At 70.9% G+C, this 56893-nt stretch carries 53 protein-coding genes (2 of these 53 only partly in view); 24 read left to right on the top strand and 29 right to left on the bottom strand.

Annotation, left to right across the window (positions count from 1 at the left end; translation table 11 throughout):
* The 4 genes in view from AB0F61_RS20080 to AB0F61_RS20065 are tightly spaced (at most 50 nt apart) and all read right to left on the bottom strand, a layout consistent with a single transcriptional unit that may run on beyond the window.
* Positions 1-738: the 5' portion of an oxygenase MpaB family protein gene (locus AB0F61_RS20080; protein WP_357811753.1), read on the bottom strand. 111 nt of this gene lie to the left of the window's left edge; the window shows 738 of its 849 coding nt (coding positions 1-738); the start codon lies at positions 736-738; its stop codon lies beyond the left edge, outside the window.
* The gene (locus tag AB0F61_RS20075) at positions 735-1949 is read right to left on the bottom strand and encodes an MAB_1171c family putative transporter (RefSeq protein ID WP_357811751.1); all 1215 of its coding nucleotides are present in this window, start codon (positions 1947-1949) and stop codon (positions 735-737) included. Before AB0F61_RS20075 ends, AB0F61_RS20080 begins: the two co-directional genes overlap by 4 nt.
* Positions 1950-1956: 7 nt before the next feature.
* Complete coding sequence (locus AB0F61_RS20070; protein WP_357811749.1) at positions 1957-2481, bottom strand: hypothetical protein; 525 nt, start codon at positions 2479-2481, stop codon at positions 1957-1959.
* A gap of 50 nt (positions 2482-2531) precedes the next feature.
* The gene (locus AB0F61_RS20065; RefSeq protein ID WP_357811747.1) at positions 2532-3047 is read right to left on the bottom strand and encodes a hypothetical protein; all 516 of its coding nucleotides are present in this window, start codon (positions 3045-3047) and stop codon (positions 2532-2534) included.
* A gap of 340 nt (positions 3048-3387) precedes the next feature.
* Here AB0F61_RS20065 and AB0F61_RS20060 point away from each other — a divergent pair, with 340 nt between their 5' ends.
* The gene (locus AB0F61_RS20060) at positions 3388-3798 is read left to right on the top strand and encodes a hypothetical protein (RefSeq protein WP_357811744.1); all 411 of its coding nucleotides are present in this window, start codon (positions 3388-3390) and stop codon (positions 3796-3798) included.
* A gap of 71 nt (positions 3799-3869) precedes the next feature.
* Here the strand turns inward: AB0F61_RS20060 and AB0F61_RS20055 are convergent, their stop codons facing one another.
* Positions 3870-5030, bottom strand: coding sequence for a toprim domain-containing protein (locus AB0F61_RS20055; RefSeq protein WP_357811742.1), 1161 nt, complete (start codon positions 5028-5030; stop codon positions 3870-3872).
* 286 nt (positions 5031-5316) lie between these two features.
* On the opposite strand from AB0F61_RS20055, the gene AB0F61_RS20050 reads away from it, so the two are divergent.
* Positions 5317-5604 carry a hypothetical protein gene (locus AB0F61_RS20050; RefSeq protein ID WP_357811740.1) on the top strand — a complete coding sequence of 96 codons (288 nt, stop codon included), beginning with the start codon at positions 5317-5319 and terminating at the stop codon, positions 5602-5604.
* Positions 5605-5658: 54 nt separating this feature from the next.
* Here the strand turns inward: AB0F61_RS20050 and AB0F61_RS20045 are convergent, their stop codons facing one another.
* Positions 5659-6300: a methyltransferase domain-containing protein gene (locus tag AB0F61_RS20045; protein ID WP_357811738.1), complete on the bottom strand. Its 642-nt coding sequence runs from the start codon at positions 6298-6300 to the stop codon at positions 5659-5661.
* Positions 6301-6401: 101 nt separating this feature from the next.
* On the opposite strand from AB0F61_RS20045, the gene AB0F61_RS20040 reads away from it, so the two are divergent.
* Positions 6402-6998 (top strand): XRE family transcriptional regulator, encoded by a 597-nt coding sequence (locus AB0F61_RS20040; protein WP_357811736.1) that lies wholly within the window; start codon positions 6402-6404, stop codon positions 6996-6998.
* 184 nt (positions 6999-7182) lie between these two features.
* Here the strand turns inward: AB0F61_RS20040 and AB0F61_RS20035 are convergent, their stop codons facing one another.
* The 3 genes from AB0F61_RS20035 to AB0F61_RS20025 are packed head-to-tail and all read right to left on the bottom strand — an operon-like array spanning position 7183 to position 9280.
* On the bottom strand, positions 7183-7824 hold the full coding sequence (locus AB0F61_RS20035) for a hypothetical protein (RefSeq protein ID WP_357811734.1): 642 nt from the start codon (positions 7822-7824) through the stop codon (positions 7183-7185).
* Complete coding sequence (locus tag AB0F61_RS20030) at positions 7821-8573, bottom strand: hypothetical protein (RefSeq protein WP_357811732.1); 753 nt, start codon at positions 8571-8573, stop codon at positions 7821-7823. Before AB0F61_RS20030 ends, AB0F61_RS20035 begins: the two co-directional genes overlap by 4 nt.
* Positions 8567-9280 (bottom strand): ATP-binding cassette domain-containing protein, encoded by a 714-nt coding sequence (locus AB0F61_RS20025; protein ID WP_357811730.1) that lies wholly within the window; start codon positions 9278-9280, stop codon positions 8567-8569. The genes AB0F61_RS20030 and AB0F61_RS20025 overlap by 7 nt, the downstream gene beginning before the upstream one ends.
* Positions 9281-9392: 112 nt before the next feature.
* Here AB0F61_RS20025 and AB0F61_RS20020 point away from each other — a divergent pair, with 112 nt between their 5' ends.
* Complete coding sequence (locus AB0F61_RS20020) at positions 9393-10241, top strand: histidine kinase (RefSeq protein ID WP_357811728.1); 849 nt, start codon at positions 9393-9395, stop codon at positions 10239-10241.
* Positions 10238-10903 carry a response regulator transcription factor gene (locus AB0F61_RS20015; RefSeq protein WP_357239979.1) on the top strand — a complete coding sequence of 222 codons (666 nt, stop codon included), beginning with the start codon at positions 10238-10240 and terminating at the stop codon, positions 10901-10903. Before AB0F61_RS20020 ends, AB0F61_RS20015 begins: the two co-directional genes overlap by 4 nt.
* A 21-nt stretch (positions 10904-10924) precedes the next feature.
* Here the strand turns inward: AB0F61_RS20015 and AB0F61_RS20010 are convergent, their stop codons facing one another.
* Positions 10925-13105: a UvrD-helicase domain-containing protein gene (locus tag AB0F61_RS20010; protein WP_357811725.1), complete on the bottom strand. Its 2181-nt coding sequence runs from the start codon at positions 13103-13105 to the stop codon at positions 10925-10927.
* A 281-nt stretch (positions 13106-13386) separates the two neighbouring features.
* Here AB0F61_RS20010 and AB0F61_RS20005 point away from each other — a divergent pair, with 281 nt between their 5' ends.
* The gene (locus tag AB0F61_RS20005) at positions 13387-14337 is read left to right on the top strand and encodes a hypothetical protein (RefSeq protein ID WP_357811723.1); all 951 of its coding nucleotides are present in this window, start codon (positions 13387-13389) and stop codon (positions 14335-14337) included.
* Positions 14338-14425: 88 nt separating this feature from the next.
* Here the strand turns inward: AB0F61_RS20005 and AB0F61_RS20000 are convergent, their stop codons facing one another.
* The 3 genes from AB0F61_RS20000 to AB0F61_RS19990 form a co-directional block, all read right to left on the bottom strand.
* Positions 14426-15436, bottom strand: a complete 1011-nt coding sequence (locus tag AB0F61_RS20000; protein WP_357811721.1) for a hypothetical protein — start codon at positions 15434-15436, stop codon at positions 14426-14428.
* Positions 15433-16017: a PadR family transcriptional regulator gene (locus AB0F61_RS19995; RefSeq protein ID WP_357811719.1), complete on the bottom strand. Its 585-nt coding sequence runs from the start codon at positions 16015-16017 to the stop codon at positions 15433-15435. The genes AB0F61_RS20000 and AB0F61_RS19995 overlap by 4 nt, the downstream gene beginning before the upstream one ends.
* A gap of 495 nt (positions 16018-16512) precedes the next feature.
* Complete coding sequence (locus AB0F61_RS19990) at positions 16513-17727, bottom strand: hypothetical protein (RefSeq protein ID WP_357811717.1); 1215 nt, start codon at positions 17725-17727, stop codon at positions 16513-16515.
* A 331-nt stretch (positions 17728-18058) separates the two neighbouring features.
* Between AB0F61_RS19990 and AB0F61_RS19985 the strand changes: the two genes are divergently transcribed.
* Together AB0F61_RS19985 and AB0F61_RS19980 are read left to right on the top strand one after the other, a co-directional pair.
* Positions 18059-19495: a hypothetical protein gene (locus tag AB0F61_RS19985; protein ID WP_357811715.1), complete on the top strand. Its 1437-nt coding sequence runs from the start codon at positions 18059-18061 to the stop codon at positions 19493-19495.
* A 244-nt stretch (positions 19496-19739) separates the two neighbouring features.
* Positions 19740-20639, top strand: a complete 900-nt coding sequence (locus tag AB0F61_RS19980) for an S-4TM family putative pore-forming effector (RefSeq protein ID WP_357811713.1) — start codon at positions 19740-19742, stop codon at positions 20637-20639.
* A gap of 33 nt (positions 20640-20672) precedes the next feature.
* Here the strand turns inward: AB0F61_RS19980 and AB0F61_RS19975 are convergent, their stop codons facing one another.
* From AB0F61_RS19975 to AB0F61_RS19960, 4 genes are all read right to left on the bottom strand, one after another.
* Positions 20673-22460, bottom strand: coding sequence for a hypothetical protein (locus AB0F61_RS19975; protein WP_357811711.1), 1788 nt, complete (start codon positions 22458-22460; stop codon positions 20673-20675).
* A gap of 20 nt (positions 22461-22480) precedes the next feature.
* On the bottom strand, positions 22481-25381 hold the full coding sequence (locus AB0F61_RS19970; RefSeq protein ID WP_357811709.1) for a CHAT domain-containing protein: 2901 nt from the start codon (positions 25379-25381) through the stop codon (positions 22481-22483).
* The gene (locus tag AB0F61_RS19965) at positions 25365-26123 is read right to left on the bottom strand and encodes a hypothetical protein (protein ID WP_357811707.1); all 759 of its coding nucleotides are present in this window, start codon (positions 26121-26123) and stop codon (positions 25365-25367) included. The genes AB0F61_RS19970 and AB0F61_RS19965 overlap by 17 nt, the downstream gene beginning before the upstream one ends.
* Before the next feature lie 203 nt (positions 26124-26326).
* Positions 26327-27391, bottom strand: coding sequence for an SMP-30/gluconolactonase/LRE family protein (locus AB0F61_RS19960; RefSeq protein WP_357811705.1), 1065 nt, complete (start codon positions 27389-27391; stop codon positions 26327-26329).
* Positions 27392-27663: 272 nt separating this feature from the next.
* Between AB0F61_RS19960 and AB0F61_RS19955 the strand changes: the two genes are divergently transcribed.
* Both AB0F61_RS19955 and AB0F61_RS19950 read left to right on the top strand, forming a co-directional pair.
* The gene (locus AB0F61_RS19955; RefSeq protein WP_357811703.1) at positions 27664-28155 is read left to right on the top strand and encodes an HAD domain-containing protein; all 492 of its coding nucleotides are present in this window, start codon (positions 27664-27666) and stop codon (positions 28153-28155) included.
* A gap of 132 nt (positions 28156-28287) precedes the next feature.
* Entirely contained in the window at positions 28288-28671 is a 384-nt protein-coding gene (locus tag AB0F61_RS19950) for a hypothetical protein (protein ID WP_355028462.1), read from the top strand.
* A gap of 26 nt (positions 28672-28697) precedes the next feature.
* Here the strand turns inward: AB0F61_RS19950 and AB0F61_RS19945 are convergent, their stop codons facing one another.
* The 3 genes from AB0F61_RS19945 to AB0F61_RS19935 are packed head-to-tail and all read right to left on the bottom strand — an operon-like array spanning position 28698 to position 31656.
* Positions 28698-29342, bottom strand: a complete 645-nt coding sequence (locus AB0F61_RS19945; RefSeq protein ID WP_357811701.1) for a response regulator transcription factor — start codon at positions 29340-29342, stop codon at positions 28698-28700.
* A gap of 51 nt (positions 29343-29393) precedes the next feature.
* Entirely contained in the window at positions 29394-30503 is a 1110-nt protein-coding gene (locus AB0F61_RS19940) for a histidine kinase (protein ID WP_357811699.1), read from the bottom strand.
* 13 nt (positions 30504-30516) lie between these two features.
* The gene (locus tag AB0F61_RS19935; protein ID WP_357811697.1) at positions 30517-31656 is read right to left on the bottom strand and encodes a hypothetical protein; all 1140 of its coding nucleotides are present in this window, start codon (positions 31654-31656) and stop codon (positions 30517-30519) included.
* 129 nt (positions 31657-31785) lie between these two features.
* Between AB0F61_RS19935 and AB0F61_RS19930 the strand changes: the two genes are divergently transcribed.
* Positions 31786-32931, top strand: a complete 1146-nt coding sequence (locus AB0F61_RS19930; protein ID WP_357811695.1) for a hypothetical protein — start codon at positions 31786-31788, stop codon at positions 32929-32931.
* On the opposite strand, the gene AB0F61_RS19925 is transcribed toward AB0F61_RS19930, so the two are convergent.
* The 3 genes from AB0F61_RS19925 to AB0F61_RS19915 form a co-directional block, all read right to left on the bottom strand.
* Positions 32912-34381, bottom strand: a complete 1470-nt coding sequence (locus AB0F61_RS19925) for a hypothetical protein (RefSeq protein WP_357811693.1) — start codon at positions 34379-34381, stop codon at positions 32912-32914. The genes AB0F61_RS19930 and AB0F61_RS19925 overlap by 20 nt on opposite strands.
* Before the next feature lie 93 nt (positions 34382-34474).
* Positions 34475-35551 carry a glycosyltransferase family 2 protein gene (locus AB0F61_RS19920; protein ID WP_357811769.1) on the bottom strand — a complete coding sequence of 359 codons (1077 nt, stop codon included), beginning with the start codon at positions 35549-35551 and terminating at the stop codon, positions 34475-34477.
* Between the two features lie 54 nt (positions 35552-35605).
* The gene (locus AB0F61_RS19915; protein ID WP_357811691.1) at positions 35606-37390 is read right to left on the bottom strand and encodes a hypothetical protein; all 1785 of its coding nucleotides are present in this window, start codon (positions 37388-37390) and stop codon (positions 35606-35608) included.
* Between the two features lie 160 nt (positions 37391-37550).
* Between AB0F61_RS19915 and AB0F61_RS19910 the strand changes: the two genes are divergently transcribed.
* Positions 37551-38069 carry a hypothetical protein gene (locus AB0F61_RS19910; RefSeq protein ID WP_357811689.1) on the top strand — a complete coding sequence of 173 codons (519 nt, stop codon included), beginning with the start codon at positions 37551-37553 and terminating at the stop codon, positions 38067-38069.
* 1 nt (position 38070) lies between these two features.
* Here AB0F61_RS19910 and AB0F61_RS19905 read toward each other — a convergent pair whose 3' ends face one another.
* Together AB0F61_RS19905 and AB0F61_RS19900 are read right to left on the bottom strand one after the other, a co-directional pair.
* On the bottom strand, positions 38071-38886 hold the full coding sequence (locus AB0F61_RS19905) for an enoyl-CoA hydratase/isomerase family protein (RefSeq protein ID WP_357811687.1): 816 nt from the start codon (positions 38884-38886) through the stop codon (positions 38071-38073).
* Positions 38879-39334 (bottom strand): MaoC family dehydratase, encoded by a 456-nt coding sequence (locus AB0F61_RS19900; RefSeq protein ID WP_357811685.1) that lies wholly within the window; start codon positions 39332-39334, stop codon positions 38879-38881. Before AB0F61_RS19900 ends, AB0F61_RS19905 begins: the two co-directional genes overlap by 8 nt.
* 286 nt (positions 39335-39620) lie before the next feature.
* Between AB0F61_RS19900 and AB0F61_RS19895 the strand changes: the two genes are divergently transcribed.
* From AB0F61_RS19895 to AB0F61_RS19840, 12 genes are all read left to right on the top strand, one after another.
* Positions 39621-40448, top strand: a complete 828-nt coding sequence (locus tag AB0F61_RS19895; protein WP_357811683.1) for an SDR family NAD(P)-dependent oxidoreductase — start codon at positions 39621-39623, stop codon at positions 40446-40448.
* Positions 40449-40501: 53 nt separating this feature from the next.
* Positions 40502-40762, top strand: coding sequence for an acyl carrier protein (locus tag AB0F61_RS19890; RefSeq protein WP_355028309.1), 261 nt, complete (start codon positions 40502-40504; stop codon positions 40760-40762).
* A complete protein-coding gene (locus AB0F61_RS19885) occupies positions 40759-41961 on the top strand; it encodes a beta-ketoacyl-[acyl-carrier-protein] synthase family protein (protein WP_357811680.1) in 1203 nt (400 codons plus the stop codon). Before AB0F61_RS19890 ends, AB0F61_RS19885 begins: the two co-directional genes overlap by 4 nt.
* Complete coding sequence (locus AB0F61_RS19880; RefSeq protein WP_357811678.1) at positions 41962-42969, top strand: AfsA-related hotdog domain-containing protein; 1008 nt, start codon at positions 41962-41964, stop codon at positions 42967-42969.
* Complete coding sequence (locus tag AB0F61_RS19875) at positions 42966-43946, top strand: beta-ketoacyl-ACP synthase 3 (RefSeq protein WP_357811676.1); 981 nt, start codon at positions 42966-42968, stop codon at positions 43944-43946. Before AB0F61_RS19880 ends, AB0F61_RS19875 begins: the two co-directional genes overlap by 4 nt.
* A gap of 64 nt (positions 43947-44010) precedes the next feature.
* The gene (locus tag AB0F61_RS19870; RefSeq protein WP_357811674.1) at positions 44011-45504 is read left to right on the top strand and encodes a radical SAM protein; all 1494 of its coding nucleotides are present in this window, start codon (positions 44011-44013) and stop codon (positions 45502-45504) included.
* A 3-nt stretch (positions 45505-45507) separates the two neighbouring features.
* On the top strand, positions 45508-46392 hold the full coding sequence (locus AB0F61_RS19865; RefSeq protein ID WP_357811671.1) for an alpha/beta fold hydrolase: 885 nt from the start codon (positions 45508-45510) through the stop codon (positions 46390-46392).
* Positions 46382-47755 (top strand): FAD-dependent oxidoreductase, encoded by a 1374-nt coding sequence (locus AB0F61_RS19860; RefSeq protein WP_357811669.1) that lies wholly within the window; start codon positions 46382-46384, stop codon positions 47753-47755. Before AB0F61_RS19865 ends, AB0F61_RS19860 begins: the two co-directional genes overlap by 11 nt.
* A 76-nt stretch (positions 47756-47831) precedes the next feature.
* Positions 47832-48944 carry a thiamine pyrophosphate-dependent dehydrogenase E1 component subunit alpha gene (locus AB0F61_RS19855; RefSeq protein ID WP_357811667.1) on the top strand — a complete coding sequence of 371 codons (1113 nt, stop codon included), beginning with the start codon at positions 47832-47834 and terminating at the stop codon, positions 48942-48944.
* Positions 48941-49963: an alpha-ketoacid dehydrogenase subunit beta gene (locus tag AB0F61_RS19850; protein ID WP_357811665.1), complete on the top strand. Its 1023-nt coding sequence runs from the start codon at positions 48941-48943 to the stop codon at positions 49961-49963. The genes AB0F61_RS19855 and AB0F61_RS19850 overlap by 4 nt, the downstream gene beginning before the upstream one ends.
* A complete protein-coding gene (locus AB0F61_RS19845; protein ID WP_357811663.1) occupies positions 49960-50568 on the top strand; it encodes a biotin/lipoyl-containing protein in 609 nt (202 codons plus the stop codon). Before AB0F61_RS19850 ends, AB0F61_RS19845 begins: the two co-directional genes overlap by 4 nt.
* Positions 50561-52132, top strand: coding sequence for a succinic semialdehyde dehydrogenase (locus tag AB0F61_RS19840; protein WP_357811661.1), 1572 nt, complete (start codon positions 50561-50563; stop codon positions 52130-52132). The genes AB0F61_RS19845 and AB0F61_RS19840 overlap by 8 nt, the downstream gene beginning before the upstream one ends.
* Before the next feature lie 30 nt (positions 52133-52162).
* Here AB0F61_RS19840 and AB0F61_RS19835 read toward each other — a convergent pair whose 3' ends face one another.
* The 4 genes in view from AB0F61_RS19835 to AB0F61_RS19820 are tightly spaced (at most 10 nt apart) and all read right to left on the bottom strand, a layout consistent with a single transcriptional unit that may run on beyond the window.
* Positions 52163-54481 carry an acyl-CoA dehydrogenase family protein gene (locus tag AB0F61_RS19835; protein WP_357811659.1) on the bottom strand — a complete coding sequence of 773 codons (2319 nt, stop codon included), beginning with the start codon at positions 54479-54481 and terminating at the stop codon, positions 52163-52165.
* On the bottom strand, positions 54478-54786 hold the full coding sequence (locus tag AB0F61_RS19830; RefSeq protein WP_357811657.1) for an acyl carrier protein: 309 nt from the start codon (positions 54784-54786) through the stop codon (positions 54478-54480). Before AB0F61_RS19830 ends, AB0F61_RS19835 begins: the two co-directional genes overlap by 4 nt.
* A gap of 10 nt (positions 54787-54796) precedes the next feature.
* Positions 54797-56497, bottom strand: coding sequence for an acyl-CoA dehydrogenase family protein (locus AB0F61_RS19825; protein ID WP_357811655.1), 1701 nt, complete (start codon positions 56495-56497; stop codon positions 54797-54799).
* On the bottom strand, positions 56494-56893 hold the end of the coding sequence (locus tag AB0F61_RS19820) for a hypothetical protein (RefSeq protein WP_357811653.1). It continues 425 nt past the right edge of the window; only the last 400 of its 825 coding nucleotides appear in the window; its start codon lies beyond the right edge, outside the window — the gene reads right to left on this strand; the stop codon is at positions 56494-56496. Before AB0F61_RS19820 ends, AB0F61_RS19825 begins: the two co-directional genes overlap by 4 nt.

Below are 56893 nucleotides of genomic sequence, written 5' to 3'. Positions count from 1 at the left end.
CCACCGGGCACGCGTCTTCAACGCCACGTGCAGGCCAGCCCGGACCGGCCACCCCGGCGCGTCGACCCGCATGGCGCGCCGCAGCGGCGCGTCGTAGATGGCGCTGACCAGCGCGTTCCCCAGCGGGCCGAACATCCGTGGAATCCGGGTGAGCATCAGCATCCGGGTGGCCCGCTCGATGGCCGCCGCGTCGTCGTTCGGGTGCAGGTGAGCTGCGTCGTGGGCGTCGAACCAGGTCTCGAACTCGTCGTACGACCCGGGGATGTCCGTGATGCCCATCCGCCGGCCCAGCTCCCGGTAGAACAGGTACGTGGCCTGCCGCTCGTGGCAGCAGGGCGGGCGCCAACCGTACTCCCGCAACCACCGCGTGGGGATCACCACGAGGCAACCCAGCACGTAGCGGAAGTCGTCGTTGCTGATGTCGTACGGGCGGTGGATCTGGTTGACGCGCCGCAACGCGTCCCGACCACGAGGCTGCTCGAACCCGTTGAGCACCATCTCGTACATCAACAGGCCGGTGTCGTCGATCCGTTTCTGGGTGCGTTCGGTCAGCTCGCCGGTGGCCGTGTGCACGGCGGCGATCGCGGGAATGGAGAAGGACCGGTTGAAGGCCAGGTTGAGCCCGAGTTTCAGGTCCCACGGAAACTCGTAACGCAGCATGGTCTGGTAGATGTCCAGGTAGTCGCGCTCCGGGTCCAGAGCGCGGGTACGGGTCAGGTTCGCGTAGCGACCTCTCATCGGCGGGCGTCTCCAGCGGTGAGCTTCCGGCTCGCGGCGAGTGTCTGCGCCACCACCGGCGAGCGGGCGTAGGCGTCGGTGACGAGCGTCAGCCACGCCACCTCGCCAGCGTAGCCATCGTCCGGGCGGTGCAACTCGTGCGCGGGCTGCGGGGTGGGGGCCACGAGACCGGCGGCGTGCCGACGCAGCGCGCAGGCCAGGTGTGCCGCCTCGACGGCTGCCTGCCGCTCCTGCGTGGTCAGTCCGGCCTGCTCGGCGAACTGCTCGGCCAGCGCCGTCACCCCGACGTCGCTGTACGGGCGCAGCGCCAGGCGGCCGTCGCGGATCTCGGCCACCCGGCGGGTCAGCGCGTAGTCGATGTCGCGCGCCGCCGTGAGGGGTCGGCGCAGGGCGCTGTCGAGTTCCAGTTCGGGCAGGGCCGCGATGAGGTCCCGCCAGAGCGGTTCGAGTCGACGGTAGGAGTGGAAGTCCTCCCACCGACGCGTGATCCGCAGGGTGGGACCCCACGCCGGCATGGTGAGGCCGATCGTGATGAGCAGCGCGCCGATGGTCACCAGGACCGCGGCGATCTGCCGCTCGCCGGTGGGTTGGTAGCCGGCCCAGTAGGCGACGAGATACCCGATCTTGTTGGCGCTGTAGAGCAGCGCGAAGGCCGCACCCACCGCGGTGATGCGCAGACCACGGCGCAGCCAGGGACGACCGCAGATCTTCGCGAAGCCCCAGCACAGCCGGGTGATGTCGAAGCAGTAGGCGAAGAAGCCGAGCAACAGGAAGATCAACAGGTAGGCGGTCACGACGGGGTCGGTCGCGTACTCGACAGTCAGGAGCACCGGCTCGTCGTAGCCGAGGGTGTAGGCGAAGAGGCCGGCCATGACGAGGAACGCGAACCAGGTGACCCACACCCAGATGCGGGCACGGGCGGCGGCCTTCGCCGGGGGAAGCGCGAAGTGCAGGAGCATGATCTCGGCGTTCGCCGAGATGGTCAGCGCGCAGCCGTGGGAGATGACCTTGGCTAGGTTGGGTAGACCGGACGCCTGGTCGATCGCCGTCGCGATCGGCGGGATGGCCGCGGTGATCCCGGCGGCGAACGCCCCGAGGCCCACACAGATCGCACGGCGGGCCCGGCTGGGGTGCCGGCGCTGGAGTCGCACCATGTATCCGAAGGCGATCCAGCCGGCTACGGCGCACACGCTGTACAGGACGGTATCCATCGCTCCGCTACCAGTGGGGGTGCTCAAGTGAGTGCCGCAGCCGGCCGTACAGCTCGGCGTCCTGGCCGTCGAGCGGTTCGTCGTCCACGTCGCCGCCCTCGCCCCGGAGCCGCCGCAGGAGCAGCGAGCCGATCATCTCGGCTTCGCGTTCCTCGGCCGCGGCGTAGTTGCTGCGGCCGAGGCTGCGCTGGACCAGCTTCGGGTCGAGGTCCGGCAGCAACAGTCGGGACGCGTCCGCGTCGAGTACTTCGGTCGCCTGGTGACCGGCGAGCAGGTGACCCAGCTCGTGGCCGATGATGAGCTGTTGGTGCAGCGGCGAGGTGTCCTGCTCGAAGAAGATGGCGTCGAAGTCGCCGGTCGGCACGCACATCCCGCACACCGTCTGCGCCGGCAGCTTGATCGGCACCAGGTGGATGGGTCGGCCGCGGCGTTCGCCGAGTGCGGCGCACAGCGTCTGGATGTCGAAGGGCTCCGGCACCTCAAGCTCGGCGACGATCCGCTCGCAGCGCTTGCGTAATCGGTACAACCTCACGTCAGCGTTCCCCTGCTGGTCGACGTACTCCCACCGAAGGATGTGCACGGCTATCTGCGTTCGCCGGGCGCGGAAGCGGTTGCGCCAGCGCTCTCGGCCACGGCCCGCAGGCGGACCACCATCTGCTCGATGAGCTGGGTGTCGGTCGCGGAGAGTCCGTTGTCGGCGAGCACCTGGCGCAGCGCCACCTGCTTGACGTCCATCCGACGCAGCTCGCTGAGCAACGTGATCTGGTCCTGTATCCGCCGTGCCGCGGCGTCGTCGACGAAGTAGCCCGAGTTCACGCCGAACGCGGCGGCCAGGGCGCGGACGTGTGAGGTGCGGGGATCACTGGCGACACCGCGGCGCAACTCTCCGATGTAGGCGGCGCTGATCGTGACACCCGTCTCAGCGGCCACTTCGTTGATCTTGTCGGCGATCTCTTTGTTCGTGTACTTGCGACCGGGCTCGTCGGAGTCGCCGAGTTCGTCCCGGGTGGGCCGGATCTCGTCGAACAGGTATTCGAGCCTCGCGGCCAGCGTGTCGAGGGGCGGCAACGCCTGCTCTGTGTGCCGATCGTCGGCCATGATTCTTCACCCTCCAGGCACCGAAACGACAGTGTCGCAGATGCATGCCGCAACGAAACAGATGTTGACACATACACGGAACGTGAGGATATGCTCGCTCCTGTTTGGAGCAACGCATGTTGAGCGGTCAGCCAATCTGCTCAACACCCGTTGCGCGGCGGACGAGATCGAGGTCCGCCAGCCGAACGGGGAGGCGCCGTGGGAGGGGTCAAGCTCCGCAAGGAGCACGACGGGGGGACTCCTCCTGCAGCACTGCTGGCGCGGCGCGCCGGTGGCGGAGGGGGTGTACGTCACCGGCACCCGCATCCCTGGACGGCACATCACGAGGGGAACGCACCTGATGCTGACGGCGCCGCACCAACCGCACGGTACGAACTACACCGAGGCGGCACGAGAGATCACCGCTCGACTCGCACAGGAACTCGATGACACCGTCGCCGCGGGCGCCATCCAGTTGGCGCTCGAGGCGTGGAAGAGCCTGGCCGGCACCGACTTCGCCTGGGACCGCTACGGCCTGGAGTTGCTCAACGTCCGGGCGAGGCTCTACTCGGAGCACGACGACGTGGTCGTGGACACCGGGACACCGGTCCGCGACGACGCGGAGACCCGCCTCGCCGTGACGTCGCTGCTGGAGCAGCTCGCTCGGTACCACGATCGACTGGCCGCCGACAACCGCGACGACCTGAATCGACGGCTCAGCCATGACGCCGGCGCCCGACAACTGCGACGCGCGGTCGCGGCCCTGGCCTGAGCTGGACGACCACGGCGAGGGCCGCGCTTGTGCGTCACCGGGCCCTCATCCATGGATGTCACCCACGCACCCTACCGACCGCCCGCGGCCCCGGGACGCGGCGCAGCCACGGTCACCGGCAGAACGGCGTCGGGTAGCGCGTCCTCCAGGTGTGCGATCGCGGCGATGAGGACGGTGTCGACGCCGACCCCTGTCATGGCGACGATGCGTCGGGCGAGCCGGATCGCGTCGTCCGGACTGGCGGCCTGAAACAGCAGCGGTACCAGGATGCGGACCGCGGCGCACCTGCCGTCGATGTCCTCCAGCAGCCGGGGATGCCGCTCGACGAGGCGGGTGAGGCGGTGGTCGAGCACCGCGTCGAGCATGGGCCGTGCCCTCCGCCGCAGCGCGGTCCGCAGGTGAGCCCTGCCGTTCGGCCGGCGGAGCAGGTCGGCCGGGTCAGCGCCGGCGGCGAACTCGGCCACCGACAACGGGCCGGGCAGGTGTTGCTGCCGCAGCAGGTGCCAAGCCCGGTCCACTGCGCCGCGGCCGGCCGGGTCCGCGTCGAATGCCGCCACGATGCCCCGCCTGGCGCCGGGCAGGTCCCGCAGTGTCGCGGCCTGGGCGTCGGTGAGTGTGGTGCCGCAGGGTGCGACGGCCACCGCCCCCGAGGGGCCCGACCGGGAGTACGACAGCCACACCGCGAGGACGTCGGCCGGCCCCTCCACCAGGACCGGTGTCCATCGTGCGGCGAGACGCTCCTGCTGCTCGGCGATGCCGAACAGCAGTTTCCCCTTGTCGTAGATCGCTGTCCGAGGGCTGTTGAGGTACTTCGGCACCCGCGCCGCGGAATCGGGGCGGCACCGGCCGAGGAACGCCACGGCCTGCCCGGCGGGATCGCGCACCGGGAACATGATCCGGTCGCGGAAGACGTCGATGAGCCGGCTCGGGTCCCAACGGGTGCGCCGTGACAGGCCAGCACCGACCAGCTCGTCCGCCGTGAAGCCGGCGGCAAGTAGGTGGCCGGTAAGCGAACTCCGGTTGGGTGGGGCGTATCCGACCCGCCACGGCCACTCCCGGTGCACGACGACACCGAGGCCGCGGTGGGCGAGATAGGCGCGCGGACCGTCGGCCTGTTCGAGTTGGGCACGGTAGTACGTCACCGCGGCCTCGACGGCCGCCACCAGCCGCGCGAACTCGGGCCCGCTGCCGCGTACCGGGGATGTCGGGTGATGGGGTCGAGGAGCGCCCATGGCCCACCTCCGGTGTCCACGCTAACGCCAACCGGTCCTACCTCACCAGAAGCGTGTGATGGCGACGAGGTCGCCTCGTACCGGTGGCCGAGCGGTGAGTGCGGTCTACTGCTGACGGGGGCGGCCCTGCCCGGCGTCCACGCTGGTTCCCCGACGCGTGGCGCATCGGAGATCGGGATGACAAGATCTACTCCATCGGCGCCCCCCTTTGATCTCGGTCTTCACGAAGAGGTATCCGGGGGCGCACCTTCCACAGAGGAGCAACGTGGTTCGCAGACGTGCAGCAATGGCTCTGGCCTCACTCGCCCTGGCGACCGGCACCCTCCTGGCCGTCGGCGCCACACCGGCCTCGGCGGCCGGCAGTTGCAGTGAGTGGTGGGACGCCAACACCTACGGGGTCACCTGCACCGGATACTCAAGTGGCACGCAGGTGCGCGCGACTGCCCGGTGTGCCAACGAGACTGTCACCACCGGCCAGTGGAAGAGCGCCGTGACCGGCGGTTGGTCGTACGCCTACTGCTCGGGTAGGGGCGGTCTGCACTCCAGCGGCAGCATGGCGCCCAGTTTCCGCTAGCGCACACCGACCAGGCCATCTCAAGGGCAGGAGAAGGGGCCGGCGTCGGGCAGGTCAGGGACGGCGGTTGGCTCGGACGACCACGTCGTGGATCGACACGGCGTGGCCGCCGTGCCCCGTCAGGGCCCGGTGCGACTCCCGGGCGGTCACGACCTCCCAGACCAGCGGGTCGAGGCGCGCGGTGATGTCGGCGGCTGTCACCGAGGCCGAGGTGGGCGGCTCGGCCTCGTCGTGCCCATGCCCGGCGGAGGCGTGTTCCTGGTGGTGGAGGTGGCCGACGATGAGCAGGGTGCCGGCGGGGGCGACCCAGGACGCGATGCGCTCGTAGAAGTCCAACTGCGGCATCGCGGGGTGCGCGTAGTGGGTGGTGACCAGGTCGTACCGTGCGTCCGGCCGCCACCTGGACAGGTCCGCCTCGACCCACCGCACCCGCCCCGCGACGCCGCTGGCGGCCGCGCGCTCGGCCGCGTGGGCGAGCGCCGCGGTGGCGATGTCGGCAGCGGTGACCTGCCAGCCACCGGTGGCGAGCCAGATCGCCTCGGCCCCGGCGCCGCAACCGACGTCGAGGGCCGTTCCGGGCGAAAGGTCACCGACCTCCCGCACCAGGTGCGGGTTGGGCTGGCTGGCGGCCATGGCCGCGGCACGATCACCGCCCCAGACCTGGTCCCAGTACTCCTTGTCGAACGAGTGCGTCATCGAGCGTCTCCGGTGTCGGTAGGGGCGTGGTCGCAGCCGGTCAACAGTGACAAGTAGCGGACCGAACCGCAAAGTTCTTTGCCAAATGGCAAAATGGCACCATGGACGAGTCAACGGACCGCACCCTCGACGCCGTCGGGCCGCGGCTCAAGCACCTGCGGCAACGCCGCGACATCACCCTGACCGACCTCGCCGCGGAGACCGGCATCTCGGCCAGCACCCTCTCCCGGCTCGAGGCCGGCCTCCGGCGGCCCACCCTCGAACAGTTGCTGCCCCTGGCCCGCGCGTACGGCGTCACCCTGGACGAACTCGTCGACGCCCCGCCGACCGGCGACCCACGCGTCAACATGCGTCCGCTGCGCACCAGCGACGGCTCCACGATCCTGCCGCTGACCCGAAGGCCCGGAGGCATCCAGGCCTACAAGTTCGTCCTCCCGGCCGGGCGCGACGACGCCGAACCCGACCTTCGCACCCACGAGGGCTACGACTGGGCCTTCGTCCTCGACGGCCGACTCCGACTCGTGCTCGGTGAGCACGACCTCATCCTCGAACCGGGCGAGGCCGCCGAGTTCGACACCCGTACCCCGCACTGGTTCGGCGCCACCAGCTCAGGGCCCGTCGAATTCCTCAGCCTTGTCGGCAAGCAGGGCGAGCGCGCGCACGTCCGCGCCGCCCCCAGGCGGCACGAACCCGGTTAGAGCCGCGTACGCAGACGGGCCACGATCTGGCGGCGCGTGAGGTCGACGACGACAAGCCTGCCGTTCCCGCCGCGCGACGGCCTTCCGCAGGACGACGGCGTCCGTCGACAGGGGAGCGGCCTGACACCGGGCACCACCTACTGTGCTGGCCGGCGTCGTGGGCGTTCCGCGCGGCGGACCGGTGTCACGCGTCGCGGCGACGGAATATCAGCGCGGCCAGCGTCAGGGCGGAGAGTGTCCACGCGATCGTGGCGGCGGCGCCGTGCGACGGGTCGAGGGCGGCGGTGTCCGGCAGGTAGGCGGCGCTGGCGCTGGACCCGGCCCGCAGCAGCGGGCCGGCGACGAAGTACAGCCCGAGCAGCGCAATCGCGGCGGGCAGGGCGCGGCGGACGGCGCTGGCGACCGCCGCCGCCAGCAGTGCGGTGAGCGTCAGGTACGCGGTCGCGACGGGCGTCCAGGCCACCCCGCCGGCCGGCAGGGTGCTGGTGGCCGCCGTCGCGGCGGCCACCGGGAGCGTCAGCGCGGCCAACGCGAGGGCCTTCGCCGCCTGGAGCGGCAGCCGGCGGGGCATCGCGAGCAGAGTGGCCCGGATCTGGTCGCCGTCCTGGTACTCGGACGTGGCCGCCAGCACACCGAGCACCAGGAAACCGGCCTGGGTGTAGCCCAGCGGGGCCAGGGCTGTGTCGTCGCCGAGCGGCTCACCGTGGGCCTCGGCGGACGCGTACGCGTACGTCAACAGGGCGGTGGCGGCCCAGGTCAGCAGCGCGGTCCGGCGCAACGACGGCAGGGTCAGCAGTTTGCGCAGCTCGGCGCGGACGGTGTTCACGCGTCGCGCCGCTGGAACAGGACGGCGCCGACCGCGAGCAGCGCGACGATCCAGGCCGTCATCACCAGGCCGGCGGTCACCGGAGGGACCTGGACGGGGAAGTCCGTGTCGCGGATGAACATCTGCGCGCCGACGATGTCCGGCAGGTAGGAGGCGAGGTCGGTGACCTTTGTCAGCAGGTACGACACCGACACCACGGAACTGTTGATGATCAGCAGGGTCAGCGGCACGATGCCGTTGCGGGTGATCAGCGTTATCGCGTACGCGAGGAGCGCGGTGAGCGTCCAGTAGAGGATCGCGGCCGCGACTCGCGTCGGCGCGGGTACCGGCGCGTGTTCGCCGTGCAGCACCTGGGTGAGGGTGAGGGTGGCGGCGGTGGTGACCGTTGCCTGTGCCGCGACGACAAGCACCAGCGCGGTGGTCTTGGCCGCGAGCAGCCTCAGCCGGTGGGGGACCGCGGCGAGCGTGGTGGTGAGCTGGCGCGCGCCGGGGGCGTCCCGACCGGTGGACGTGTACTCGCTGCTCACCACGATGACACCGAGGACCATCGGACCGATCAGGCCGATACCCAGGTCGCGCAGGCCCAGGTCGGACGTGTCGGTGAGCGTGCCGGCGGCGATCGCGCGGCGGGTGTACGGCGCGTTCAGCAGGACGACCACCGGTGCGACGAGCGTGCCCAGCACCAGACCGACCCAGGCGGTGGGCAGGCCGAGCAGTTTGCGCAGTTCGGCGCGGACCAGGTTCACCACGGGCCACCCGCCTCGGTGGCGGTGAGCGCGAAGAAGGCGTCCTCCAGGGTGCGGTGACCGCCGGTGACGTCGGCGAGGCTGCCGTGGGTCACGACCCGGCCCTTGTCGATCACGACGACGTCGTCGGCGATCTCCGCCAGTTCACCCATCAGGTGGCTGGAGAGCAGCACGGTGCGACCCTGTGCGGCGCTGTCGCGTAGGAATCCGCGCATCCAGCGGATCCCGGCCGGGTCGAGCCCGTTCACCGGCTCGTCCAGGACCAGCACCTCCGGGTCGCCGAGCAGCGCGGTGGCCAGCCCGAGCCGGCGGCTCATGCCAAGGGAGAAGCGGCCGGCGCGTTTGCGCGCGTCGCCGGTCAGGCCCACGGTCTCGAGGACCTCGTCGGCGCGGGAGTCCGGCAGGCCGTTGCTGGCGGCCACCCACCGCAGGTGCGCGCGGGCCGTGCGGGCCCGGTGCGCGCCGCTGCCGTCGAGCAGGGCACCGACAGTCGTCAGCGGGCGGTCCAGTTTCCGGTACGGGCGTCCGCAGATCAGCGCCGTCCCGCTCTGCGGGCTGTCCAGGCCGAGCAGGATCCGCAGCGTCGACGTCTTGCCGGCTCCGTTCGGCCCGAGGAAGCCGGTGACCCGGCCGGGTCGGGCCTCGAAGGTGACGTCGTACAGGATCCGTGTCCTGCTCTTGGTCTTGCTGACGTGATCGATCGTGATCATGCGTCGAGTCAACAGGTGATCCGGCCCGCACACATCGGACCGTTCTCGGATCCCGCCGGCCGGGTCGGTCCACGGACCGTCAGACCCTGGTCTGAGAACTACAGTCGGGGTGGTGAACGTCCACCCGCGCCCCTCCGGTCGGTCCAGGGCCGTGCCGGTGGCCGCCGTGGTGGTCAGCGTGCTGGTGATGTCCCTGTGCACGGTCGGCACGCAGGGGCCGCTCGCTGTCGTCCTGCCGCCGCTCATCGTCGGCGGCGCTGTCGCGGCAGCGGTGTGGGCGGTGCGGCGGTCCCGCGCCGACCGCACCGCCTACGAGTCGCGGCTGACTGCCTGGGCCGCCTCCGAGGCGGTGCTCGCCGAACGGTTGCGGATCGCCCGCGACCTGCACGACATCGTCTCGCACGGCCTGGGTCTGATCACGGTGCGCGCGGCGGCCACCCGGCACCTACCCAAGCCGGCCGAGGTGCAGGTGGCGCTCACCGACATCGAGGACGCGAGCCGGCACGCCACAGCCGAGCTACGGCGCATGCTCACCGTCCTGCGTGAGCCGTCCGCCGCCAGCCGCCGTACGCCGGTGGACAGCCTCGACGACCTGCCCGGCATCGTGCACGGGGCGTCGCTGGCCGGGATCCGGGCACGGCTGACGGTCGAGCCGCTCGGCCCGGTGTCGCAGGGCGTACAGGTCGCCGTCTGCAAGACCGTGCGGGAGGCGCTCAGCAACGCGGCGCGGCACGCGGGGCCGACGGACGTGCGGGTACGGGTGTACCGGGACGGGACCCACGTGGTGGTCACGGTGGCGGACACCGGCCCGTCAGTCGACGGATGGCGAGCGTCGCCGGGCGCCGGCCATGGGCTGGCCGGGTTACGGGAGCGGGTCGGCAGTCTGGGCGGCACCCTGTCGGCGGAGCGCGTCGACGGGGGCTTCCGCCTCACCGCGCGGATCCGGGACGAGGCGGCGTGAGCGACATCCGGGTACTGCTGGTGGACGACCAGGCGCTGCTCCGCCACAGCCTCGCCATGATCATCAACAACGAGCCGGACCTGGCCGTCGTCGGCGAGGCCGGTGACGGCGCGCGGGCCGTGGCGTGCGCCCGTACCACCCGCCCCGACGTCGTCCTGATGGACGTTCGGATGCCGCACCTGGACGGCCTCACGGCCACCCGGCGCATCTGTGCCGACCCCGCCCTGTCCACCGCCCGCGTGCTGGTCCTGAGCATGTTCGAGCTGGACGAGTACGTCTACGAGGCGTTGCACGCGGGAGCGTCCGGTTTCCTGCTCAAGGACGCCCGCCCCGACGAACTGATCGAGGCGATCCGCCGTACCCACCGGGGCGAGTCGCTGTTCGCGCCGTCGATCCTCACCCGGCTTGTCGCGCACTACGTCACGGCGCCCCGACCGGATCGGCCGACGCCGGCACTGCGGCGACTGACCGGCCGTGAGGTGGAGGTGCTGACACTGATCGGCGGCGGCCTGTCGAACGACGAGATCGCCACCGCCCTGGTGATCTCGGTGAAGACGGTGAAGACGCACATCACGCACCTGATGGCGAAGCTGGCCGTCCGAGATCGGGCCCAGCTCGTGATCGCGGCGTTCGACGCGGGCCTGGTGCGGCCACGCCGCTGAACCCGACGCGTTCGGCGTCGGTTACGCAGGCGGTGTGAGGATCACCTGTCCGAGTTCCTGGGTGCATCGGGTGAGCGCGACGTAGAGGCCGTTCCAGCCGCGTGGCTCGGCGGCGATGCCCTGCGGGTCGACGAGGAGCGTCGCGTCCCATTCCAGGCCCTTGGCCTGGGCGGCGGTGAGCACCGGCACGTCGCTCAGCACGGCCAGGAGGTCGTCGACGCGGTCGGCGGGAGCGATGACGCCGACCGTGCCGCCATGCCACCGTTGCCGAAGCTGTCGCACCGCCTCGGCGGCGACGTCGGCAAGCTCGGCGGGTGTGGTGGTGAGCTCCCACGGAACGATGCCGGAGGAGCGCACCGCCCGCGGCGGCGCGTTGTGGCTGCCAGCCCGCTTCAGGACCGGCTCGGTGAGAGCCATGACCTCACGCGGGGTCCGGTAGCAGATGGTCAGCTCCGCGGCGGTCCAGCGGTCTCCGAAGACAGCCTGCACCGCTTGCGCCCAACTGCGGTGCCGGTGCGCCGCCTCCGCCTGGTCGATGTCGCCGACCGCCGTGATGGAGCGACTGGGACAGCGCCGGACGACCATCTGCCACTGCATCTCCGACAGCTCCTGCGCCTCGTCGATCACGACATGGCCGTACACCCAGCCGCGTTGCCGGCGAGCACGGTCGGCGACGAACTCGCCCTGCGGCTGCGGGGCTTCGACCTCACCCAGCAGGTCGGCGAGGGCGTCGAGCAGGGCGATGTCGCTCGGTGCCCACCCGGTGGGCTCGGCCGAGACGGCGGTGATCTCCGCCGGGGACAGCCGCGCGGCGAACCGGGCCAGCAGGGTGCCGTCGGCCAGGAGAGCACCCAGCAGGGTCTCGGCGTCGAGGGTGGGCCACCAGGCTTCGACGAACCGGGCGATGCTGGCGCTTGCGGCGATCCGAGAACGGAGATGGTCGACCTCCTCCTCGGAGAGCAGACCGTCGACGTCACTGCCGGTGGACGCCCTGCCGACCTGGTGTTCGCGCGTCAGGTCCCTGTCGACGCGGGCGAGGATGTCCTCGAAGCCCTCCTCCATCTCGTTCATCAGCGTCTCGCGCTGCTCGACGACGGCGTCGGCGAGGAGGTGGTGCAGGTGCTCGGCGAAGACCGCGCGAGCGCGATGGTACGGCCGGCCCTGCACCGCCGAGGCGAGCGCCTGCGCCACCGTCGCGGCGGCGATGGCGTAGAACTCGCCCTCCCAGCGCAGCTTCAGCTCGCGCGGCCGGGGGAGCAGCGACACGACGTAGCTTTCCAATGTGGACTGCCAGAGGGCCCGACCCTTGATCTCGGCGAGCTGCCGGCTCTCGTCGCGGCCCACCCGGATCCCCGGCAGCAGGGTGTCACAGGTCGCCGAGACGACGGCGGTCTCACCGAGCGCGGGCAGCACCTGGGCGATGTACGTGAGGAACCGTGGCGAGGGGCCGAGGACCAGGACCGCCTGGTCGGCAATCGTCCGGCGGGCGAACAGCAGGTAGGCGACCCGGTGCAGGGCAACCACTGTCTTGCCGGTGCCGGGGCCGCCCTGAACGATGAGCGGGCCGGTCGCCTCGGCCCGGATGATGTCGTCCTGTTCGCGTTGCAACGTGGCGATCGCCGTCGACATGTGGCCGGTGCGTCGCTGGTCGAGGGCGGCCAGCAGAGCGCCCTCGCCGACGAGTTCCGCCGACAGGGTCCCGTCCAGCGGCTCGTCGTCGACACCGACGACTGTCGATCCGGTGGTGCGGATGTGCCGGCGCCGGGCCTGGCCCTGCGGGTCGACAGCCGTCGCCGTGTAGAACGGCCGGGCCGCGGCGGCACGCCAGTCCATCAGCAGTGGCTCACCGGCCTCGCCGTCGTCACGCAGACCGATGCGGCCGACGTGTCGCACGGTGCCGTCGAGGCCGTCGAGTCGGCCGAAGACCAGCCCTTCCCGTGCTCGCCGCAGCTCCTCGTACTGCTGACGGAGCATGCGATGGCGGGCCTGTTCCACCGCGTCCAGGGCCTCGGCTGACAGCTCCACCCGTAGCTGGTCGGCCAACCTGTCGCGCCGGGCCGCGGCCAGGTCGAGAAAAGCCTGTTCCTCGGCGACCGCGGATCGGCGGGCGACGTCCTCGGCGGTAGCGGTCGGCGGTTCGCCGGCTGGTGGTCCTTCGCTGACGCCAGCAGTGCCGTTGTGCAGAGCAGAATCCTGGCGCATTCGCAATCCCCGTGCTGGTGGTCCCCTGGCCGCGGATGAGCCGCGGCCTATTCCCGGGCGAGCATAGAACTCATTCTGCTCGTCGCCCAGGAATCCGGTCGCCAGAGACGGGAATCTCAACGTCTTGCGAATCCGGTACGCCTGTGGCCTCATTCAATCCGTATTCGCTTATTGACAGTTCGGTCCTTATCTGATCTGAACGCTGACACTCCTATTGGCTCCGTCGGTCACGCGGTGACCGCGGGCACCCGCGGGCTGATCGATGTGACTAGCATCCCCTCGTGATCGAGGAGCTGATCGAGAAGGTGGCCGCCGAGGACGACGAGGCGATCGAGGAACTGTCCGCGATCGCGGACACGGACCCGGGGAGGCTGACTCCGTACCTCGGACACCTGCTCGATCGTGACGTGCTGTGGCCGGCGACGTTGTACCGGGCGGCGGAGGTCGACGTGGTCCGCCGGGTCATCGAGCGGATCGACGGCGGTCAGACGCCGGACGACCTCGATCGGCTGCTCGTCATCCTGGCGCACACCGCTCACCCGCTGGCCGAGAGCGCATTGCGTCGCTGGATGACGCAACCACCGGCCGGTGCGGAGGAACTGCACGTCAGTGCGCTGCGCTACGCCGAAGAGGGCGGCTGGACTCTCGGCCCGGACGGCAGCCGCCGGGACCTGTGCGGCGGCATCGCGTACCAGTGGGTCATGCGCGAGACGCCGCGGCGCGCGGACGCGCCCACCTGTCCGTGGTGCGCGTCGCCGCTGTGGACTGCCGCGTACCTCGACACCGCGGACCCTGCCGTCGGCGCCGCGCTGGCGCACACCGGCTGGTCCGGCCGGCTCACGATGGAGACCTGCCATTTCTGCGCCTGCTACACGACGCTGTACAGCCAGGTCACGCCGGCCGGCACCACCACGTGGTGGCCCGGCAACACCCGTCCGAGCTACCTCGGTTCCACCGAACCGGAGGACCCGCCGACGCTGGCGCCGGTCCTGGGCCCGGCCCGGAAGAGTCCCTACCAGGCAAGCGCGTGGGATCGGGGCGGTTCGACGCTGGGCGGCGTGCCCGACTGGATCCAGGACTCCGAGCACGCCGACTGCCCCGGTTGCGGCCAACCGATGGACTACGTGGGTCTGGTCGGCGGCGCGGACCTGGACGACTACGGCGAGGGTGCCTACTACCTGCACCTGCACCAACCGTGCGGGTTCGCCGCCGTGAACTACCAGCAGAGCTGAACGCCGCAGGCGCGTTCACGTCGGATGGTGGGACACCGCCGGCCGATAGCGGGCATGGGCCTGCCTCGCCGCGTTCGGTTCGCCGCGCTCAGGGATACCTGGTGGCGGGCAGCGGGCCAGCGCTGCGGACGATGTCGCGGTAGACGGCGAGAGCGGGCTTGGGTCGGTAGGTGTCGGTGACGAGGCCGAGTGTTCCGGTGGGTTGCGTGGAACTGCTGTCGGCGTCCCTGAGGCTGAACAGTTCGTAGTGGGTGATGTTCAGCGACTCCTGTTCGGTGAGGATGACGCCGAGCATGTCCGACAGGGAGTCGCACTGTGCCTGCTCGGTGCGCGGTGACCCGCTCGGGGTGCCGTTCTCCACGATGTGGATGGGAACGTCGGGCGGGATGTGCGCGCGGGGCAGCGACCCGCCCCGGAGGTGGTGCAGGGCGTGGGTGGTGAGGGACGCGGTGTCTCCCGGGTTGCCCCGCGGGGCGACGGGTGCGAAGGCGTCGGGATACAGGCCCAGGCCGACGTAGTCGACGTGAGCCGCGAAGTCCTGGTACGGAACCGAAGACAGGTGCGACCAGAATGAGTCGTCGCCGCCCAACCATTCCGGTGGTTCAGCGACGGAGAAGCCGGTCCGCACATGCTGGAGACCCCGCCGGTTGAGTGCGGCGCGTGCGTGCGGCATGCCGAGGACCAGGGCATCGAGCACGCCGGGCGCACTTCCGTCGATGAGCGGGATGGGGAAGTTCGGCTCAAGCGTCACCTGGAGGTAGCGCGTCAGGTGACCGTAGCGGTCGATGACAGTGTCGAGGAAGGCCAGCCATCCGGAGAGGTCGGCGGCCCGGGGGAGGTAGCTGACCACGAGGTCCAGCTCGCGGTCTTCCTCGACGTACCATTCGTCGGGCATCGTGAGGTGCGCGAGTTCGTGTTCGGCGCCGAGCGAGGTGACGACGTCCGGCGGTGCCGTGTCGCCGAAGAAGTGCACATACTCGCGGATGACGAAGGGGCGACCGCCCGAGATGTCGTCGACGAGGTGGCGGATCGCCGCGGTGTCGGGTGGGTGGGAGCAGACGGTGCCGGCCCGCCCGCCCGGATAGATACCGAACTTCACGCTTCTGCGCTCCCGTGCTTGTCGGTTTGCGGGGTTGGCCAGCCGATCTCGCGCGCGCGGATCCGCCGCACCAGGGTCCTGATCCAGGTGGTTTCGGCGGCGACGATGGTGCGCCAGTAGGCGACTTCGAGCATGTGCGCTTCGAGTACGTCACCGTCGGGCAGTTCCGAAAGGGCAGCCAGTTCTCGGTCGAGCCGGTCGGCGCGACCGTCCAGGATGTGCGCCGCCTGGTCGATCGGAAGAACACCGACGTAGGCGACCGCCATGACGAAGTCCACGGACGCGGCCTGGCTGTCGCGTACCCCAGCCTCGATCTTGTGGCGGAAGTCGGCGAGACCTGCGGCAGTCAACTCGTAGGCCGTCCGTGGTGGCCGGTTGCCTATCCGCTCGGGCAGCCGGGAGGAGACCAGGCCTGCCTTCTCGAGCGCCTTCAGCAGAGATGTGACAGTGCTGCGGGTGGCCGAGAGGTGTCCGTATCGCTCGCGTAGTCGTGTCGTGATGTCGTAGCCGTGCGCCGGCTGCTCGACGAGGAGTCCGAGGATCGGCAACACCAGGCTGTTCCGTGACGCGTTCAAGGGCACCCAGGCAACCTATAGGCGTATACGTCTAATCGCAAGGCCGAGTCCGGGCACCGATCCGGACCGTCGCGGCGCCAGCGGGTGACCGTCGATCGGCCGGGCCCAGCATTGCGATACCCTCCAGGTGCCCACACCGGCGTCGAGCAGTCCGTGTCCGTCGGCTGTCGATTGGCCCACAGGGCGCCCCAGATCCAGGGAGATACCGATGCCGGAGCCTGAGTCCGTTCACGACGACCACGAGGCGGATGCCGAAGCCACGGCCGAGGCCGAGGCCGACCAGCCTGCCGCTCCCGCGAATCGGGCGGCCCGACGCGCGAAGGGCAAGGTCGCCTCACCCCAACCGCATGGAAAGGGTCAGCACTTCGGCGGCCGGGGCTCGGTCCAGAGCCCGCGGCAGTGGGGTAACCGGCGAAGCGGCTGACCGGTTGGCGGAGTCCGTTGTCAGCGGACGGCTCCCCGGGTGTCGACACGGAACGCCACGGCAACCACCACGTACGGTCAACCTGGTGATGGGTGGCCCGCCGCTGGTGGCGGTGCGGAGCCGGTGCCGGCCGCCCTCCCTTCAGCCTGGCCGATCTCCTCGTCGCGGGCTCGCTGCTCGCGAGCGTTGAGTTGCCGGTAGTGGTCGAGCAGGTGGCGCTGGCCGGTGTGCTCGGCGGCCGCGATGGCGGCGTCGAGCACGCGGTCCATCCAGAGCCGGGGTACGCCGCGCATCTGCCGGGCACCCTCATCCAGGAGGCGCTGGGCAAGATCGGGGTTCGGGGCCAGCGGAACGAGCAGGAAGTGCTCTCGGACGAAGTAGCGCCAGAGTCCCGCCTCCTTCCAGGAAGGGTCGGTGGGCATGGCGTCGCCGCAGTCGCGCAGCGCCTGTCGTGCCCCGGCGAAGTGCCCCGCCCTGCGGTGCAGTTGGATCAGACCGAGCAGGGCGCTGGCCTTGCCGAAGCCGGCTTCGGCAACGGTGACCGCTTCGCTTTGGACGTCGATGGCGTCGTCGAGGAAGCCCAGTTGAGCCAGGTGGAATCGCAGTTCGTTCAGCATCCGCTCGGTACGGGGCTCGGTGGCGGCCCACTGGAGCAGGAAACGGCGCGATGCCTCACGGTCACCCTGACGTGCGGCGTGGTTGGCCCAACTGCGTAGGTCCTCGTCGTCCGGGTGGTCAGGAAACCGGGCACGCTGCGACGCCAACCAGTCGTCGACGGCGTCGTCGGTGAAGTGTGGCGTGCCGTCGCGGTTGCGGGCCGCCGTTATCTCGTGAACGATCCGGCCGCGGTCGGGGTGATCGCTGGCCCGCACGGCGGTGACGGTCGCTGCCACTCCCGCGGTCAGCAGGTGATAGGTGCGGTAGCCCAGGGCCGTGTCAAAGGTGATCTGCTTGGCCTCCCAGTGCAGCCACACGTCCTCGAGTTGGCGGTGTTCGGCGACCAGTAAACCGGCCAGTTGCAGGCCCCACCCCAATCCGGTGGGTGCCGTCTCGCGATAACGCAGGCTCTCCTGTTCAAGGATGAACCGCAGCAGCGGTAGGTCTTCCGGACGCCTGTCGTACTGGGCTGCCCACAGGACACCGGAGCGGGCGGCGCGGTTGCGGTCGAGAATCCGACCATCGGCGGTGTGCTCAGGCGCGAAGCCGAGTCGTGACCATGTCGATGCGCTGCGGCGGGCCGCGACCAGGTTGCGTCGTGGAGTCCGCAGCAGTCGGGCTCGATCATCCGGCACAGGTCCAGTCTGCCGGAGCGGTACCAGCGGGGAGTCCTGGTCGAGTGCGCGGTGGCACTGCCGAAACGCCGTCGCCTTCTGCACCTAATGTAGGACTTTTTCGCATAAGGGCGGTTAACGCGAGTCCGGCTCCACTACGTTCGTGACGAGAGCGGCAACCGATTTATCGCTTTTTGCACGGATTGTGACGTGCAGAGACGTCCTGTACGGAGAAGGGCTAGGTAGCTCGATGTCCAACCATCGACACCCGAACGGCAGCGATGTAGCGGCAGATCAACCACGTCCCCCGAAGAGGCGGCGGGCACGTTTGCTCGTCGCCGGGGTGGCCGGGGTGGCTGGGCTGGCCGCCGTCGGCGCGCCGGCAGGGGTGACCGGAGCGCTCGGGACGAGCGGCAGCAGCCTGGTGAACGCCGGGCAGCAGGTCCTCGTCGGGAGCGCCAGCCGGGTGACCGGCGACGACAACAAGGGCCAGGACCGGGGCGGCCGGGACGGCACGGACCACAAGAACGACGACCACCGGGGCGGCGAGGACTTCACGGACGTACCGTGTGGCGCCAACGAGCTGATCGCGGCGCTCGTCCGCGCGAACGCCGGCAACGGGGCGAAACTCAAGCTCTCCGGGAAGTGCACCTACACGCTCAACGCGTCCGCACCTCAACCACCCGTGCCCTTCGGTCCCATCGGCCTGCCGATCATCACTCAGCGGGTCACGATCGACGGGAACGGCGCCACCATCGTCCGCGCGGCCAACGCCACGCCGTTCCGGATCCTCGAGGTGGGCGCCGGCGGCGACCTGAACCTCCGCGACGTCACCATCAAGGGTGGACAGGACACGAGTGGGGTCGCCGGCGGTGGGGGTGGAATCCGGATCGACGTCGGCGGCCGGGCCACCATCGAGGACGCCGACGTGGTCTTCAACCGGACCAACGGCTCGGGCGGCGGTATCGCCAACTTCGGCGATACCAGGATCCTCGGCCGGAGCGATCACGACCCGGGCAAGGACCGGGACAAGCACGGCGACGACGAGAGCAGGATCAGTGACAACAGCGCCCTGTACGACGGCGGGGGCGTCTACAACAACGGCAACCTCACCGTGCAGAACACGAGAATCAACGACAACAACACGATCGGGGTGGTCACCATCCTGCCGATCGGTGGCACCGGTGGCGGGCTGTCCAACTCCAACGTCGCCGTGCTCGACAACGTACGCGTGCACCACAACACCTCGGGCTTCCGGGGCGGTGGCATCCGCAGCGGAATCAACGCCACCACCACGGCCAGGAACATCGAGGTCAGCGAGAACGCGACAGGCAGCGAAGGTGGCGGAATCTTCAGCGACGGCATCTTCCACCTGGAGCACAGCAAGATCAGCCGTAACAACGCCGGCCAGCGCGGCGGCGGGATCTTCAACCAGATCGGCCGGTTCGTGGCCGAGGACAGCCAGATCAGCGAGAACGCCGCCAGCACGTTCAGCACAATCGAGCACGGCGGCGGCGTCTACGTCGGCAGCGGCATCGTCGTTCTGCGGCACACCCACATCAACCGGAACAAGGCCGTCGGCACGAACTCGCGCGGCGGCGGGATCTACAACGGGGGCACCGTCAACCTCACCGAGTCCACGGTGACGGAGAACGTCTCCGCCCTGGCGCCGGGCGGGATCTTCAACGAGGGCGGTCAGGTAACCGTGGATGAGAAGTCGGTCATCAGCGAGAACCGGCCCACCAACTGCACGCCCAGCGCGCCGCCCGTCCCCGACTGCTTCGGCTGATCACCTGGCCGTGCAGGTCGTCGAGGGGCAGCAGACACCAACAGCGGTACGGGGCATCCGGTCCCGCTCGGGTTCGATCACACGATCGGATCGGGGCGGGGCCGGATACGTTCTCCGTTGAGCAGCGGGGCCGACAGTGGATGGCATTCACTCGTCACCATCGATCGAACGCACGGTAGCGGCGTGATCGCTGATCGTGCCACGATCTGGGCAGAGGTGGACCGCTGGACGTTCGGAGGTTCCATTGGCAGACACGCGGCGGATCAACCAGTTGCAGAACAACGACCGTTCCATGATCCTCTTCCGGGCCATCGCGGTGGCTCACCGCTACTCGCAACGCGCCCAGGCGGTCAGTCTGTTGATGTCGCTGGTCGTCGCGAGCCTCGGCGTTGTGGCAAAGGTGGCGCAACCCTCGCTACAACCGGCTGTCTCGATCATCGGTGCGCTCTGGGCCGGCGTCTACGCGGTCGTACTGGCACCCCTGATCGGTCGTCACCTGCGCATCAGCGCGACCCTGCAGGAAATGCTGGACACCGACCTGTTCGGCTTGCCGTGGAACGCGGTCCTGGTCGGTGAGCGACTGTCCGAGGACGAGTTGAGCCGCCTCAGCCGGCGCTTCCGCGGCGACGACACGCGACTGCGGGACTACTACCTGGTCGCGACCGTCGCCGCTCCGTACGACGTGCTCTTCTGTCTGGAGCAGAACCTGGCGTGGGGTTCGCGGGTCCGACGACGCTTCGCTGCCGTCCTGCTCGGTGTCATCACTGTCTGGTGTGTGGTGGGCGTGGCCCTGGGCCTGGTGACCGAGAGTACGGTCGGAAGCCTGGTCGGCGTGTGGTTCGTACCGTCGCTGGGTCTGCTGCTGTCCTTCTCGGACACGGCCCGCGCGCAGATTCTGACCACCCGGGACCGCACCCGGGTGCTCGGCCTGGTGCGCACGGTCATGGAGGAACCGTCTCGCACGATCGCGGATGACCAGGCGTTCGCCGTGTTCGCCCGGCAGGTGCAGGATGTGCTGTTCGTCGCCCGCCGACAGCAGCCGCGGATGCCGCAATGGTTCTTCCGCCTCTTCCACGACGACGATCTGACCGACTTCCGATACAAGATGCAGGTCCTTGAACAGCGGGTGGGTGCCCACTCCTAGTGCCAGACGACGCGAAGGCCTCCTCGCGGGCGGTCAGCCGCCGGCCGGGCTCTGGTCGAGCAGATCGAGCAACACGACGACCTGCCCACGGATCGCGTGGGCCGCCTCGATGAGCTGGTCGGCGTGAACGGCCCGCATCCGGGCGTCCGCCCTGGTCCGCGGCAGCAGTCGGTTGAGCCGGTCCAGGCCGGACCGGGTCAGGTGGTACTGGTTGCGCAGCTCCATCCGCCAACCCAGACTGTCCCTCGGCTCCAGGACGGGCACGGCGACGCTGCCCAGCAGCTCGCTCAATCGCGTCACGATCCGCAGCGGTCGGTGGGACAGCCGCGCCATCTCGTCGGCCGACGCCGCAGCGACCGCCCGCTCCACGGCCTCGATCAGCCGATCGGTCAGATCGGTGACTCGCTCACCCAGGACCTGTTCGGAGGGGTGGCCGGCGTCGGGCCGCGCGGCGCGGAAATCCTCCCGGGCCGCGGCCGGGCTGCCAATGACGGGAACCTCCCCGGTGTCCCGGGACCGGGCGCGGGGGATGCCGTCGACGGCGGGCGCAAGCTCCACCAGGGCCGGGCCCGGCCGCGCGATTCGGCCAGTGGCGGTGGGATCGGGTCGCTGATGGCCGGCGCGATCGGCGAGGAACCGGTTCGCCGCGTGTGCCGCGAGCCGCAGGTACCACCACCGACCGTCCGGCCCGGCGTTGGTGTACGAGGTGTGGATCAGTGCCTGCGCGACGACCGACAGCAGGTACTGCGGACGCCAGGAGTGCTGGTACGCGGGCACGATATGCCGGAAGGCCGAGTAGACGCCTCGGACCGCCGCGACGACGGCGGGGGCCACCTGCGGCGTGATCGTCTCGTTCTCCGGGGTCAGCACCAGGTCGATGAGCTTGGTGTCCTCGCCGGGGCGCAGTGGTGTGCGCACCACCTCGCTCAGCAGGGACAGGACGAGGGTGGCGATGTCGCGGGAGAGCGATGCCCGCGGCTCGAACGTGGCCAGGTCGATCAGGCGGGTGTCGTCGACGTGCAGCGCGCCGTGCTGGCTCACCCGGGCCAGGATGTTGTCGGTGTGCAGGTCTCCGTGTGAGAGCCCGACCAGGTAGGTCAGGTCGATGCCCCCGAGCAGGGACGGGTCTACGGCCATCGCGACCGGGTTCGGCAGCGGCAGCGGCGAGTCGTCACCGTCGATGGCGATCCAGCGGGCCGACGGGTCCAGCAGGCCCACCCGATCGGCCCAGGCTCGTGTCTCGTGGGTGCCGTCCAGGGCGCCCCGCAGCTCATCCAGGAGGTACTGCCGGGCTGGACTCGTGTGGGTACAGCAGCTCGTCGCGGTCCTGTTCCACGTCACCAGGACCAGGTCGGCGATGTGTGCGGCTACCGTCGGCTGGTGCTCGGGGGCGATCGCGCTGAGCGGATACGCCTCGCTCAGGTCGAAGGCGATCTCCTGGAACGCGAGGTGCCTGCCGTTCGCCATCCGGTACCGCGAGTACTCCTGCCGCACCAGGTGCCGTTCGGCGAACTCGGGGTCGATCTCGAAGGCCTGGTGGTGTCTGCCGGTCTCGCCGGCAAGGTCACCGTGGGGGTAGACCTTGGTGATGAGCCGCTGCTCGGGCAGCCGGAAGTCGACGTCGGTGCTGTCGGGCACGAACTCCACCACCACGAGGACCGCTCCGGTGTGTCCCCGTCGCACCCAGGGCGGTTCGCTGAGCCGCGCACGCTTGCGCAACGACGTGTCCGCCCACTCACGCAGCTCGGCGGCGACGTCGTCGCCGAGCACGTCGGCCAGCCGATCCGGATCGTCACCGCCGGCCGATGGTGTCGAGGTCACGTGGGGCCTCCTGCCGCGAGTTAGCTGAAGTGCGTGTACAACGCCCAGAACGGAGGTGTGGAAAAGGTCGTGGTCGGGCGGTCGTAGCTGCTGGCGAGCAACCGCGCGCACCTGCGCACCTGCGCGTGGGGCAGGCCCGAGGCGGCCAGCCGGTCCGCCACCGCGTCCAGGTGGCGGATCTTCTCCCCGTCGGTGGTCTCCCGACACCACCGGCGATAGGTCCCGAGTGCCTCAACGGCAGTGCGGCCGGCGGCCAGTTCCGGATAGAGCCAGGCCGCCAGAAGCGTCGCGGCCAGCCGGGGGATGGCCAGAATCGGCGCGACGACCTCGGACGCACCGGCGCCCAGGAACGCGTTGGCCACGTTGACCGCCTCGTCGGGCGCGCTCCGGTCGCGTCCGGCGGCCTCGCAGACGGGCAGGATCACGGTCGGGGACTTCAGGAGCCGCGCCCCGGAGATCTTTTTGACATCCAGCACGACCCGTCCGCCAAGGGCCAGACCGTAGGCGTGCGGGTTGTCGTCGTCGGAGACACCGTGCAGGGCGCCGTGAACGAGGTCGACGGCAGCGAGCGCCGAGATGGCGGCGCGGCCCGGGTCGTCGCCGTCGCCGCCGGTCACCCGGGTCACCGCTGTCGCCGCGAGGGCCACCGACTCGGCCTCGGCGTCGGCGAGGACCTGTTCGGTCAACTGTTCGCCGTCGGGTGTCCGCTCGGCTGTCCCCGTGCGCGCGGTGAGGCAGGCGGCGCGCGCCCCGGCCCTGGGCGCTGGCGAGCCGTCGTGGGCGCGGGCGTTGAGGGCGACGGTGCTGCTTCCGTCGGCAAGCGGGAAGGCGCCGGCCGCGTCCGTCGCCGCCGCCAACGGCAGAGCGCCGAACCCGCCGCAGGGGACGATTGTCACATGTGGGTGAGCTGTCGCCAGGTCGAGCAGCGGGGCGAGGCGTCGACCGAGCCACCGCCCGGTGTCCAGGATCTCGTCGGCCCAGGCCGCCCATCGCGCCGAGCGTGCCCGGTAGGCCCGGTCGAGGCGGGCGACGCGCAGCTCGACAGCTCGTTCGGTGAGTCTGGTGAGCAGCCTGCCGTGGGTGCTTCCATCCGGTCGTACGACGAGAATGACAGTGCCGAACTCGCTGGCCGCCAGGTAGCACAACGGGCCGGCCGCGACGGCCCGCAGTACGTCGGGCATCGTCGGGGGGAGCAGGAAGGTCCGCAGGTCTGGGAGCCCTCGGATCCTCTCGACGACCGGCCCGACAGCCGCGTCCAGAGTGGTGTCGTCGCCGTCGCCCCGGGCCTCTTCCCAGGCGGTCAGCCGCTGGTCGAGGTCCTCGGCAAGTTCCTCGGCAAGTTCCTCCGGGACGGCGCCCCCGGCCCGCAGACGGTACGCCTGGGCGACAGCTGTCAACTCCCGGAAGCGCCCCTGTTCGAGGGCGAGGATCGCGCCGTCGACGTCACCGACGCGCAGCCGGGCCGCGGCGGCGAGCGGCGGGAGGCTCTGTGCCAGCCGGGCCCAGGCCCGGCGATGCGGCTGCTGCGACTGGCGCGGCAACATCAGATTAAGCGCCCGCAACCCAGCCGTGAAGGCGGTGGCGGCCTCGGGCCAGTCGCCGCGCCAGGCCGCGTATTGTCCCCACTCCACCGCCGCGGCCGGCACGATCGTCGGGTTCCGGCGCAGGCCGTCGTCGCAGCTTTCCCGGAAAGCCGTCCTGGCGATGGTGGCGTACCGCTCCTCGCCCGCGCGCCGGTGCAGCATCGCTGCCGCTTCGGCCCGCAGCATCAGCCGCCAGGGGGTCGCGCCGTGCTCTTCAATGGCCGCGTCGACCGAGGTCAGCGCCGCTCGGGCGTGGCCGACGCCGTCGTCGGTGGCGCCGCGGCCGAAGGATCGACGGGCGGCGGTCAGCCGGCAGGACGCCAGGGCCGCCAGCCGTTCGGCGTACGCGGACGTGCCGTCCGGGGTCAGTCGGACGGCCTCGGCGTGCAGCGCGAGCGCCCGCTCGATGTCGCGCCGGGACGTGGCGATCTCCTGCTGCGTCGTGCCGAGGTTCTGGCAGAGCTGGGGGACGTCGCCCGGGGCGTACCGTCTGGCCAGCCGTAGGGCTCTGCGGTGGCGCTGCAGGGCCTCGTGCAGCAGGTCGCGTCGGCCGGTGAAGTCGTAGAGGTCGCGTAGGCCCTGGCCGAGGTTGGCCAGCAGCATCGGCAGGTGCGCCGGACGGTGCTCGCTGGTACGCACGGCGACCCGCTGCATCTCCACCGCTTCGTGCAGGTCGGCGATGGCACCGCCGCGGGCGAAACGCCGCACGAGCACGGCGCCGAGGTTGGTGATGCGCGACGGCCGGTCGGGATCGTCCGCTCTGGTCAACAGCAGGGCCTGACGGGCAGCCGCCACGGCCTCGTCGAGGTCTCGAACCTTTCTGGTGCGGTCGGCGAAGCGGCCGTTGAGCATGATGCTGAGATTCGTCAGGGCCGCGGGTCGGACCGGGTGGTCGTCCGCGAGTTCGTCGACCTGCTGGCGTTGGGCGGTGATGGCCTGGTCGAGGTAGCGGTGGCGGCCGGACGCCCGGTAACGCAGCACGTTCGCCGCAGCCCAGTGCAGGATGATCTGAGGCCGCTCGGGGTGCTGGCCCTGCTGCCCGATCAGTGCCGAGGCGACCCGTGAGCAGCGCCAGGCGACCTCCGGCTGGTCAGCCCACCGCCACAGCAGGGACAGCGCGTCCCAGGCCCGTGCGCGTAGCTCGATGCCGCTGCCCGCGTCCGAGGCGATCCGGAGCAGCGTGGTCCGCTGGGCGTGGCCGGTGGGCACGCCCTCGCGCCGCTGGCGTTGCAGCGCCGTGAGGCAGTCGTCGAGCAGGGCCGTGGCCAGGTCGACGGAGAGCGGGGGCGGCTTCTGCCACGGTGGCGGCACACCGGAGGGCTCAGCGGAGTCCGACATACTCGAACCGTGGATCTTCGTGGTCCAGGATGCCGGTCACCGCTGTCGTACCACGGTCACCGAGGACGATCTGCTCGATGCCGCCGCCGTTGGCCCGGTGGCGTACTCCGGCGAACAACGGCGTCTGGCCGGTAGCGCCGATGATCACGGTGGCCATCCCCGACCGGTGCACCGGTTCCAGGTCTCCGAACAGACCGGGGAGCCCGCTGGGCCGGCTGTGGTCGCCCAGGCCGCGGGGGCTACGGAACTCCATCCGGGCCATCGGCCGGTTCGCGATCATGACACTCAGGTGCATGGCGCTGAAGACGCTTGTGACCAGAAGGCTGCCGGGCTCGGCGTCGCCGGACGTCAGCAGCGAGGCCAGTTTCCGGCGCGCGGCGCGGACGTCCTCGATCGAGGATTCGCAGTAGTCGCCGAACTGCGCGAGAACGGCTCCCCGGCGGCGGAAAACCACTGAGACCCCCGCGTCGTCCTTCGCCAGAGCGCGATACTCGGTCGGGCTCTCACCGCTCGCCTTGACATTCACCTCGACCGAGTCGGGTGTGGAGATCTCGAGTCGGTCCAGCACATTGCCGAGCCGCTCGGGCCCGTCGAGATCCACCCGGAACTCCGGCGCGAGGAGAGCACCTTTCAGCGCGCCCACATCGCCGACGCGGATGAGCTTGGTCGGCAGCCAGGTTGCCAGGTGACCCGTTTCCTTGAAGATGAAGTCGGTATACAGGGCGTCGATACCGCGCGGCACCGGTCTCTCCTCACGGCCAGGTGCCACCATGATACGCAGGCAAAATGATCTCCCCGGACTCCGCTACCGTCCGAATCCTGTCCGTGTTCGTTTGTGTATCGCGGATTCGGCGGGGCCGGTGCGACCGGTCCAGAGGTGCGAGCCGGGCGACTGTCGTCCAGGGACGCTCGGGTCGTCTCGTCCCTGGACGACCTCGGCGACTGTCAGTACGGGTAGCCGGGGACGTTGAGCCGCACACTGTAGAGGCTGGAGTCGTTGCGTGGACCCGAGGTGATGTAGAGGGTCTGCCGGTCGGCGCCACCGAAGGCCACGTTCGTCGTGCCGGTGTTGCCCGGCCGGATCGTGCCGAGCTGGGTGCCGGTGGGGGAGTAGACGTGGACCAGGGAATCGAAACCCGACGTCCAGTACACGTTCCCGGCGCAGTCGATCGTCCCGCCGTCCGGACCGCCGACGTAGTTCACGAAGACACTGCGGGCGCCGGTGCTGCCGTCGGGCGCGACGGCGTACTTGTAGATCTTGTTCTCGGAGTAGGCGCCCACGTACAGCGCGGTGCCGTCGGGGGATAGCGAGATGCCGTTGGGCTGGCGCAGTTGGTCGTCGACAAGCGACACCTGACCGCCGGAGACGCGGAAGACGCTTGTGCGACCGTTCATCTGGTCGGAGCGGTTGCCGCGCTGGAAGTTGGGGTCGGTGAAGTAGGCGACGCCGTCCGAACGGACCGCGACATCGTTCGGCGAGTTGAACGCCCGGCCCTGGTAGTTGGCCGCGACGGTGCTGCGGGACCTGTCGCTCAGCCGGTACGCGGACACGTTTCGCTGGTCGTGGGTGGCCGCGATGATCTGCTGGGCGTCGGCGCTGAGCGCCAGGCCGTTGCTGCCGGCGTTGGCGATGAACGTGTCGAAGGTCGCCGGCGGGGTGAACCGGCGGATCGTGGACGGCTGGACGTTGTACGGCCCGGTGCCGGCGGCCATGTCGGACATCAGCAGGTAGCCGCCGTTGGCAACCCAGACCGGCCCTTCGAGGAACGAGAATCCGCCCTGGATCCTGGTGGCCGTCAGGGAGCTCGCCGGCAGCGGTGAGCCGTATCCGACGCCCGCCGGGCAGACCCCGGGCGGTGCGCCGGGCGGGCCGGCGAGGGCGGCGTGAGCGCTAACATGGGCGGTGTCCACTGTTGTCGAGGGTGCGGCGGTGGCACCGGTGGCGAACGGCGCGGAGCCGACCGCGAGGCACAGCCCGGCGAGTGCGGCAATGGTGGGACGCCAGGTCATCGAAGGCTCCAATCGGCGTCGGCCGTTGCGTAGACCGGCGGTAGGCGGTGTGCGAGGACGCGGGGGCCGGCACGTTGGGGGTGCCGTCCGTCGATGTATCACCAGGCAGCCTAAGTGACGAACCAGGGAGTCGCATCGGTTTCGCACCGGTTAATTCGCCTCGTATTACAAAGACGCTGGTCAATGCGTAAACGTTGGGTAAAATACTTGCTCGGCCGTACCACAGTGGAGGACGCGACGTAAGCCGAAGCTGGCTCCGGCAGAATCCGCCCATGACCCGACCCGTGCTCCTGCTCGACATCGACGGTGTCCTCAGCCCTTACGGCACGCCGCAACCGCCGGCCGGCTACACCGCACACCCCCTGTTCCCCGGTGAGGAAGCCGTCCGGGTCAATCCCGCACACGGTGCCTGGATCACCGAGGCGAGCACCGTCCTGGACATCGCCTGGGCCACGAGTTGGAACGACGAGGCCAACGAGCTACTCGCTCCGCTGCTGCACATCGCCCCTCTGCCCGTGGTCACCATGCCACCCCCGCCGTTCGACCCCGCCGAGAAGATCCCGCGCATCGCCGCCTACGCACAGCTTCGGCCCCTGGCCTGGATCGACGACCTCCACCCGCCGCAGGCGCACCGCTGGGCCGCGACACGGATCAGCCCCACCCTGTTGATCACCGTCGACCCGACGACCGGCCTCACCCGCGACGCCATCGACCACGTCATCGCCTGGGCCGAAGCCCTTCCACGTCCGCTGAGGAACCCATAGGGACACCCGGATGCGCCACTGCCGGATCCAGCCGGTCCGACGCTGCCCCGCGGTTCGATCGTTTCAGCGGCCCGGGTCCGTGGGTACGCTCCCACCCGCTGATCCCTCGATCGACGGAGACCTATCGTGATCATGGCTTTGCTGCTCGACCTCGCCAACATCGTCGGCGGTTTCCTGCTCGCCGTCGCCGTGCTCCGGCTGCTGCCGCGGGTCGGTGACGACCTGGGCCGCCTCGCCGGTCGGGCCGCCCCGATCGCCTGGGTGGTCGGCCTCGTGGCCCTCGTGACCGGCGGCTACTACCTCATCGTTCACCTGGTGTCCGGACCCCGGGTGTTCCACTTCGAGGTGGTGGGGATCGGCGTCGGGCTCGCCCTGCTGTGGGGGCGGCTGACCGGACGGCCGGCGCCACGTGACGAGCAGGCGGCCGGCGCGACCGGGGTCCGCCTCCTGCTCGCGATCTTCGGTCTCATCGCGATCGTCGTCGGCATCCAGGGGCTCTTCACCCCGGACGGCTGACCGCGCCGCCCACACCGGCCCGGCCGTCAGGGGCGTGACACGAGGCCGGATTCCCAGGCCCAGGCAGCGATGCGTACGCGTGTGACGGTTCCGAGCTTCAGGGAGATGTGGGCGACGTGGGTCTTGACGGTGCCCGGCGAGACGTGGAGTTCCGCGCCGATCTCGTCGTTGCTCAGCCCGCGTGCCACGAGCCTGGCGATGTCACGTTCGCGGGGGGTCAGGGGCGGGTCCGGCTGGAGGGCTTCGCGGTCGGTTCTGAGGCGTTCCAGCAGGCGGACGGTGACTTCGGGGCTGATCAGGGCATTTCCTGCCAGCGCGGCTCGGACGGCCTCGACGAGCAGCCCGGGTGCCGACACCTTCAGGAGGAAACCACTCGCACCGTCTCGCAACGCCCGGCCGACGTACTCGTCCTCGTCGAAGGTGGTCACGACGATCACCTTGGTCTCCAGCTCGGGGGCGGTGGTGACGCGGCGGACCAGTTCGAGGCCGTCGATGCCGGGCATCCTGATGTCCGCCAGCAGCACCGCCGGGCGCAGGCGGCGGACCAGGTCCCAGGCCAGGGTGCCGTTGGCTGCCTCACCGACGACGGTCAGGTCGGGCTGCGCCGCCAGCACCATGCGGAAACCGTGCCGGACCATGTCGTGGTCGTCGGCGATCACCACGGTGGTCATGCCGTCGCCCGCCGGACACCCAGCCGCAGGTGCGTCAGCGTGGGCATCGACTCAGTCTAGGGGGAGTCGGACGTTTACCTGCCACGATCCCTGCTCGCAACCGGCACGCATGGTGCCGTCGAGTGCCTCCACCCGCGCCCGAAGGGACGCCAGGCCAGTGCCGTTGCCCGCGGGGCGCGGTGGCGTCGCTCCGGTCGTCAGCTCGTTCGCGACCACGATGTCCAGGCGTCCGTCCACTTGGGTCACCGACACCCGCACCGGGATGGTGGTGCGGGCATGCCGGGCGACGTTCGTGAGCGCCTCGGCAATCACCCGGTACGCCGTAACCTGGATCGCGGCGGAGATGTCGCCGTGTCCCGCGACCGCCACGGTCAGCTCGACCGGAAGCGGATGGGCGTCGACCAGGTCCGGTACGTCGGCGAGGCCGTACTGGTGTGTCGTGTGCTCGCCGTCGTCCCGCATCAGCCGGATGCTGCGGTCGAGACGCCGCAGCGCCCGAGCCGCGGCCTGCTCGACCTGTGCGAGGAGTGCTGCGGGGTCGCTCGCGCTGACGACCCGAGCCGACTGTGCCATGACCGCGATGCCAGCGATGTCGTGCGCGACGTAGTCGTGAAGGTCCGCGGCGAGCAGGCGGCGTTGCGCGGATCGGGCCCGCTTCACGACAGTCACCCGAAGCTCGTCGAGGCCGCGAAGGTAGTGACCGAGCAGCGCTCCGGCCAGCACCGTGGCGGCACCGAGAGCGCCCAGGAAAACCTGTTCTCCGACGGCGGCGTGGGGCAGGAGTCGTAACCCGACTGCCGACCCGGGCAGCAGGAGGAGCACTCCGGTCAGCCGGCCGGCCCGGCCGTCGCCGCGGCTCAGTGCGACGGCGAGGGTGGTCAGCGCGCCGACGTCGATCGTGGTCCACAGCAGGAGCTTGCTGGAGTCGTTGCCGTCGTCGACGAAGTCGTAGCCGAGCAACAGCCATGCCCAGAGGCTTCCGCCCAGCGACACGACGGCCGCCGTGGCGGCGAGTGGTACCCGGGGCAGTCGGGGCGACGAGATCGCCAGGGTCGCGGCGAGGACCGAGACCCAGGCGGTCAGCCGCAGCGGGGCCGGCTCGCCGTACCAGGGCGCCAGGACGGTGACGATCCCGGCGGCCAGCCCGGCGAGCCACTTCACGCCGGTCAGCATCTCACGGTGCGACCAGATCAACTGACACGCCCGATTCGGCGGCGATCGTGCCGGTGGACGCACCGTTGAGATGGTGGTCGAAGAAGGTGACCAGCGCGCGGCGAACAGTGCGGTACGCCAACGGCTGCGCCTCCCCGATGTCCTGCCGCACGACCGGTTCGGTGCGTGGGTAGCGTCGCGCGATCTGTGCCAGCAGCACCCCGTCGTCGGTGAGCGACCTCGGCGACGCACCGGTGATGGTGACGATCGCCCGCCAGCCAGGACGCGGGAGGCGGCGGTGCGTGTCGATGGGCGAGCCGCCGAGGACGAGCAGGGGCACCCTGCCGGTGTCGGTGACCTCGGCGGTGCCGGTCATGTCCGTGAGGCCGGACACTCCGGGCAGACCGGCGAGGTGCGCTCGTTGTGCGGCGTCCGAGCCGGTCCAGCCGAAGAGGCCGATCCGTCGCAGGTCCATCACACGGCTCACCTGCCGGTCCAGGCCGGAGAGTGCCCTCGTGACGTACTCGATGTCGGCGACCCTTGTCGTGTCGGCGTCGAGGCGGCCGACGGTGACGACGGCGTCGGTGGGTTCGATCACCCGCCGGGTGGGATAGAGATCGACCACCGGCGCGTCGAACGGGTGGTCGACGGTGACGACCACGTATCCGCGGCTCGCCAACTCCTCGGCGACGCCGGTGTACGCCGATCGCATCACCCCGGGTGGTGGCGAGCCGACCAGGACGGGGAACGAGCCGGCGGCGGGCGGCGCCCACTCGTGGGAGTGGGTGCGGAACATCCAGTTGACCTCGTCCGGCAGCAGTCCCAGGCGCCGCTCCTCGCCGGGCGCCCAGGCCAGGCGGCCGAACTCGGTCAGGGCGGGCGCCACGGCGTAGTGCGCCAACGGCCTGGACCCGGCATCGGCCGGGTAGTGCACGTCGAGCATCACCATGCGGTCACTGTCCGGCCGCCACGGGTCGCGGCGGTCCTGGTCTGCGAGCCGCATGCGTCGTACACCCACGTCGTGGGAGCCGGTCGGCGGTGGAAGGGCAGGGCTGAACGTGGCTCGCCAGCCATCGGTGTCGCCGTAGCGGGGTAGCACCATCATGGCGACCCCGGCGAGGAGGAACGCCACGAGCGCGGATGTCAGCTGTCGCCTTCGCATGGGTCGATCCTGCACAGGCGACGGGCAGCGGCGCGTCTCCCAGCCGGGGGAGGCCAAGCGGTACGTGGGCAGCGGTCCACCCCGTACGGCAGATGTCGAACCCGTACCCGGTGTCCAACACTGACCGTCATGACAGCATCGGTGGCACGGAACGGCGGGCGGCGGTCCTGGCGGCGGTGGGCAGCGGCAGCGGCGAGCGGATGGGCCTGGTTCCTCGTCGTGCTGGGCATCTTCTGGTCCTCCGGCGGCGCCGGCTACCCGTTCGGTCACAACGACCGCACCGGGCCGGACTACTCTTCGCTGCTGGCCGGCCTGGAGCGTGCCGTGGGTGGCCCGCTCATCACCGTGTTCGGTGTGGTGGCGCTTGTCGTGGCCTGGCGGCTCGACGGACGTGACCGCCATCCGACCCGACGTCGAGCCGGGATCGTCAGCGGCGTCGGCGTCGCGGCGGTGATCGTGTGCGTCGTGCTGGACGGACGGATGATCACGATGTTGCCGCCGCTGGGCCTTCTCCCGATCGGCTGGCTGCGGGCGGACTGGCCGACGCTGTTTCAGGTCGTCGCGGCGGCCGGCGCGGCCCTGTTCCTCCTGGCGAGCATCGCCTACGCCGACGGTACGAGCGACCGGGACCCGAGTGGTCTGCGACGTCGCCGCGCCGCCTGGATCCGGGCGGGTCGGATCGCCACCTACGTGGCGATCGTCTGCCCGCTGCCGTACGCGCTGATCCGACTGGCCTGGTCGCGGGGCTGGGCTGTCGGAGCACCGGAACCGTTCGTCATGTCCCTGCTGCGCAACCAGCCGGAGAACGTCTACATCGAGCCGATCCTCGCGTCATTCGCGACAGCCGGCGCCGTGCTGACCGCTGGGTTGCTCTGTCGCTGGGGCAGGGTGTTTCCCCGCTGGATCCCGGTGCTGCGTGGCCGGGTCGTACCGATGTGGTTTCCGCTGCTGCTCGGCGGGTCGGCCGTCCTCGGCATCTTCGGGTTTGGGCGGGGACTGCTGCTGGGGCAACTGGGCGTACACCTGCCTGGTCAGCTCGACACGTTTCAGTTGTGGGGGGAACCGGTGAACGACTGGGCGTACTGGGGGGCCGGCGGCCTGGGCTGGTGCCTCTTCCCGTTGTGGTCGATCTCGTTGGCGGTCGCGCTGACCGGCTACTACCACCGCTACGCTCCGCCCGCCCGACAGGTGTCGAGCGCCGGAGCCGATGCTGCGGCGACGGCTGGGCACGGCGGTGGTCGCGACGCGGTGTCGCTCAGACGCCAGCGAGGGTGAACAGTCGCTCCATCTCGGCCACGGGCAGCGTCGGTGCCGCAGCGGTCGTCCGCGCCACCCACTCGCTCGGATCAGCGAGGAGGGCGCACCTCGCGTCAGACGGTAGCCGCGGATGCCCGGCGACGGCCTGGCGGACCGTGCTGTCGGGGTCGGCGGCCAGGCGTTCGATCACCTCGATGGGCAGGTCCGGATCTCGGGGGGCCAGGCACCGCATGCGGGGATCCGGGTCGGTGGCGAGCCGGCGCAGGGTCGACGCCGGGAGCGGGAGGACGTCGGCGGGACGCCAGTCGGTCTTCTTGTCCGGCCGGAACCCACGGTCGATGCGCTCGGCGGTGGCCGGGTCGACCAGGTGCGGGGCGTGCCTGGCCATGGTCGTACGGACGCCACTGTCATCGTCGTTGAGTAGTCGGATGACCGCGTCGGCCGGCAGTGCCCGGCTGTGCGCCGCGGAATGCCGGAAGCAGATGTACGGCGAGGAAACGTGGGGCAGCGGGTCCGCGGTGACCCAGTCCAGCCGCAGGTTTCGCAGCTCGGAGACGGCCAGGTGGTCTTCGACCTGCTGTATCAGCGCATCGTCGTCGAGGTCGCCGCCGAGGAAGTCGGTAAGCGGGCGCTCGCCCTGCTGGATGCCCGCGTAGATGTGGTGGCGCATCGGCTCGGGAGTGTCCTGGCGCCGGAAGACACCCACGCGCACGTTCGCGCTGGGATCCTCGGCGAGCACGTCCCGCACCGAAGGGGGAAGCTGCGGGTGCTCGGCCACCTGCCGGCGAACCTGGTAGTCCGGGTCCTCGGCGAGCCGGGCGGCCAGGTCCGGGGTCAGGACCGCGTGGCGTACGGCACCGGTGCGGGTGACCGGATCGGCGAGCAGGCCCGCCACGAGGTCGGGCGGCGGCACCGGATGCGGTCGCCGCGCGTAGTAGGTCGAGCAGGCGGCCGCGCGAACGCTGTCGACGGGGTCGGTGAGCAGGACCCGCCGGACCGCCTCGGGTGCCTGCGTCCACCACCGTGCGAGCGTGGCCCGGACCTCCGGATCGGGATCACCCGCGAGCCGGGCGAGCAGGTCGGCCGGCACGTCGTCGCGTTGCGCGAGGTACACGCGTACCTGCGGCTCCGGATCGTCGATCAGCCGTTCGTGCAACTCGCGGGGCGCGTCCCGGGCGCCCACGGCCACTGCAGCTCGGACCGTCGAGTCGGCGTGCGCCGCCAGCCGCATCCGGACGGCGTGCGGCAGGTCGCGGTTGAGTGCGAGCGAGTGCACCAGCCAGTGATAGCCCGAGGCGAGGATCTCCTCGATCAGGTCCGGGGTCAGGTCGGCGCGCATGGCCACGTGACCGAAGCCGCGGCGGTAACGCACCAGCCGGCGGACCAACTCGACCGGTAGCGCCGGGTTCTCGGCGAGACCGTCGAGCACCTCCGACAGGTGGACGGGGGTCGGCCCATCATCAGCCACCCGCTGCCCTCCCCGGATCCGTCGCGCCGGCACGAGTCTCGCATGACCCAGGCGGATCGGGTGCCCTCGTCGAGCCGGCCGCTGTCGCCGGGTTCAGCCGGCTTCGCCGGTCGTGGCCTCCCCGGCGGGCGGCCGCTGGTGGGGCCGGCGGAACGGGTCCGGCACCGCCTGCTGGCCCCGATCGGTCGACCGCGCCGCGGGCTGGGACGGCATCCGTGGCGCGTCGCCGCTCTCGGTGACCAGGCGCTCGGTCTCCTGCACCAGATAGTGCGGTCGGCGCTTCGTCTCGTAGTAGATCCGGCCGATGTACTCCCCGATCACGCCCAGGATGGTCATCTGGATGCCGCCGAGCCCGATCACGCTGACGATGATTGTGGTGTACCCGGGAACGTCGATGCCCTTTTCGATGGCGTCCGCCACGACCCAGGCCATGTAGACCAGTGCGATGAGGGTGAGGAACATGCCGCCGTAGATCGCCAGGCGCAGTGGCCGGTTGTTGAACGACAGCAGGCCGTCGAACGCGTAGTTGAACAGCTTGCCGAACGTCCACCTGCTCCGCCCCGTCTGCCGGGTCTCGTTGCGGTGGGCCACCACCACGGTGCGGAAGCCGATCCAGGAGAACAGTCCCTTGGAGAACCTGTTGTATTCCGGCATCGCCAGTATCGCGTCCACCGCGAGCCGGGACAGCAGCCGGAAGTCGCCTGCCCCGTCCTGCAGGCGTACGTCGATCCACCAGTTGATCACCCGGTAGAAGGACCGTGAGGCGACCATGCGCACGAACCGGTCGCCCCGTCGGTCCCGGCGGGCGATCACCTGGTCGAAGCCCTGCCGGTACAGGGCCACCATCTCCGGCAGCAACCGTGGCGGGTGTTGCAGGTCGGCGTCCATGATGACGACCGCGTCGCCGGTGGCCCGTTGCAGGCCGGCGAGCATCGCCGCCTCCTTGCCGAAGTTGCGGCTCAGCGACGTGTAGCAGACCGCAGGGTCGGCGGCGGCGAGCCGGCGCAGCGCCTCGAGGGTGCCGTCTTCGCTGCCGTCGTCGACGTACACCACCTCGACATCCAGGTCCGACAGCTCGGCGAGCGTGGCCGTGACGGTCTCGTGCAACCGCTCCACCGACGATTCCTCGTTGAAGCAGGGCACCACGATGGACAACCGCATCCTGCTCACCCCGCCCGGCCCGTACCCGGGCATCCGCCGTCGGTGCAGGCGGCGCGGGCCCGATCAGAGGCGGTAGAGCAGCGTGCCATCGAGTTCCTCCCGGGTGATGCCCAGCCCGTCGATGGGCCGGGCCGCGATGCCGTCCCAGGGCGTCCCCGCCGTGCGGTCCGGCACGGCCACCACCGACCGCACGCCGATCCCACGCAGGTACGCCACGCTGCCCGCGTCGGGGAACGACGCCACCGCCATCCGGGTCTGCGCCTGGCTGACCGGCTCGAACCCGGCCAGCCCGTTCGTTATCCGGGGGAACCCGTCGGTCGTCCACAACATGTACGTCAGATCGCCCACGCCACCCGCGGGCAGCACGAGGATCGGGTCCTGCGCGGCCCGCATCGCGGCCGGTGGCGGAGTCACCGTCGGGTGGGGTGTCCGGTTGACACCCTCCAGGGTGACCAGGGCCAGCGGCACCAGCAGGACCAGCGGCATGAGGACCCGCGTCCAGCGGCGGGCCGAGCCCTGGCCCGATGATTCGGCGAGCGCCGTCACCGCTCCGGCGGCCAGCAGCGCCAGCAGCAGGCTGGTCCAGTGCATCATCCGGCCCGGTGTGCGCAGGGCGTCCCAGCCCGGCAGGAGGGTGGACAGGGTCAGGTAGCCCGGATCCCCGTCACCACCGAGGGTCGAGCCCAGGCCCAACAGCACCGTGCCGAGCACGCCGAGACCCAGTGCGACCCGGTGCCGAACCGGGAACATCGAGATGAACAGGCCCGCCGCGGCCAGCGCGATGAGCGTTATCCCGGGCAGCAGCGCCATCTCCGGCGGCCAGGACAACTGTTCGCGTGCGGCGGCGTGCCGCTCACCCCACAACCACGAGTCGGCCGGTGCGGTGACGAACCCGATAAGTGGAGGGGAGAACATCTTCGTCCACTCCAGCCCCCGTTCGGCCTGCGGGTTGAGGTCGACAACGCGCAGGTAGACCAGGCCGAGCAGCAACGTCGCCGCGCCGAACACGACGCCGCCGGCCAGGTCCGCGAGCAGCAACCGCCTACCGAACGGCGGGCGTTCCCGCTTGCGCCACCAGGACCAGCCGTAGCAGCCGGCCGTTACCAGCACCGCGGCCAACAGGAAGTAGACAAGTGGTAGCCCGATGCCGAAGCCGAGCGTGACCTGCCAGGCGGCGACGAGCCACCCGGCCAACGCCCAGCCGGGTCGCCGTCGCTCCGGCCGGTAACCGTGGCGCAGCGACCAGCCGTGCCCCCGGGCCAGCATCGCCAGGCACAGCGCGATGCCCCCGCTGGACAGGATGTTGAGATGGCCGGCGTGCGCCAACCGCCAGGGCGCGAACGCCCACGCGACCCCGGCGACCGCCCCGCCCCACCGGTTCGCGCCGAGCTGGCGCGCCAGCACGTACGCCCCGAAGGCCGCGAGCGCGTGCAGCAGCATGTAGAGCACGTTGTAGCGGATCACGGCCGCCTCGAAGCCGGAACCGAGCATCCCGATCGGGGCGTAGCCGAGCAGGGTGTCGCTGTAGGCGTACGTGTATTTCTCGGGGAAGAACGTGTTCGAGTGCCAGAGGTCGGCGGGACTGCTGAGGAGCGCATGCCCCGACCAGGCGACCTGCCACGCCTGCAACGTCGGGTCGCCGAGGTCGTTGGGAATGGTGCTCGCCGGATGCCGCAGCGTCGGCCAGGTCAGCACCACCGAGAGCAGCAGGCTGCCCAGTGCTGCCACGATCCACTCGGGTCGGGCCCGGCGCCACCGATCCCACCGGCTCGGCGTCCGGTCGTCGGACGTCTGTTCGGGGCTCGTGTTCTCGGCGGTTGCTGCGGCGCCGGTGGACCGGGTATTCACGGGATAGATCCTGTCCGATGCTGGGGGACCTTGTCCATCAGCTGTCCGAAGCGTGGGTCCGCGCGGCGACGTGCGCGGGTCGATCCGAGCTGGCCCGCGGGAGGGCGTGGGTGGGCCGTCGTCAGCCGACTGTGGCGTTGGTACGGCGTATCGTCGGCGGGTGACCGACGAGGCAACCGCGGAGAACGTCCTCGATCGCCTGCTGCTGGCGCTGGCGGCGCAGGTGCACGCGGCGAAGGGTCGGGCCCTGGCGGCGGGTGCGGTCGAGGCGCTGGCCGACCTGAGCAGAGCCGAGGCCGGTCTGATCTTCGGACAGGTGGGCCTGCTCGTGCACTACGGCGTGGACACCGAGCCACTGGCGACCCTCCTCGATGTGGTCTCGGCGGTCCAACGCGACGAGGCTCCGAAGGATGCGGCCCTCAGGCCGGGTGACGAGGTGCGACTCGTGGGTGAAGTGCCGGAGGGTCTCGCCGACTACGACGGGACGTGGCTTCGCGAGACCAGGTTCGTCGTCCGCTACGTGGGCCGGGATGCGACAGTCGACGTGCAGTCGGACCTGGCCGAGGACTATTTCGTCGCGACAGTGCCGGTCGCCGCCGTGGCGAGGGTGGAGCGCACACCGGGACGGCCCCGCGCGCAAGCCGCGTCGGCGACGGAGACCAGCCCCGAAGCGTGGTAGGTCAGTCGCCTTCGAAGACCGGCACGTCGCCCTGCCGGTGGGCGGCCAGGCCCCGCCGCATGTCCCGGGTCCGTAGCCCGTCGGCGAAGAGGTCGTGCTCCATCGTCAGGTGCTCGTCGAGCGTGTTGCGGTGACTGGCGTCGATGAGCCGCTTCGCGGCGGCGACGGCGTGCGGTGCGCTCGCCGCCAGGTGTCCGGCGGTCCGTAGGGCCCGGTCCAGCAGGTCGGTGGCCGGTACGACTTCGTTGACCAGGCCCTCCCGGAGAGCCCGGGGCGCCCGGATGATCGGTTGTTCGAGGAGGAGCGCGAGCGCCCGTGCCGGCCCGACGACACGGGGCAGGAACCAACTCATCCCCCCGTCCGTCGACGCGCCCAGTGCTCCGTAGGCGAAGTGCAACACGGCCCGCTCGGAGGCGATGCGCAGGTCACAGGCCAATGCCAGGGCGAACCCGGCACCCGCCGCCTGCCCGTTGACCGCCGCGATCACGCAGGCCCGCATCTCGCGCAGGGTGCGCACGACGGTGCCGAGCGCCCCGGTCAGGGGGCGGCTGTACGCGGCGGGGTCGCCCACCTGGCCGGACAGCGCCCGCTCGAAGTCCGCCAGGTCACCGCCGAGCGAGAACGCCTTGCCGGTGCCGGTCAGCACGACCGCGCGTACCGCCGGGTCGTCGGCCAGCGCGGTGGTGTGCCGCAGCAGGTCGTCGAGCATCTCGGCGTCGAGCACGTTGCCGGTGTCCGGGCGGTCCATCGTGAGCACGGCGACGGGTCCGTGGATGGTGCGGGAGACGCAGGGCGCGGTGACGCGGCTGTCACTCATTGAAGACGAGGACCCAGTCGGCGACGCAGGCTGGTTTGGTCTCGCCCTCGATCTCCACCCGCATCTGCACCACGACCCGGCACGCGGCGGCCATCCGGCGGGCCTCCAGGAGGGTCGCGACGCCGCGCACCCGGGAGCCGACCGGCACCGGGGCGCGCATGCGCACCTTGTTCAGGCCGGCGTTGATGACCAGGCGGACGCCGTCGACCTCGACCAGCTCGGACAGGAAGGTGGCGCAGAGCGAGAGCGTGAGCATGCCGTGCGCGATCGTCGTCCCGAACGGACTCTCCGCCGCGGCCCGCTTCTCGTCGACGTGGATCCACTGTTGATCGCCTGTCGCGTCGGCGAACGCGTTGATCCGGGCCTGGTCGATGAGGTGCCATCCGGTGGTGCCGAGCTGCTCGCCGGTGCGCTCGAGCAGGGCATCGATGTTGTCGTATCGGCTCACTGTGCCCACCTTTCCGGCAACGACGGCCGGTCCGCAACCCCACCTGCCGATATCGGCAGCGGATCGGCGGCCGGCTGAGCGATCTTGCAAGCGCACGTCGTCGACGCCGAGCGAAACATGTGTTACAGGAAATAAATAGACGCGACAGTTTTCATGATCCTTGATTGAATCGTCGGTGTTCTATATGTTAACGGGGTCCGTGTGGCCGTCTCGACCGTCTTGGTCAGACCGGGATGGTGGCCGTCCGTGCGGTCCGTGCACCATGGATACAACGGGGGGTTCGCGGGTGAGTGTTGCGCTGTCCGGCACCGGTCTTGATCGAAATCAGACGTCCACCACGCGCAGCCTTGAATTCGGATTGCCGACCACCGGGTGTGCTCTGGTCACCGGGGCTTCCCGCGGGATCGGCCTAGCGGTCGCCCACGCGCTGGCCCGGGGTGGAATGCCGCTGGGGATCAACTTTCGGTCCGACGAGACGGCGGCACGAGCCGCCGCAGAATCGATCATCAATGCGGGCGGCCGCGCGGTGGTGGTGGGTGGCGACGTGTCCGACGCCCCATCCGTGGACGCCCTTTTCAATGCGCTCGAAGACGAGTTCGGCGCGGTCAGCGTACTCGTCAACAACGCGGGCGTCCGCGCTGACGGTTTGCTGGCCGCCCTCGACGACGAGCAGTGGCGAACAGTGCTCTCCACCAACCTCACCGGCTCTTTTCACACAATCCGGCGAGCTCTGCCAAGCATGATCAGGGCCAGATTCGGGCGGATCGTCAACGTCGCCTCGGTGCTCGGCGCCCATTCGATTCCCGGCGTGGGCAACTACGCCGCGGCAAAGGCGGGTCTGGGCGCGCTGACCAGATCGGTAGCGGTGGAGGTGGCGAGAAAGGGCGTCACCGTCAACGCGGTCGCGCCCGGGCTGGCACGCACCGACATGACGCACGACGTGGCGCACCTCGACCAGTCGGTGCGCCGCCACGTGCCGATGCGGCGAGCCGCCAGTCCCGACGAGGTGGCCGCGTGCGTGTGCTTCCTCGCGTCGACGGCGGCCGGATACGTCACCGGCGCGACGCTGGCCGTGGACGGAGGGCTCTCCGCCGCCGCGTTCCAGATCTCCTGAGCTTCGCCCCGGTCATGAGGGGCACGTGTAGACCGACATCCCTGGAGGGCGATATGTCCCAGAATTCTCAGCACAGCCAGGTGGAGATCGAGGAGTTCGTGCGCGAGCAGGTGGAGGCCATGGGCGCGGACGCGGCAGGCATCAGCACCGGCGCCACGCTCGAGGAGATGGGGCTCGACTCGCTGGACGTGGTGGAGTTGAGCCAGGGCGTCCGCAAGGAGCTCGGCATCCAGGTCCGCCCCAACGACTTCGCCGAGGTCAAGTCACTTGCCGACGCCCTCCAGGTGATCTACGAGCGGGCGGGCTGCTCATGACCGGACGGGTCGTGGTGACCGGCATGGGAGTGGTGAGCGCCCTGGGTGTGGGAGCCCAGGCGCTGCACGAGCGTGCCGTCGCGGGAGACTCCGGCCTGGACGACGGGGTCGGCAGGTGCGACTCGTTCGACTGGCGCGGGGTGCTCACCAGGCGGGAGGCGCACCGCACCGACCGGTTCTGCCAGTTCGCCATCGTCGCCGCCGACGAGGCACTCGACCAGGCCGGGTGGGGTGATCAGCCGCCGTACGCGCCGGAGCGGGTGGGCTGTGTGATCGGCTCGGCGATCGGGGGCATCGCGACGATCGAGTCGCAGATCGAGGCGTTGCGCCGCGACGGCCCGGAGTACGTGTCGCCGTTGTCCGTGCCCATGTTGATGGCGAACGCGGCAGCGGCCCAGTTGGCGATCCGCTACCAGTTCCGCGGCGAGGCGTCGTCCATCGTCGCTGCGTGCTCCGGCGGTGCGCAGGCGATCGGGGCCGGGCTGCGGGCGATCCGCACCGGAGAAGCCGACGCGGTGGTGGTCGGCGGGGCCGAGGCGGCCCTGACCCCGTTCACGGAGGCCATCTTCCTCTCGGCCGGCGCGCTCTCGCCCACCGGCCGTTCGGTGCCGTTCGACCAGAAGCGCGACGGCTTCCTCCTCGGCGAGGGAGCGGCCGTCCTGGTGCTGGAGAGTGCCGACGCCGCCGAGCGTCGGGGCGCGGTGGTCCTCGGCGAGGTGCTGGGATACGGAGCCACGACCGACGCCTACCACCTGACCTCTCCCGAACCGAATGCCTCGCTCGCCGCGAAGGCGGTCTCCCTCGCCCTTGCCGACGCCCAGCTACCGGCGGCCGACATCGACTACATCAACGCGCACGGCACCGGGACGGTGCTCAACGACCTGGCCGAGACCAGAGCCCTCCGCACCGCGTTGGGTGAGGCGCTGACCAGCACCCCGATCTCGTCCAGCAAGTCCTACCTGGGCCACCTGCTGGGCGCCGCGGGCGCGGTCGAGGCCGTCGCGACGCTGCAGGCGCTGCGGCACCGGACGGCTCCGCCGACACACGGGCTGACCGAGCCCGACGAGCGCCTCGGGCCACTCACCCACGTCGTGCGGGCCGCGTCGCTACCGGCGCGTGAGGGCGGGTCCGTCGGCCTCTCCACGTCGTTCGGGTTCGGCGGCCACAACGTGGCACTGCTGTTGCGGGCGGTGAGCTGAATGGTCACCGACATCGACTCGACGTCCGTGGCGCTGCCGCCGGTGCCCAGCTCGCTCGGACTCACCACCGACTCCACCGTCCCGCGGCGGTTCGCGCATCGGCAGACCACCGAAGGGGTCTTCGTCACCGGCGTCGCCCGGGACGGGGAACGGCTGGTGGCCGTGGGTCAACTACCGAGGCTGCACCGGTTGTACAACGACACGGCCGGTCGCCACCACGACACCCTCCTGATCGCCGAGGTGCTGCGGCAGGGCGTCGAGGTGATCGCGCACGCCCTGCTCGAGGTGCCGCTGGACAGCCAGTTCGTCCTGCGCTCGGTGGACGTCCGGGTGGAGTCGACCCAGGCGACGATCGTGGGGGAGGACACGGCCGAGATCGTGATCGCCGTACCGGTCGACCGGGTACGCCGCAACCGGCGCGGAGCGGTCTACGCGATCGACGGACCGGTACGAGCCTGGATCGACGGACGGCCCGCCGCGACGATGACCGGCTCGGTGGCCTTCCTCGCCCACGACGGGTACGCGGAGCTGCGCAGCGGCAGTGCCGAGCGGGTCCTCGACGCGCGGCCCGAGCTGCTCGCGATGGCGGCTCCCGGTGCCGTCGTCGGCCGGAGTTTTCCCGGCAACGTGCTGATCACCACTCCGTCCGGGCCACCGCAGTGCGCGTCTGCCGACGTGTTGCCGCTGCGGCACCCCGCCTTCTTCGACCGTCGGCTCGACCACTATCCGGGCATGCTGATCGCCGAGGCGTCGCGCCAGCTCGCCGTCGCCGCCATGGTCGTGCACGCCGACCTCGACGCCGGCGCGCTGCGCACGGATGCGGCGTCGATGGACTTCGTGTCGTTCGCGGAGCTCGACGCCCCCCTGTCCTGCCGGGTCGCCGGGTGGGACACCGACGGCGGCGGCCAGGCGGTGACGGTCTGGGCCGAACAGAAGGGGCAGATCGTCACACGCTCACGATTCGTGCTCAGTCCGGAGGAAACCCGCGGGCCGGAGCTGGGCTCGTGACCGCCGTCGTCGCCGGGGCGGGCGCCGCCCTGCCGGCCACGGTGGTCGGCAACGACCGGTTCGCCCACCTCGGGGTCAACGACGAGTGGATCACCAGTCGGACCGGTGTCGGCAGGCGACACCGGCTCGGCGACGGCGAACGGCTCGGCAACCTGGCCGCCGAGGCGGGCGCCAGGGCGCTCGAGGACGCCGCGGCCACACCGGCCGAGGTCGACTTCGTCGTCGCCGCGACCTCGACCGCCGACCGCATCTCCCCGGGACTCGCCCCGGGGGTGGCGCACCTGTTGGGGACCGGCGCACCGGGCGCGGTCGATCTCAACGGAGCATGCACCGGCTTCCTCTACGCCCTCGACTACGCGATCGGCCGGATCGAGACCGACCGGGCCGACTGCGTCCTCGTGGTCGGAGCGGACGCGATGTCCCGCCTCACCGACGAGGGGGACCGGTCGACGGCCGTGCTGTTCGGCGACGCCGCGGCGGCGGTCGTGGTGCGGGCGGCCCGGGGCACCCGGCGGGCCGGGTGCCCGCAGTACCTCTCCTTCGGGTCCGCGGGCGAGCACGGGGATCTCCTGTACGTCGACCGGGACGACCAGGTGGTGCGCATGCAGGGCGGCGAGGTCTACGAGTTCGCCGTGGAAGCGATGGTCAACGAGGTCAAGGGCAGCTGCTACGCCTGCGAGCTTGCCGTCAGCGACCTCGATGTGCTGGTCAGTCACCAGGCCAACGCCCGGATCGTCCGAGCCGTCGCCCGGCGGCTCGGCTACCCGGCGGACCGGGTCGCGATGTACCTCGACCGCTTCGGCAACACCTCGGCGGCCTCCATCCCGCTCGCTCTCGCCGAGGCCCAGCGGGAGGGGCTGTTGACGGCCGGGGCCCGGGTCGGGCTGGCCGCCTTCGGCGCGGGTCTGACCTGGGGTGCCGGAGTCATCAACTGGAAGGGCTGCGCACACCTGGTGCAGGGCACGGACTGCCCGTAACCGGTCCCGGTCGGATGGCGGCCGGGATGTGCACGGTACGACACGCACGACCGAGGGAGCAGAGATGGAAGTCAAGCCAGCCGCACCCCGCCTCTACACCGGCGAGCACGCCACCCGGCCGTTGCCGTTTCCCGGGATCGTGACGGCCTCGCACTATGTCATGCCGAACTTCGCCACGATGGACTGGCACCAGGTCGAGCCCGGAGAGGTCGAGGCCAACATCGCCAGCCTCGCCGATCCCGGCGGCAACCTCAACGACGAGCTCATGTTGTACATCCATGTGCCGTACTGCAAGTCCTTCTGCCACTACTGCAACTTCAACCGCTACCACTACCCGAAGCAGGACGAGGATCGTCTCGAGCGGTACACGGACTACCTGATCAAGGAGATCGACTGGTACATGCGCCAGCCGTACGTCCAGGCCCGCAGGTTCAGCGCGATCTACGTCGGGGGTGGAAGTCCGTCCACGCTGCCGCTGGGCGCGGTGGACCGCCTCTCGGCCCACCTGCGCAAGGTCGTGCCGGGTTACGACACCATCGAGAAGTCGTTCACCGGAGAGCCCCGGACACTACGACGGCCGGGGATGATGCAGCTCCTGCAGGGCCACGGCTGGAACCGGATCACCTTCGGCATCGAGACGCTCAACCCGACGATCCACCGCAAGATCGGTCGACTGGACACCCGCGAGGACGTCGACTCGGTCTTCGACCAGATGCGGACGCTGAACTTCGACGCCGAGTCGTGTGTGGACATCATGTACGACCTGCCCGGCCAGACGCTCGACGGATTCGTCGACGAGCTGGAGGAGCTGGTGTCGACGTACTCCCCGTCGGAGATCGACGCGTTCTCCACCATCTACCTGCCCTACCGGCCGCTACACAAGCTGATCATGGACGGGCGGGTCGAGCAGCCGGGCACCGCCTGGCAGTTGATGGCGATGCGGGAGCACCTGTACGACTACCTGCTCTCGCGGGGATACCACAACACGCTCGCCGAGACCTACTCCAAGAGTCCGGTACGCAGCCAGTACCAGACCGCGCACTGCGCGCGGCAGGACATCATCGCTGTCGGTTGCGCCGCGCGCGGCAACGTGAAGGACATGGTGTCGATCAACCCGGACAAGGTCGACGACTGGCAGCGCAACATCGACGAGCGGGGCGTGTCGACCGAGACCATGCAGTCCATCGGCCGCGGCGGAGTCCTCGACCGGATCATGGTGATGTTCCCGCGGTACAAGGAACTCACGAAGGACCTTCTCCACCAGTTCGCCGACCTGCCGGACCACGAGCGGGCGCTCGGCGTGCTGCGCGAGCACATCGAGAAAGGTGTGGTCGAGGAGGAGGCGGACCGCTACCTGGTCAACAAGTTGGGCGTGCTGTGGCACGGCAATCTCCAGACCGACTACCTGCGGCACACCCTCAACACCAACGGTGAGCAGATCATGGCCCACCTCACCGAGGTGTCGGACAACTTCGACAACGAGAACAGGTTCGCCGTCACGCCGCAGACGGTCTACATCAAGGAACACGACGCCGAGTTCCCGCGCCTGATGAAGTGAGGCATGGAGATCTTTTCCGAATTCGTGGTCACGACGCCCGTCGGCCGGGACGTGACGGTGCTCGCCGCGGTACCGGATCGGCCACCGCGGGCACTCGTGACGGTGTTGCCCGCGATGGGCGTACCGGCGCGGTTCTACCGGGCGTTGGCCGCCGCACTGTGCCGGCGGGGGCACCTGGTGGCGGTGGTGGAGCTGCCCGGTCAGGGCGCGAGCCCACTGCGGATCCGGCGAGGCGTCGATCTTCGGTACGACGACCTCGTCGACCAGGACATCCGGGCGACAGCCCGGCACCTGCGGGAGGCGTACCCGTCCCGGCCGCTGGTGCTGCTCGGGCACAGCCTCGGCGGTCACCTCGCCCTGCGGTACGCGTCGCGACCCGGCGTCGACGTGGCGGGCGTCGCGCTGGTGGCCTGCGGCTCGGTCTGGTTCCGCTCCTTCGGCGTCCGCCGAGGCCTGCTGAACCTGCTGTGCAGCCAACTGTTCGTGGCCCTCGCCCGGGTCGTCGGATACTGGCCCGGCGACCGCCTGCGCTTCGGCGGACGCCAGCCGACCGGCGTGCTGGGCGACTGGGCCGCCCAGGTCCGCTCCGGGGACCTGACCGGCGGGCATGCCGGCCGGGTCTTCACCTGCCGGTCCCCGGTCCTGCTGATCTCGGTCGACAACGACCGACTCGCCCCGCCCCGCGCGGTGCGGTACCTGACCGCCGCGATACCCCAGGCCCCCGTCGAGCGCTGGCACTACGGCGCGTCCGCCGCCGGTGGGGCGCTCGACCACTTCCGCTGGGCGAAACGGCCGGAGGTACTGGCCGCCCGGGTCGACGACTGGATGGCCCGGACCGCGTCGACATGTCTTTCCGACACCACCGATGGGATGGATCGTGACTGCTGAGACGAGCCGGAGGGGCACCCCGGCTGGACTGCCGCCGGCGCGCCCCGCAACCGCGATCGTGGTGGGTGGTGGGTGGTCGGGCATCGCCGCCGCCTGGTACCTGCGCCGGCACGGAGTGCAGGTGACCCTGCTGGACGAGCAGAACAGCCTGGGTGGCCGCTCGTCCGGCGAGAGGTTGGGCGACCGTGACGTGACCCTCGGCGGCAAGAACATCGGCGCCCGGTACACCGAGTTCCGGTCGTTCGTGCAGGAGTTGGGCGGCGGGCCCTTCGAGCACTTCGGGATCAACACGTCCCGGGTCGAGGACGGGCGGCTGCGTACCGTGGACGGGCAGTCCAAGGCCGCCGGCATAGCCGGGTTCCTCCGGCGCACCCCGCCCCGGGACGTCGTCCGCTTCTGGCGGATGACGCGCTGGGTACGCGGTGACGACCAGGACCGCTTCCTGGGCAGTCCCCGATTTCGGGAACTCAGCCGGGCACACGGCGATCCGACAATGGACGGCTACTTCGGCAGGTACCTGCAGAACGCGCTGGTCCGACCGATGACGGTCCGGATGAACGGTGCCGAACCCGACGAGCTGCACCTGGCCGACTTCAGTGCGAACCTCGGCATGCTGCTCGACCGGTTCGAGCAACTGACCGATGGGTTCCAGACGGTGTTCGGCGAGTTCGCCGCGACGGTGTCGGTCCAGCTGGAAACCCGGGCCGAGGAGTTGCTCGGCGACGGATCCCGCACCACAGGCGTACGCGTGCGGGGGCGGTCCGGCGGCTCCGAGACGTACCTGGCGGACCTGACCGTCCTCGCCGTGCCCGCCAACGCGAGCGCCGCGCTGCTGCGGCCGTCCCACCCCGAGGTCGCCGCCGAACTGGACCAGATCCGGTACTTCCCGGCCGCCGTGGTGATCGCCGAGTACGACCAGCCGGTGTTCGACGTGGCCGCCCGGGCGATCTTCTTCCCACCCGGCAGCGAGGTCAGCAACGCCGGCGCCTACGGCCGCGACGACAGGCACATCATCAGGTACACCTTCAGCGGCCGGCCCGCTCGGCGGAACCTCGTCTCGGCCTCCATCGAGGAACTGCGGACCCGCGCCGAAAGCCAACTCGCGCCGCACTTCCCGGCCATCGCGCAGGCCCGGCTGCGCCACCAGGTGAGCCGCCGATGGCAGCACGCTTTCTGCGCCTACAGCCAGCGGCACCCCGACCGGCTGGAGCGCATCGACAAGCTTCTCGGCGGCTCGGACGGTCTGCTGGTGACTGGCGACTACCGGCGCGGCACCTCGATCGAGGCGTGTTTCCGGGCCGCTCGCGAGCAGGTCGGGTCCGTCGTCGACAACCCGTCGGGCCGACGCTCCGCAGCGACCTGACCGCCCGGGGCCGGCCCGTCGGCGGTCGCCGGAGTCCACGACGACAACGAGCACCTACGCACGAGGGAGGTGGAGCATGGCCACCACGGACCAGACCGGTCACGTCCGGTCGAGCTACGACGTCCGGTCACCGAGGTCACCCATCGAGCCGCCCGCCCGGTCCGCGGACGCGCCGGAGACCGTGGACCTCGCCACGTCGCTGGCGGCGTACCGCGCCATGGTCGTCGGGCGTCGTTTCGACATCCAGGCGACCGCACTCGCCAAACAGGGCTCCCTGTCGGTGTACCCGTCCTCGTACGGGCAGGAGGCGTGCCAGGTCGGCGTGGTCCTGGCCCTCCGGGCGACAGACTGGTTCTTCCCCACCTACCGCGACTCGGTGGCCGTGGTGACCAGGGGAGTGGACCCGGTCGAGACGCTCACCCTGCTCAGCGGGGACTGGCACTGTGGCTACGACCCGATGGTCAGCCGCACCGCGCCGCACTGCACACCGTTGGCGACGCAGGCCCCGCACGCGGTGGGCCTCGCGCTGGCGGCGCGCTGCGTCGGCGACGACACCGTCGCGCTCGCCCTCTGCGGCGACGGGGCCACCAGTGAGGGCGACTTCCACGAGGCGCTCAACCTCGCCGCGGTGCGCGCCGCCCCGGTGGTGTTCGTGGTGCAGAACAACGGCTACGCCATCTCGGTGCCGTTCGCCCAGCAGACCCGCGCCAGCTCGCTTGCCGACCGGGCGGCCGGCTACCGGATGCCCGGTGTCCGGGTGGACGGCAACGACCTGCTCGCGGTCCATTCGGCGGTGACCGCCGCGGTGGAGCGGGCACGTGCGGGGAGAGGGCCGAGCCTGATCGAGGCGGTGACGTACCGGATCGCCCCGCACACGAACGCCGACGACCCGTCGCGGTACCGCGACCCGGCGGAGGTCGAGCGGTGGCGCGGGCACGACCCGATCCGGGGGCTCGCCGCGCACCTGCGCCGGCACGGCGTCCTCGACGACGACCTGCAACTGCGGATCGACGTCGAGGCCGAGTCGTTCGCCGACCGCACCCGCCGGGGTGTGCGAGGTCGTCCCGCCCCGGACCCCGCCGACCTGTTCGCCCACGTGTACGCGGCTCCCACCCAGCAACTCGCCCGACAGGCCCGGCAACTGGCCGCCGAGATCGCCGCCAGCGTCATGCCCGAGGAGACGTCATGACCGCCCCGGCCCGACCCGACACGGACGGCACCGCCGGCGCCACCTCAGGGACCACCTTGGCGAAGGCGCTGAACAGGGCGCTGCACGACGAGATGTCCCACGACGAACGCGTGGTGGTCTTCGGGGAGGACGTCGGCAGGCTCGGCGGGGTCTTCCGGGTGACCGACGGGCTCGCCGCCCGGTTCGGCGAGCAGCGGTGCTTCGACACCCCGGTCGCCGAGTCGGCGATCCTGGGCATGGCCATCGGCATGGCCATGTACGGACTGCGCCCGGTGGTGGAGATGCAGTTCGACGCCTTCGCCTATCCCGCGTTCGAGCAACTGGCCAGTCACCTGGCGAAGATGCGCAACCGGACCCGGGGCGCGGTGTCGCTGCCGGTGGTGGTCCGGGTTCCGTACGGCGGGGGCATCGGCGGCGTCGAGCACCACAGCGACTCCTCCGAGGCGTACGCCGCGCACACCCCCGGTCTGCACGTGCTCACGCCGGGGACCGTCGAGGACGCGTACGGCATGCTGCGCGCGGCTGTCCGCGGCGCCGACCCGGTGGTGTTCTTCGAGCCCAAGCGGTTGTACTGGAGCGTCGCCGACGTGGCGTTGCCGGTCGAGGTGGAGCCGGTGGGCCGGGCGGTGATCCGCCGCGCCGGAACCCACGCGACGCTTGTGGCGTACGGTCCGACGGTTCCGATCGCGCTGGCGGCCGCCGAACTCGGCGTGGCGGAGGGGTACGACCTGGAGGTCGTCGACCTGAGGTCGCTCGTGCCGTTCGACGAGCAGACCGTCCACGAGTCGGTACGACGGACCGGACGCGCGATCGTCGTGCACGAGGCATCCGGGTTCGCGGGGTTCGGCGCGGAGGTGGCGGCCCGGATCTGCGAGGAGTGCTTCCACCACCTGGAAGCTCCGGTGCGGCGGGTGACCGGGTTCGACATCCCCTATCCACCGCCCCGACTGGAGCGCTTCCATCTCCCGTCGGTCGACCGGGTGCTGGACGCCGTGTCGTCGCTCTGGCGGGACCAGTGAACGGCCAGGCCGGGGCCGCCGGCGGGGTACCGCGCACCTTCCACCTCCCCGACCTCGGGGAAGGGCTGGTCTCCGGCGAGATCATCGCGTGGCGTCTCGCGGTGGGGGACCGCGTCGACGTCGACCAGGCGGTGGTCGAGGTCGAGACGGAGAAGACAGTCGTCGAGCTGCCCTGCCCGTACCGGGGGGTGATCGTCGAACTGCACGCCGCTCCCGGTGCGGTGATCCCGGTCGGCGCGCCGCTCGTCACAGTGCTGGTGTCGGAGGAGACCGACCTGGTCGAACCGACCGAGCCGTACCGGTCTGCGTCACCGCCGACCGGCGGGGTGCTCGTGGGTTCCGGACCGGACCCGCACGCGTCGATGCTCACCCGGCGGGGGGCCGGGCCGGTGCGGGGGACCGGTGCGACCCGCCAGCCGGCGCCGCCGTCGACGGCGCGGGCCGCGGCCGCTCCGGCGGTCCGCCGGTTGGCCCGGGAGCTCGGCGTGGAGCTGCACCGCGTCTCAGGTACCGGACCGGGCGGGCTCGTCACCCGCGATGACGTCCTGCGGGCTCACTCCGCGGACCGCGCCGAGCCGTCCGACCCTGGCGACGACGATGACTGAGACCACGACCGGGTGCCCCGCCCGGGTGGCGGCAGCCGTCGACGAGCTGGGCCGGATCGCCGCCGACAGCCCCCGGCGCGGCGCTCGGCAGATCGTGTCGGCGCCGTTCACCGGTGCACCGCTCGTGGAGGTCGGGCTGGCCGACAAGGCCGACGTCCGCGCCGCCTTCGACGCCGCGCGGCCGGCTCAGCAGGCCTGGGCGCGGCTGGACCACCGTTCCCGAGCCCGCCCGTTCATCGCCCTGCACGACGCGTTGTTCCGGCGGCAGGGGGAGATCCTGGACCTGATCCAGGTGGAGACCGGTAAGGCTCGCGCGCACGCCTTCGAGGAACTGCTCGACGCCGCCTCCATCACCCTGTATTACGCCCGCCGCGCGGGTCGCTTCCTCGCGCCCCGGCGGCGCTCCGGCGCGATCCCGCTCTTCACCCGGGCCCGGGAGGCGCGTCTGCCCCGGGGCACCGTCGCGGTCATCACCCCCTGGAACTACCCGCTGGCCCTGGGCCTCGCCGACGTGGTGCCGGCGTTGCTGGCCGGCAACGCGGTGGTCCACAAGCCGGACACCCAGACGACGCTGAGCACCCGATGGGCGTGGCAGGTCCTGGTCCAGGCCGGCCTTCCCCCCGACGTGTGGCAGGTGCTGCCCGGCGACCCCGCCGAGATGGGCGAGACGCTCATCGCCCACGCCGACTCGGTGTGCTTCACCGGATCGACGACCGCCGGCCGGGCGGTGGGCCGGGCCGCCGCCGACCAGCCCGTACCCTGCACCCTCGAACTCGGCGGGAAGAACGCCATGGTGGTGTTGCCCGACGCGGACGTCGCCGCCGCCGTCCGTGGCGTACTGCGGGCGGCCTTCACGTCCGCCGGGCAGCTCTGCATGGCCACCGAGCGGGTCCTCGTGGCCGAACCACTCATGGACCGTCTCCTGCCGGAACTGGTGTCGCGGGTGCGGCGCCTGCGCCTCGGCGCCGGGTTCGACTTCGACGTGGACATGGGCTCGCTGACCACACCACGACAACTGGCCCGCGTCATCGAGCACGTCGAGGACGCCAGGTCGCGGGGCGCGACGGTCCTGACCGGTGGCCGGGCCAGACCCGATCTGGGGCCGCTGTTCTACGAGCCGACGGTGCTGACCGGGGTGGTGAGCGGCATGAAACTTCACCGGGAGGAGACCTTCGGCCCGGTGCTGTCGGTGCGGTCCTTCCGCACCGAGCAGGAAGCGATCGACCTGGTCAACGACACCGACTACGGGCTCACGGCGAGCATCTGGAGCCGGAACGTCCGCCACGCCCGGCGGCTCGCCGGTGACCTACGCACCGGCCTGGTCAACATCAACGAGGGCTTCGCCGCGGCGTACGGCTCGCACGACGCGCCAGCGGGCGGGGTCAAGGGTTCGGGGGTCGGTGTCCGCCACGGACGAGACGGCCTGCTCGCCTTCACCCGCCCCCAGACGGTCGCGAGCCAGCACGTCGTGACGTTCGACCGGCCAGACCGGATCACCGCCGAGAACCACGCGCGGCTCCTGACGGCGGTGTTCCGGACGTTGAAGGCGACCCGCATGCGCTGACCACGGCACCGGTGCGCACCGCCGCCCCGGCTACCGCTCCCGCCGGGACGCGACGAGCTGGATGCCGAGGTTCGCATCCTGCCAGAGCCACCGGATGTGGCCCAGCCCGTTGCGGCGCAACAGTTCCTCGACCGCGCCCCGCGCCACCGGCTGGGCACCCGCCAACGCCAACTCCAACCCCAGGACCGCCGCGCCGAGCTTGCGCTTCGGCGGCAGCGGCAGGGTCATCACCAGCCAACTGCCCGGCACGAGCGCGCGGGCCGCGGCCTCGACGCGCCGTTCGAGGTGCGTGGTCGACCACCCGACGGCCGGAACCCAGGCCAGGCACAGCCGGTCGTCCGGTGCGAAGGAGTCGAGGTCACCGACCCGGACCTCCGGGGCCGGACCCCACGGGTGCCGGCTCTTCCCGGACTCGTCGGCCGGAACGCCATCGGGCTCGATGGCCAGCACCTGGGCAACCGGCAACTCCCGGGCCAGCGCGTCCATCGACCGCCCCCCGTCCCCGGCGGCGCAGCCGATCCGCAGCCCCGGTCGGTCGAGAAGGTCCTCCAGGCCCTCCAACCGTCCGAGCAGCTCGGTGGCGAACACGTCGGTCAGCAGCGGCGCGTCGTCGCCGCGGCCGACGCCGTACACGCCGGGTCCGACCGCGGCGCCCGCCCGCAGGCCGGCACCACCGTCGACCGCGCGCCGCAGACGAGCCTGGAAGGCGGCCGTACGAGGGCCGCCCACGAGCAGCCGTTCCAGACCCGGGTTGACGACGTAGGTGTCCGCGGGCAGCGGCTGCACCAGCGGCGTGTCGGTAAGCGCGCTCAGCAGCTCGCGCGCGGTGTCGGGTGTCAGGCCGGCCCGTTCGGCCGCCTCCGCGACGGTGCGCGGCTGCAGCAGCGCCGCCAACAGGCCCGTGCGCACCGCTGTCGCGCACGACTGGAAGGCCGCCGCCTGCCTCGCCAGCCCGGCGAGCGTGTCGTCCGCCGCGTCGGCCGAGCCGGTGAGGCCGGCCGCGAGCAGCACGTCGTCGATGGCCGCGGACACCTCGGACCGATGCGTCGCCGCGCCCTCCCTGGCCTCCAGCGCGGACACCGCCCACCACGCGTCGGCGAGCCGGGTGACGGTGCGCTCGGCCACGTCCTGCTTGAGCCGGCGGCCCTCCAGCCCGACGATCGACCGCTGCCCGACCTGGATGAGCAACATCTCCTGGGAGCCCTGGCCCCCGATGAGCCCCAGGACGTCGCGCATGTACTGCTCCCAGGGGAACGCGCTCATGTAGCTCTCGCCGCCCTGCAGGGTCATCACCAACTGCCCCACCCGTATCGCGGCCTCCGAGACCTGATGCTTGGCGGTCGTCGCCAACGCGTCGAAGTACGGGTCGCGCTGCTCGGCCCTGGTGCCGTCGAGGGCGCGGTAGAGGGTGGACCTCGCCGACTCCAGCAGCACGCGCATCTCGCCGATCGACCGCTCGACGTTGGGATAGTCCAGCACCCGCCGGCCACCGCGCCGCCGCGTCGAGAGCGACTCGACACAGGCTTCGACGGTCCCCTCGATCGCACCCAGGACCCCGCAGCCGCTCATCATGCGTCGGTTCCGGGCGTACGTGTTGAGTTCGCTCAGCGCGTCGGAGCGCCAGACGAGCCGCCACTCGGGCAGCCGGACGTCGTGCAGCACGACCTGGCCCATGCCCATCGTGCGCATGCCCATCGTCTCCAGGCGCACCGGTGTGACGCCGGGGTCGTCGTGCTCGACGGCGAACGCGAGCATGTCGTTCGACGCCTCGTCGCGTACGTAGCAGATGAACAGGTCCGCGAAGACCGCGCCGGCGAGGAACCGCTTCGCGCCGTTGAGAACCCAGTGCCCGTCCTCGAACCGTGCCGTGGTCTGGTAGTCGTACGGGTCACGGCTCTCGTAGGCACCCTGGACCGCGAAGCGTCGGCCGGCCACGAGGTCCGGGACGTAGCGGTCGATCAGCTCCGTCCGGCCGCTCGACAGGATCAGCTCGGTGTTCTCGACGGTGATGTCGAGCAGCACCGGGAAACCCGGGTCTCGGGAGATGCGGGCCAGCTCCGCGATCACCACACCCCACTCGAACTTGTCCCGCCCGGCGCCACCGATCTCCGTCGGCAGGCCGAACTGCAGCAGGCCTATCTCGCTGGCCTCCTCGAAGAGGCGACGGTCCAGGGGCTGGCAGGCGCGGTTACGGAAGCGCGCACCCGGGTTCGCCCGGTCCAGCAGGAACCCCTCGAAACGGGTGACCGCCTCCCGGCGCAGCGCCTCGGCCTCGCCGTCGATCGTCAGTCGGTCGGCACCCTCGGCCCGGCGGTCCATGATGTCCGCGGCCCGCAAGCGGTTCGTCACGCGACATTCACCCCCTCCTCGTCCGTCCGCGCCCGGCTCAGTGCGGCCAGCTCACCTGCGACATCCGTGAGCGTGTGGTCGCCGAGGAAGCGTTCCAACGGCGCGGTCACGCCGGTGCTCTCCTCGATCTCGAAGGAGAACTGCGCGGCGGTGAGGGAGTCGATCCCCAGCTCGCCCAGGGGCTGGTCGGTGGCAACCTCGTCGATCTCCACGCTCAGCAGCTCGGCGAGCAGCGACCGTAACCACGTGAGGGTCGACTCCGCGTCGCCCGCGGTGTCCAGGGTGTCGATGACGTCCTCCTTCATCCGGCGGGGCCTACCTGCGGTACTGCGGCGCGAGCCGCAGCGGCACCAGGGAGAACGCCCGATCGTCGTCGTCAAGCTCTTGCAGGTGTGTCACCAGCCGGTCCTCGGCCTCGCGGTCGGGTTCGACCGGGAGGCCGAGCCGCGTGGCGATCCGGCGCAACGCGACGCCCAGCCACGCCGGGTCGGCGGCCACGCCGCCGAACACCTCGCGACGTTCGTTCCACAGGTGCAGGCAGCAGGCCGCGGCATGGACCAACGCGTGCCGGCGGGCGTGCTCGTAGCCGCTGTGGGTGCGGTGCGCCGCCTGGTGACCGAGGGCCTCGCGCGTCTCGTCGCGGACCGCCACCAGCCGTCGGCCGAGTGCGGCGAGTCCGTCGTCGGCGAGCCGCTCGACCGCGGTGTCCAACAGATCCACCACCTCGTCCGCCCGGCCGTAGACGATCGACGGCCGGGGCGCCCGTGGAGCCCAGGCCGACACCGGTTCGCCGAAGCCGAAGAGCAGGTCCAACGGGAGTTCGGCCGGCCCGCGTCGCCGCGCGCCGCTGGCGAGTTGGGCGCGGATGCTCTCCAACTGGACCAGCTTCGTGCCCTCGAACACGGGCGTGATGGCGGCGTCGCGGGCGATCTTCTGGAACGCGCCGTCGGCCACGTTCTCCCGCAGGTACGCCCGGGCGCTGAGCACCTCGCCACACGCGCCGACCGCGTCCACGCAGAAGTCGGGCACCACGTACTTGGCCACCGCCGACCACAGCGGCATCCGGTGCAGCGCCACGTCGAGGGCGCGCGCGGCGGCCAACTGGGTGGCCTCGGCGGCCAGCAGGTCGGCGAAGGCGGTGGCGAGCAACGCGCGGACCGGAGGTAGGGCCAGCGCGGGCCGCCCGTACAGAATGCGGCCGCGGGCATGCCGCAGGGCGATCCGCAGCGCGGTGTCGGCGGCACCGAGTGTCATGCCGCCGACCATGGTCCGGGTGAACTGCAACATGCCGGACACCATTTCGATGCCCCGCCCCGGGTTGCCCAGTGTCGCGTTCGCGTCGAGATGACAGTCCCGGAACTCGAAGCCGCTGAGGTCGTGACCGCGCAGGCCGACGGTGCGCACCTTCGGCAGCCGCTGCACGCCCGGCCCGCCGAGGGCGTCGAGATCCGCGAGGAACAGGCCGAAGGACGGCTCGGAGGCGGCCAGCACGGTGGCGAACGACGCGCGGCGGCCGTTGCCCACCAGCCACTTGCGGCCGTTGAGCACGAACCCGTCGGAGACCGGGGCCGCAGTCGTGGCGGTGGCGAGCAGGTCGCTGCCCGCCGCCTCCTCGCTGATCCCCGCCGTGCCGAAGGCGCGGGCCATGATCAGCTCCGCGATCCGGCGGCGCTGCTCCGGACGGCCCCACACCCACACCGGCACGGCGGCCAGGAAGGTCGAGCCGAGGCCTACCGAGATCGCCAGGTCACGACGGGACATGGCCCGCAACACGCCCAGGAGAGACTCGAACGACGCCAGCCGCCCGCCCTCGTCGACGGGCACGAGGTACTCGTGGCAGCCGGCGGACCACACCGCCTCGAACGCGGCGGTCGGCACCGCCTCACGTTCGTCGGCCTGGACGCCCGCGGCCAGCGTGATGCCCGCACCCGGATCGAACGGGCAGCCGAGTCGCTGCTCCAACTCGGCCGCGGCGGCGTACCCCGCCAGCGACGGGACGCGGGCCGACGTCGTCATACCCGCTCCACCACGTACGCGTACGGCAGGCCGTCGTCGGCAAGCCTCAGCTCGCTGACGAAGGCGATCTCGTCGCCCAGCCGGTAGCCGGTGGTGTGGACGTCGAACCGATCCCAGAGCTGCCCCGCCCGCAGCCAGGTGACGTCCACCCGGCGGATCCCCTCGGTCAGCGCACGCCGTAGCTGTGGCGCCCGCGAGCCGTGCCGCAGCAGCAGTTCCTCCCGGGCCGCGCCGGCGAAACCCAACGACTCCGCCCAATACCACTGGTCGGCCACCTCGCAGTGGTGCCGGTGCACGCGGGTCGACAGCGTCACCGACGCGAGTCGTTGACCGTCGCGCTCGAGCATCGCGCGCAGCGCCGGAACCTGACTGCGGAAGGGCGAGCGCTCGCGCTCG

This window comes from Micromonospora sp. NPDC023888 (assembly GCF_040639415.1).
GTDB lineage: Bacteria > Actinomycetota > Actinomycetes > Mycobacteriales > Micromonosporaceae > Micromonospora.
The sequence above is the reverse complement of the archived record's forward strand: the minus strand, read 5'-3'. Positions and strand labels throughout refer to the sequence as shown.

What these genes read in the sequence shown, in the direction of transcription:
- AB0F61_RS20075 (WP_357811751.1), bottom strand. Translation starts at nt 1,949, where the DNA reads ATGGATACCGTCCTGTACAGCGTGTGCGCCGTAGCCGGCTGGATCGCC.
- AB0F61_RS20065 (WP_357811747.1), bottom strand. Translation starts at nt 3,047, where the DNA reads ATGGCCGACGATCGGCACACAGAGCAGGCGTTGCCGCCCCTCGACACG.
- AB0F61_RS20060 (WP_357811744.1), top strand. Translation starts at nt 3,388, where the DNA reads ATGCTGACGGCGCCGCACCAACCGCACGGTACGAACTACACCGAGGCG.
- AB0F61_RS20055 (WP_357811742.1), bottom strand. Translation starts at nt 5,030, where the DNA reads ATGGGCGCTCCTCGACCCCATCACCCGACATCCCCGGTACGCGGCAGC.
- AB0F61_RS20050 (WP_357811740.1), top strand. Translation starts at nt 5,317, where the DNA reads ATGGCTCTGGCCTCACTCGCCCTGGCGACCGGCACCCTCCTGGCCGTC.
- AB0F61_RS20045 (WP_357811738.1), bottom strand. Translation starts at nt 6,300, where the DNA reads ATGACGCACTCGTTCGACAAGGAGTACTGGGACCAGGTCTGGGGCGGT.
- AB0F61_RS20040 (WP_357811736.1), top strand. Translation starts at nt 6,402, where the DNA reads ATGGACGAGTCAACGGACCGCACCCTCGACGCCGTCGGGCCGCGGCTC.
- AB0F61_RS20025 (WP_357811730.1), bottom strand. Translation starts at nt 9,280, where the DNA reads ATGATCACGATCGATCACGTCAGCAAGACCAAGAGCAGGACACGGATC.
- AB0F61_RS20010 (WP_357811725.1), bottom strand. Translation starts at nt 13,105, where the DNA reads ATGCGCCAGGATTCTGCTCTGCACAACGGCACTGCTGGCGTCAGCGAA.
- AB0F61_RS19970 (WP_357811709.1), bottom strand. Translation starts at nt 25,381, where the DNA reads ATGTCGGACTCCGCTGAGCCCTCCGGTGTGCCGCCACCGTGGCAGAAG.
- AB0F61_RS19960 (WP_357811705.1), bottom strand. Translation starts at nt 27,391, where the DNA reads ATGACCTGGCGTCCCACCATTGCCGCACTCGCCGGGCTGTGCCTCGCG.
- AB0F61_RS19955 (WP_357811703.1), top strand. Translation starts at nt 27,664, where the DNA reads ATGACCCGACCCGTGCTCCTGCTCGACATCGACGGTGTCCTCAGCCCT.
- AB0F61_RS19950 (WP_355028462.1), top strand. Translation starts at nt 28,288, where the DNA reads ATGGCTTTGCTGCTCGACCTCGCCAACATCGTCGGCGGTTTCCTGCTC.
- AB0F61_RS19945 (WP_357811701.1), bottom strand. Translation starts at nt 29,342, where the DNA reads ATGACCACCGTGGTGATCGCCGACGACCACGACATGGTCCGGCACGGT.
- AB0F61_RS19935 (WP_357811697.1), bottom strand. Translation starts at nt 31,656, where the DNA reads ATGCGAAGGCGACAGCTGACATCCGCGCTCGTGGCGTTCCTCCTCGCC.
- AB0F61_RS19930 (WP_357811695.1), top strand. Translation starts at nt 31,786, where the DNA reads ATGACAGCATCGGTGGCACGGAACGGCGGGCGGCGGTCCTGGCGGCGG.
- AB0F61_RS19905 (WP_357811687.1), bottom strand. Translation starts at nt 38,886, where the DNA reads ATGAGTGACAGCCGCGTCACCGCGCCCTGCGTCTCCCGCACCATCCAC.
- AB0F61_RS19890 (WP_355028309.1), top strand. Translation starts at nt 40,502, where the DNA reads ATGTCCCAGAATTCTCAGCACAGCCAGGTGGAGATCGAGGAGTTCGTG.
- AB0F61_RS19885 (WP_357811680.1), top strand. Translation starts at nt 40,759, where the DNA reads ATGACCGGACGGGTCGTGGTGACCGGCATGGGAGTGGTGAGCGCCCTG.
- AB0F61_RS19880 (WP_357811678.1), top strand. Translation starts at nt 41,962, where the DNA reads ATGGTCACCGACATCGACTCGACGTCCGTGGCGCTGCCGCCGGTGCCC.
- AB0F61_RS19870 (WP_357811674.1), top strand. Translation starts at nt 44,011, where the DNA reads ATGGAAGTCAAGCCAGCCGCACCCCGCCTCTACACCGGCGAGCACGCC.
- AB0F61_RS19865 (WP_357811671.1), top strand. Translation starts at nt 45,508, where the DNA reads ATGGAGATCTTTTCCGAATTCGTGGTCACGACGCCCGTCGGCCGGGAC.
- AB0F61_RS19855 (WP_357811667.1), top strand. Translation starts at nt 47,832, where the DNA reads ATGGCCACCACGGACCAGACCGGTCACGTCCGGTCGAGCTACGACGTC.
- AB0F61_RS19850 (WP_357811665.1), top strand. Translation starts at nt 48,941, where the DNA reads ATGACCGCCCCGGCCCGACCCGACACGGACGGCACCGCCGGCGCCACC.
- AB0F61_RS19840 (WP_357811661.1), top strand. Translation starts at nt 50,561, where the DNA reads ATGACTGAGACCACGACCGGGTGCCCCGCCCGGGTGGCGGCAGCCGTC.
- AB0F61_RS19830 (WP_357811657.1), bottom strand. Translation starts at nt 54,786, where the DNA reads ATGAAGGAGGACGTCATCGACACCCTGGACACCGCGGGCGACGCGGAG.
- AB0F61_RS19825 (WP_357811655.1), bottom strand. Translation starts at nt 56,497, where the DNA reads ATGACGACGTCGGCCCGCGTCCCGTCGCTGGCGGGGTACGCCGCCGCG.